The sequence below is a fragment of the Rufibacter ruber genome (assembly GCF_014138425.1).
In the GTDB taxonomy this organism is placed as follows: Bacteria; Bacteroidota; Bacteroidia; order Cytophagales; family Hymenobacteraceae; genus Nibribacter; species Nibribacter ruber_C.
The window spans coordinates 173015-230685 of sequence record NZ_JACJIQ010000004.1; the positions used below are offsets into that span (position 1 = coordinate 173015).

The window sequence follows — 57671 nt, forward strand, 5'->3', positions numbered from 1 at the left end:
AAAGACCAGGGGCATTGTCCTGAATTATATAAAGTACCGCGAATCCTCCATTATTGTGCGCATCTATACTGAGGAGCTGGGGCTGCAAAGCTACATTGTGAATAGCGTGCGTAAGAAGGGGACTGCTTCCCGTATTGCTTTGTTTCAGCCGTTCACGTTGTTAGACATGGTGGTCTATCCCTCTGCGCGCGGCGGACTTACCCGTATTTCAGAATACAAATGCAGCCATCCTTTCAGGTCGGTGGCCTTTGACATTAGAAAGAGCAGTGTTTTGTTGTTTCTTTCTGAGATAGTGGCTAAAACAGTGCAGGAAGAGGAAGTGAACCGGCCGCTGTTTTCATTTCTGCATGAGTCTATCCTGGCTTTTGATGAGGCTGGGCAAGGCTTTGAGAATTTTCACATTGTCTTCTTGCTGCAGTTGGCCGGTTATCTAGGGTTTGGGGTGTCCTCTGCCGAAGATATGATTAGCCAGGTTGCCTTTGATGCGGGCGGGGCGAAGTTATTGGGGGCAAATGTGATGCAGCTTCAGCAACTGGAACCCTACCTGCAGGAGGTGCTGCAACAAGGGCTGCAAGCCCATATCCAGAACGGAAGGGTACGGAGGGAGCTCCTGTACCTGCTGGTGCGGTACTTTCAGTTGCATGTTGACCAACTAGGGGATATCAAATCACTGCCGGTGCTTTCTGAAGTTTTGAGTGATTGACCTCACCCCTCTCAACTCACCAACGTATGGCAGGGTAGAGTTGGGAGCCTGGTAACTCTTGCAGGAGGTACTGGCGTAAGCATGGGCCTGAGGCTTCATAAGTAAGGTCCGATTTACGTTTTTGACCTGTTTTTGGGAAAGTAGGCCTAAAACAGCAATACTGGCGGGTGTGTGTACGCCTGTATAAGAATAACTTTCCTGTTCAGACTGAAATACTGAATACTGGGGCAGAAACCCGTACCGCTACTTTTACTGTCTCCCAAGCAGGTTCCTGTGAGCAAGCCAGAAAAGCTTTTTTCTGGTTTCTTGAACGTTCGCTGCTATTCACCAGAACCTTGCCAGAACATTAACCCTAGATTGTTAAGGGTGTCTAGGTTTTTTTAGTGAAGCTGATTTGCGTATTTCCCATTTTCTATAGCTATAGATCATGAGTGGCCCTGGTATGGCGCAAGCATGAGCTTATGCCTGCGTTTTGGGGCTACTTTCCCAAAAACAGCCCGGAACCAGAGGCTTTTTTACCCTAAAGCACCGGCGCACGCTGGCGCCATTTCTCAAATAAAAACGCTAAGCAGCTGAATTGAGGGAATTTCTAATAGGTAGATATCCTTTCTGTTTTTGGCCTATTTTTAGAAAAACAAGCCAAAAACAGAAGCCTGATTTCCTTGAACACCTTCTTGAGGTGGTTTCTCCTCGCTTACACTAGTATTGGGGCAGATAGCCTTCCCCCATTCTGTCCTCCCAAAGGAGCTTCGGGAACAGGGGGCGAGCTAAGAAAGCGGGTGTCTCCTGCCAAGTTTGCCTGCTCCCAGACCCGTTCTGGATGACAGGGAAAATATACCTCCCCCTACATATGCTTTCTTGCTTATAAGGTGACGTAGCGCATGGCTGGTGCCAACTAAGAAATATGATAGAAGCCCCTGGCCTGCGGGAAAAAGCTGGGTAGTGCCTCCTTGCCTGGTGTAAAACAAAAGAGGTGCCTTGTACGGGCACCTCTTTTGAAAAGCATTTTAAAGGATGTCAAGAAGGTAAATCTCAAACATGATAGGGGTATTGCCTGGGATCTTGCCGTTGCCCAGCAGGCCATAAGCCAAGTGGGAGGGAATCCAGAGCCGGGCCTTCTCGCCTTTCCGCATCATAGGGATGCCCTCAGTCCAGCCCTTGATTAATCTTGTGTCTAGCACAAAAGTCTGAGGCTCATGAGGCGGAGATGCATAGGTTGACTCAAAAATGACACTGTTCTGTATGAACTTCCCAATGTAATGTACCTTGATCTTGTTTCCCAGTACAGGACGGGCGCCGTCTCCCGCCTCTATCACTTTGTAGTATAGACCTGATGCTGTTTTAACGGTATCAGTGATGCCATTGGTCTTCAGATAACTCTGAATAAGTTCATCATCAAGCTTGGCTTGAGCGGCTGCATCAAAGTTGGCATAAGGATCATAGGGATCCTTGTCATTACATGAGGCGAAGGCAAGAACAAAGCAAATGCTTAGCATCCATTGCCAAAGTAATCCTTTTCTAACTAACGGCTGCATACCTAAAAAATTACATACCTGGCTGAGCACCAGGCATGGCTGGTTGACCGGCAGGCATGTCTTTGATGTCTACCAATTCAATGTCAAAACGCAGGATAGAGTTGGCGGGTAAATCTGCACCACGGGCCATGGAGCCATATCCCTGTGGTGAAGGAATCAACAGAACACCTTTGCTGCCTTTGTTGAACTGCTTGATACCATCTTCCCAGCCTTTGATCACCTGACCCTGGCCAAGTGGGAATTCAATGGGGTTGCCGCCGTTAGACTTGGCAGAGGAGTCAAATTCTTTTCCGTTCAGCAGGGTGCCTTTGTATTGCACGCTTACCATTTTGCCATCTGCTGCGTTAGCGCCGGTCCCTGGCTGGGTGATCACATAGTAAACGCCAGAGGCTGTCTTTTTAGCATCCAGTTTGTTTTCTTTGATATACTCCTGAATCTTCTTGTCATCCAGAGGGCCTTGTTTGGCGGCACGTGCCTCCAGCTCTTTCTGCTGGCGCTCCATCATTTTAGGATAGTCGGCCATGGCTTCCTGCTCTGTCTGCAGGTTGATGGACTTTACGAAGAAGGTCAGGAAGCTGCCTTTCTCAATGAACGGGGGAAGGGGGCTCTTGAATGTTTTAGCGAAGAGGGAATCTGCATTGATTTTGAATACCGCGCTGTCGCCTTTGTCCAGCATCAGGAACGCTTCTTCAATGCTGCCTTTGTTAGGAGACTCCACCAGTTTGATCTGGATGGGCATGGCATTGTCTTTGGAGTTGAAAAGCACAGAGTCTTTGCTGTTGCGGTACTCCATCTCAAAGCTCATCACCTTGCCTAACTTGGTAGAGTCTACCTTGGTGAATTCTTTGGCTTCATATTTACCGTCTTTGTTCTGGGAATAGAGCTTATACTCCAGTCCAGAAGGAGTCTTGGCAAATTTGTCCTCGCCTAAGTTCTTGCAAGAAGAGGCAAATAAAGCTGTTGCCAGAACAGGCAACAGGTAAAAAGATTTCTTAAACATCGGTTTTAATTTAAATATAGCGTCTTAAAGGGTTTAGTTTACTAGTTGCTCTTTGTACAGGGGTAAAAGGCTCACAAACTTTTCAACGGTTTCGTTCAGTGACACATAAGATATGCCGCCTGCGGCATTCTTGTGACCGCCGCCGCTAAAATGGTTGCGGGCAAACTCATTGACTGAAATGTCTCCCACTGACCGGAAAGAGATCTTCACCGCCTCTGAGCGGTCTACAAACAGGGCGGCAAACCGTACGCCTTCAATAGAAAGCGCAAAGTTCACTAGCCCCTCTGTGTCACCTGTCTGTGAGTTATAGGCCTTCAGCTCCTCGGCGGTCACCGCAATATAGGCGGTGTTGTATTCCCGCACCACCTGAAGCTTGTCTTTCAAGACATAGCCCAGAAACCGGAGGCGGGTCTCAGAGTAGCTGTCATAGATGTTGCGGTGTACTTTGCAGATGTCAACGCCCGTGTGAATAAGATCTGCAATGATCATGTGTACATTGCGGGTGGTGCTGGCATGCCTGAAAGAGCCAGTGTCCGTCATGATGCCGGCGTACAGGCACTCGCCAATGGCAACATCAATCAGAGACTCGTCTCCCAGGTCACGTATCACTTCAAACACTATTTCAGCTGTAGCGGCTGCGTTGGTGTCTGAGAACATGATGTCTGCAAAATCCTCTGGCTGCAGGTGGTGGTCAATGAGAACTTTGGTGCCGGTTGCCTGGGCAATATACCGGCCCAGCTCATTGATGCGGCTGAGCGCACTGAAGTCCAGGCAGAAAATCACCTCGGCCTCTTTGATGACGGCCTGGGCCTGCGCATCTGTCTTGGAACTATACACCAGCACATCTTCATTGCCGCTCATCCAGTTCAGGAAAGAAGGGTAATCTGAAGGGGTAATGACTTGAACCTGGTGCCCTTTCTTTTTAAGGTATCCGGCCAAGCCTAAAGACGAACCCAACGCATCAGCATCTGGCTTGTGGTGCGTGGTGATCATAATCTTCTTAGGAGTTTCAAGAAGCTCCTGTAGCGCGTTGATTTGCTGCATTGTCTACTCTCCGTCCACCCAGAAAAAGGGTAGATACAAGATGCAAAATTCAAAAGAAATAAGGTACAAACCAAATAAAATCAAGCACCTGTCTGCGGCATGAGTATTTTTCAGGAACTAGGTGGATTTTGCACATAAGTCTGCTAATTTTGCACACATTAACTATACTTTTATTCCCTAACGAAGAAGAAAATGGCTGGAAACATAACATTCACCATGATTAAACCAGATGCCGTACAAGACAACCACATTGGCGGTATCACCAAAATGATGGAAGAGGCAGGCTTTAGAGTAGTGGCCATGAAGAAAACCCGTCTCACTGAGGAGCGTGCCGGCAAGTTCTATGAGGTGCACAAGGAGCGCCCTTTCTACGGTGACCTGGTGAACTACATGAGCTCTGGCCCTATTGTAGCCATGATCCTGGAGAAAGAGAACGCCGTGGTAGACTTCCGTAAACTGATTGGCGCCACCAACCCCGCGCAGGCGGAAGAGGGAACCATCAGAAAGATCTATGCCAAGTCAATGGAAGCCAACGCTGTACACGGGTCTGACTCAGACGAGAACGCCCAGATTGAAGGTGACTTCTTCTTCTCTGCCGACGAGCGTTTCTAAGCTGTTTTTAACAAAATAAGGCAAAACCGCCTGGCCGTAAGGCCAGGCGGTTTTTTGTTTGGGGGAAATCTGCGGCTATTGAGAGTTTGAAAAAATGGACGTACCTTATGGCCTATAGTCATAGAGAATAAACCAAAGAGAGTTGGGTCCAGGTGTTACATTGACATTAAAAGTGGTGGTAAGACTTACTTTGCTTTGGTTGTTGTTCTTTGCTCCGGTCTGTTTTTCGGTAGGTCAATCTTTGGTGCACACTACTTTCTCTTACAACACAACACTAATTGGGCATAAACTTCCTGAAAAAGTAAAAGCAATGCGTGTGTTGGTCAGTAACATTGGCTTGATGAAAATGCGGCCTTTTGTTTTAGAAAAAGAAGTGTTTTATGACGAACAGGCAAGGGTGATTCAGGAGCACTCCTATGTTCATGAAGAATCACTGTTTGGGAGTTTTAACTACCAAACCTCCCAAGAATATAAATATGACGGGGAGGGGAGATTGAAAAAACTTATTAAAAACTACAAGAACGGGCTTTACAAAGATGAGGTAGAATATGAATACAGTGAAGAAGGGGAGGTTCACCGCGTATTGCTCTATCAGCCAGACGGAACAGTAAAGACTATAAAGAGAGAAGAAGGTGCCAGGCTTTTCATGAGGAGGAAAGATCTGCCACTTCAGAAGCTATTACTTTATGACTCCATGCAGCGTTTTGATTACGCCAAGAAAGTACTGTCTGACCTATATCCCATTGCCCCCAATACCATCAATTATGCTGTCATTGCTAATGGTTATGTCATAAGAACGGTCAATCCTGAGGGCCTTTTACTCGCTGAGCGACGAATGCTCTTCAATGAAAATAAGCAGGTTGCCCAAGTGGTGAATTCAAATAGCGGGTATAACAATGTGACTATCACAGAATATGCGTATGACTCTGCCGGAAATGAAATAGAGCAGACTGTGATGGATGGAAAGCGAAAGCTCCTCATCAAGTACAGCCATACCTACAATGAAAAGGGGCATTTGATAGAGACCAGGTGGAGTTATAAGAGGGGTAAGCCGATTAAGATTATCAGATATGAATATGACTTTTATTAAAAAAAATACCCTGACCGGTTAGCGTACCCCATTGGTGTGCTGTCTAAAAATAGAACTGGAAGATATTCCGTTTTCCTTGTATTATGATATCACATAATTGCTTGTTGGGAGGTAGAACATTTTAGTCTTCATGCTGCTCTGTTCCCAAGAAATTTCAGTTAGGAAGCTGAATTAAAATATGGCCCTGCGCAAGTTTTGATTAGGCTGTATTTGAACTGTTTTTCTAAAAATAGCCTAAAACGAAGACCTATAAGTAGAGGTCTGTATTAATGTTTTACCAGGAAAATAGTGGGAAGCATAACCCTAAGCCGCTTTAAATAAGGTTGCAGAAATATCTATGTCTATGTGCAAAATAATTTACCTTTCACTTTTGTTGCTTCTTCCCCCATGTCTGTTGAAGGCGCAAACCCCCTCAGACTACAAAAAAGATTTAAACCAACACAGGGCCCATCAAGACAGCGTATTTCAATACGATGAAAAGTCTCCTCTTGCCCCTGAGGCGAAAGCAACCTTTAAAGGACTGGCCTACTTTCCCATAGATGAGGCTTACAGGGTAAAAGCAAAATTCGTCCCAACACCACAAGAAGGCATATTTCAGATGCCTACCACTACTGACCACCTGCCCAACTATAAGAAATACGGCGAGCTGCACTTCCAGCTGCAGGGGCAACCATTAAAGCTTAACGTATACCAAAACCAGGAGCTGATCAAGCAGCCCAAGTACCATACGTACCTGTTCATTCCGTTCACAGATGCCACCACCGGGCAGGAAACCTATGCTACCGGCCGGTACTTAGACTTTTCAATTCCTCATAGCCAAGACAGCGTATGGCTGGATTTCAACAAAGCCTATAATCCCTATTGCGCCTATGGCGATGGATACTCCTGCCCAATTCCCCCCAAAGAGAACAGGCTCCCCGTGCGCATTGAAGCAGGCGTGAAGACTTATGAAAAGCAGAAGCTAGAGGCAGCAGGGGGCATGCAAATGCAAGAATCTATAGCTGAGTTTCCCGGCGGGCTTGCCGCATTGCTGAAGTTCATGAATTCTCAATTTGTAATGCCTCCCTTAGCTCGAAAAGCCGGAGTTAACGGCACTGTTGAGTTTTCTTTTGTGGTGAACCAAGATGGCTCGTTAGATGAGTTTCAAATCACCAAGCCTCTACGGGCAGACGTAGATGTGGCAGTGTTGCATGCGGCCAGGCAAATGCCAAAATGGAAGCCAGCCATGCAAAATGGGAAGCCGGTGAGGTTTAAATATACCATGCCCTTTAGAATAAAGTGAAAGGGCAAGCTGAAATAGTTAGAACTGTTTTATGTCTGTCAGAGATGCTTTCTGAGACACGAAGCCCTGTTTTTATAAAGATGCCAAAGCTGATTGGTTTTGATAAAGCAAGATTGGTTTCTTGTTTTCTTTTGCTTTTTGGGTTGGGTTGTCTTCAAGAATTGAAAGCACAGTCTCTTTGGGAGTACCAGCAAGAGGTGTTTGCTTTTAGAAGTAAGCAAGACAGTAGCCTATTGCATGGAACCCATTCGCCCCTTTTATCAGAGGATAAGAAGAACTACGCAGGCCTCACCTACTTCACCATCAACCCCGCTTTTAAAGTGAGCGCCACTTGGGTTAGTGACAAAGAGAGAAGCAAAAGCCAACTAATCGCCGATGAAGCGTCAGGGTTAATTAAATTCGGAGAAGTGCATTTCCAGCTACATGGGGAGCCTTTTAAATTAGGTGTTTTCAAACAGGCAGAGAAACAGAAGGGACTTCTTTACCAAGATTCCTTGATTATTCCCTTCTATGATGGCACCTCAGGGGGAGAAACAGCGGTTGTTGGCCGTTTCTTAAACGTGGCGGCACCGCAAGAAGGTGATGCCAGTCTCTGGCTTGATTTCAACAAGGCGTATAATCAACCATGTGTTTATAATATGGCGTACACATGCCTTACTACACCAGAGGAAAATACAGTACCAATCCTGATTGAAGCTGGAGAAAAGACGTTTCTGAAACCAAAGGATAAGGGCACACTGCCTGTGGAGGTAATGCCTGAGTTTCCAGGGGGGACATTTGCCATGTTTGCATATATGGCTAAGAAGTTCAAAATGCCTAAAGACGTGTCTAAATCCCAAGGGGTCAATGGCGCTGTAGTAGTGTCTTTTATAATTACAACCGAGGGAAAAGTAACTGATGTGGAAATAGTGAGGCCGCTTTACCCAAGTATTGATGCCGAGGTGATAAGAGTAATACAGAAAATGCCTAAATGGAAGCCAGGAACTGTTAACAACGTGCCGGCTGCCGTGAAATACACTATACCTTACAGAATTGTGATAAAATAACGGCTGTACGTCTCAAGAAGAAAACTTGTGTGGTTACTGATACATCTCTGTTTCTGGGCTGTTTTCCTGAAAACAGCCCAGAAACAGAATCTTACTCCTCCTCATCCTGCGGGTGCTCACCAAACACCCGCAATACCCAGCGCGGCAGGAAGAACGAGCCCAGAATCAGGTACAGGTAATAGGTTACCACGCGGTACAGCAGAATGATTACCGTGGTGAAACGGCCCAGGAACTGCCCGAAGAACGTAGGGAAAGCCACCTCGGCAATACCGGCGCCACCTGGGGTTACCGCCACCAGCAGCACTATCTTATAGACCATGTTGCGCGAGAAGATGAGTACGTGGTCATGAAAACTGATGTCAGTAAACGCAGCAATGAGGCAGTTAATCACAAAGTAGCGCGCCGTCCAGACGAAGGCAGTAGAAAGTGCGGCGTTTGCCCAGTAGCTGAACGTGCTGCCTTTCAACTGCTGTGAGGCCCACACCAGCTCGTTTCCGTTTTTATAGGCGCCGGGTCTCCAGCGGCGCGTGAACCGGAAAGATGTGGCCCGCAGGAACAGCCGTTTCACCGCCGTAGGGTTGATTAAGAGCCCGTAAGCCATTAAAAAGGCATAGAACGCAATGAGCAGGTAACTGATCACAAAGGCAATCTCCAGGCTTCGGGTCACCGAAAACTCCATGGCACTGACCTCCGGGAAAATATCTCCGGCGGTAATCAAAAAGACCAGCGGCACGGCAATAATGAAGTAGAGGTTGTCCAGCATGGCGGTCACCATTACGTAGGCCAATGATTTACCCAGGCTAATGCCTTCTTTGTTCAGGATAAACGCCGCCACCGTAGAGCCGCCCACCACAGAAGGCATCACGCAGGAGGCAAACTCCCAAAGCATGATCACGTCAATGCTCTTGCGCCAGCTCAGGAATTTCTCTGTCACGTACCGAATGCGGTAAATGTACCCGAAGTCCCGCACCAGAAGCACCACAAACGTCATCACCAGCCAGAACGGCTTGGCGTTGTAGAGCGGTGTAAAGTCCATTTCGGCGCTGTCACGGTAGAACATGTACCCAATCGCCGCCAGGCCAATCACCACCGGAATGAGAATGCGCTGCGGGGTGAAGTACGAGAGGAGTTTCTTACGATTCAGATCCATGGTCTATGACAGTCAGGTGCTGGGTTTCAGAATAGGGCACAATGCGGAAGTTATTGAACCCGTCGGCAATCTCCAAGCCAATCTCGTTGAGCTGGAGTAAGTCTAAGATGGCCAGGAAGTTAAAGATCAGGCCAATTTTGTCTGGGAACGCCTCCACCAGTTCAGAGAAATTGACCGCGCCCTGCGTGCCCACGCGCCTCTTGATGTAGTTGCGCTGCTGGTCAATGGTGTAGGGGTACGTATAAACGGTGTGCTTGGGTCGGTTCTGCTCGTCCTCGTACCGCTGCATGGCCTTGTGAAAGCTCTGCATGAGGTGGAACAGGCTCAGGTCTTTGAGCTCATACTCCAGCTGGTGCCTGGCGGCAATCTTGCTCAGCTCTGCATCTGTGTTGCCGCGCTGCTCCTGCTGCAGGCGCACATCTTCCAGCAAACTCAGGTCACCCAAGACCTCTTTATACCGCTTGTACTCCAGCAGGTGCTGCACCAGTTCCAGGCGCGGGTCAATCTCATTGCCTTCCTCGTCTTTCTCAAAGCGGGGCAGCAGCATTTTGGCCTTGATGCGCATGAGCGTGGCCGCCGTGAGAATAAACTCGCTCGCCACCTCCATGTTCATGGTCTCCAGTTGCCTGATGTAGCCAACAAAGTCATTGGTGATGGTAGAGATGGGAATGTCATGAATATCCAGCTCGTCGCGCTCAATAAAGAAAAGCAACAGGTCAAACGGGCCCTCAAAGAGCGGCAGCTTTATTTCGAAACTCACGTGTGGCGTACGGCAATGGTTTGAAAGTCAAAAATACGCATTTGAAACGCCACTCGCCAATGAATCCGCGCCGCGGTTTCTGTTTTTAACCTGTTTTCCGGAAAACAGGCCGAAAACAGAAAATTGTTCCTGGTTAATTGCTGGTTGGTTAGGGGTTGGGAAAGACTTTATAGAAGCTCTGCTCTTCCTGATTTTAGGTGTCTGGGGATTCGTAATCCCCGTTTTATGGCCTGTATAGGGATTACAAATCCTTGGTTAGGTAGTTCGGGATTTCAAATCCCAAACAGCAGAAATATTTCCTGCTATGGCGCGGAAGTTACTTCCGTGACTTTCATCTTTTAAACTGTCACAAGTTTGAGCATAGCGGCAACTTGTGACTAACCATAGAGCCAGTTTTCAACTGGTGTATTCCATTATCAGAAACCGTGTTTCCCCAGTTGAAAACTGGCTGCCATTTCTCCTCCAAGTTACTGCTGCGCTCAAACTTGAAGGAAAACAATATGCCCTCTGCTCTCCCGGATTTGCAATCCCGGCAAGGTGGGTTTGAGGTTGCAAACCCCTACCAGCAGGAGAAACCCCATTTAAAAAGCCATCTTCTAAGTTCACCAATCTAATGACGATATCTGATCGTCCCCCTTTGCAGGGGGTAGGGGGATGATAAAGGCAGTTGAAGAACCATCTGCTCCAAACAATCAAAGTAAAAGCAGAATCTCGGGAATGCGTAGTTCTGCACGAGTAACTCTGCACGAGTCATCATCCCTCTACCCGCTTCAAAGGGGGACGGAATGCGTGCAAAAATAGCTGACGTTTAGAGGAAGCCCTCGGTTGGGCAATCCTTAAAGGGAGGGAAGCCTGGTTGAATTTTAAGACATGCCCTGCTCAAAAAGACCTCGTAGCGTCCGGAGGACCTGCGAGCGTCTGCGCCAATAGCCACCGCTGCCCCTCACCCTAGCCCTCTCCCCGGGGGAGAGGGAATTATGCTGTTGCGTTTTAGGCCTGTTTTCAGAAAAACAGGTCTAAAACGCAATACAGCCTACCAGAAACAAGTTACTTAAAAGTGCCTGTTATTTCCGCCGTGCGGAAGTACGGTTTAGACTAAGAAAAATTCTGTAATTTTACCGTTTGTCTGGATGCGACAACGTATAAGTGAAAACTTTGCACGCGTTTTGCTGTTGCATACCTATCCACCCAACCCGCACACCTATGATGATTGAACCCGGAGAACTGCTGGCCAAAATCAACTCGCCAGCCGATTTGCGCCAACTGCCTGAAGACCAGTTGCTGCAGGTATGCCAGGAATTACGCCAATTCATCATTGACAACGTGTCTATCTACGGCGGGCACTTCGGGGCGAGCCTGGGGGTGGTGGAGATGACCGTGGCCTTGCACTACGTGTTCAACACGCCCTATGACCAGCTGGTCTGGGACGTGGGGCACCAGGCCTACGGACACAAAATCCTGACCGGAAGAAGAGACCAGTTCCACACCAACCGCAAACTCAATGGCCTTTCGGGTTTCCCCAAGCGGAAAGAAAGCGAGTATGACGCCTTTGGCGTGGGCCACTCCAGCACGTCTATTTCGGCGGCGCTGGGCATGGCCGTGGCCTCCCAATACAAGAAAGAGTTTGACCGCCACCACATTGCCGTGATTGGCGACGGCTCCATGACGGCGGGCATGGCCTTTGAGGCCCTGAACCACGGCGGCGCCACTGACGCTGACCTGCTGGTGGTGCTCAATGACAACTGCATGAGCATTGACCCCAACGTGGGCGCGCTCAAAGAATACCTCACTGACATTACCACGTCCCGCACCTACAACAAAGTGCGTGACGAGATCTGGAACATTCTGGGCAAGATCAGCAAGTTTGGGCCTAACGCCCAGCAGATTGCCTCTAAAGTGGAGAGCGGCATCAAAGCCACGCTCCTGAAGCAGAGCAACCTGTTTGAGAGCTTGAAGTTCCGCTACTTCGGGCCTATTGACGGGCATGACGTGAACCATCTGGCCAGCGTGCTGAAAGACCTGAAAAAAATTCCGGGGCCTAAGATTCTGCACTGCGTGACCGTGAAAGGCAAGGGCTTTGCCCTGGCTGAGAAAGAGCAGACCAAATGGCACGCGCCCGGCCTGTTTGACAAAGTCACCGGTGAGATCTACAAAGTACACCACACCACGCCGCAGCCGCCCAAGTACCAGGACGTGTTTGGCCACACGCTGCTGGAAATGGCCGAGCAGAACCCTAAAATCTTTGGCGTAACCCCTGCCATGCCCAGCGGCTCCAGCATGAACATCATGATGAAGGCCATGCCAGACCGCGCCCTGGATGTGGGCATTGCCGAGCAGCACGCCGTGACGTTTTCGGCGGGATTGGCTACGCAGGGTTTGGTGCCGTTCTGCAACATCTACTCCAGCTTTATGCAGCGGGCGTATGACCAGGTGGTGCATGACGTGTGCCTCCAGAACCTGCATGTGGTGTTTACCCTGGACCGTGCCGGTTTTGCCGGTGCCGATGGCCAGACCCACCACGGGAACTATGACATTGCCTACATGCGCTGCGTGCCCAACATGGTGGTTTCTTCGCCTATGAACGAGCAGGAGTTGCGCAACCTTATGTACACCGCCAGCCAGGACGGTATGGGGCCGTTCACCATACGCTACCCGCGCGGCGAAGGCGTGATGCCCGAGTGGCGCACCCCGCTGGAGCTGATTGAAGTAGGCAAAGGCCGTACCGTGCAGGAAGGCGAAGAAGTAGCCATTCTCACCATTGGGCACATTGGCAACTACGCCGTTGAGGTTTGTAAGAACCTGAAGCTGGACGGGCTGCGCCCGGGGCATTATGACATGCGCTTCGCCAAACCGCTAGATGAGCAGCTGCTGCACCACATCTTCCAGAAGTATGACAAAGTGGTGACCGTAGAAGACGGTTGCCTGCAAGGCGGGTTCGGGAGTGCGGTGCTGGAGTTTATGGTGGATCACGGTTATCATGTCCAAGTGAAGCGCCTGGGTATTCCAGATACTATTGTAGAGCACGGTTCCCAACTGGAGCTGCACCGCCTCTGCGGCTTTGACCCTGACGGCATTGAGCGCACCGTGCGCGAACTGATAGATGTACACGTACGGGTGTAGCTTTCACGTAAGCGTAAGTGAACAGACCTCACAGGTTTTCAAAACCTGTGAGGTCTTTCTGTTTTCGGGCTGTTTTGGCCAAAACAGCCCGAAAACAGATTTTTTTTATTCCTGCTGCCTCCTCTTTCTTTTTCTATGGCGCGAAAGTTACTTTCGTGACTTTCTTAGGTTCGTTAGACATAGAAGTAACTTCCGCACTATAGCGCGGAAATAGAGAAAGTTCCTCTGCTTTCCCTAACTTACCTATTAAAGAAACAGGCGTAAGAAAATCTTCTATGGTATCCCGGATACGCCGGTGATTATTACCCAGGAGAGGGCCAGACGTGCACCTGAGCCTAGAATATCTCAACCTGTACCAAGACAAAACCCAAAAGAAAACCATGGCGCTGGTCTCTGGGATTTATGAAAAGAAAGCCAGCGCAGATTCGGCGTTAGCCGTTTTAAAACAGGCAGCAGCCAAAGCCTTTGTGGTGAAAACCGAAATGTACATTGGCTGTATACATTAACTCTACCCAACCACACACACAAACTATGGAATACAGAAGATTAGGGGGATCAGGGCTGGAGGTGCCGGTGCTGAGCTTCGGGACGGCTACCTTTGGCGGCGGCAATGAGTTCTTCAAAGCGTGGGGCAGCACGCAGGTAGACGAGGCCACCCGCCTGGTCAACCTCTTCCTGGACGCGGGCGTCAACTTCTTTGACACCGCCAACACTTACTCCCAGGGCCTGGCCGAAGAAATCTTAGGCAAGGCCATTGCCGGCAAACGCCACCAGATGATTCTCTCCACCAAAGGCACCTTCCCCTTCGGCCAAGGGCCGAATAACCAAGGCTCCTCCCGGTTTCATCTGCTCCAGCAGGTAGAGGGCAGCCTCAAGCGCCTGGGCACTGATTATATTGATATCTACCACATGCACGGCTTTGACGGCAACACGCCCGTAGAGGAAACGCTGCGCACCCTGGATGACCTCATTCAGAGCGGGAAGGTGCGCTACATAGCGGCGTCTAACTTCTCAGGCTGGCACCTCATGAAGTCGCTGTCGGTTTCTGAGCGCTACGGCTGGAACAAATATGTGGGGCACCAGGTGTACTACTCCCTCGCCAACCGCGAATACGAATGGGAACTCATGCCGCTGGGGCTGGACCAGAACGTAGGGGCCATCATCTGGTCGCCGCTGGCCGCCGGAAGGCTGGGCGGAAAGTACCGCCGCAATCAGCCCCTGCCCGCAGACAGCCGCGTGGCGCAAGGCGGCAGCCCCGTGCCTGAAGCCGTGGTGAACGAAGAAGTTTTCTACAACACCCTGGACGCCTTAGACCAAGTAGCTGAAGAAACCGGGAAAACCGTGGCGCAGGTGGCCCTGAACTGGCTCCTGCAGCGGCCTACGGTCTCCAGCATCATCTTCGGGGCCCGGAACGAGGAGCAGCTCAGGCAGAACCTGGGGGCCGTGGGCTGGAACCTGACCCTGGAACAGGTGAAGAAGCTGGACCAAGCCAGCGAAGTACCGCCCATTTACCCGTACTGGCACCAGCGCCAGAACCTCAAACTGAACCCCATCCCAGATTTTTACAAGGAGCGGTAGCCGCTGAAATTAGGCACCGGTTGCAACGCTTTTTTTAACGTGTAGCTTCCTCCTTTTAAGTGCTTCCTTCTTTTGTCATTCTGGAAGAATCTTAGGGAACAGGCGGCAAACGGTAATAGCTTTAGCCATTCTAGTCCGCCCCCTGTTCCCTAAGATTCTTCCAGAATGCCCATAGGGGAGCAGGCTATTTATGACCAGCCGGTGTTTCATTTTCCTGTTTCTGGCCTGTTTTTCAGAAAACAGGCCAGAAACAGGAAAGCGCTTCGCCAGAAGTCAGTTTTTCTGGTGTTCGCTTGGAAATGGGTATCTTTAAGCAACTATTTTTCCTGGCTATGTCTGTTCCCACGCTTCCCCTTCCGCAAAAAATCAAAGCGTACGCTGCCTCTTTCCTGCTTGTGCTCCTCATTTACGTGGTGATTGACCTGTACGTGCCCCTCAAGCACCTTTTTGTGGGCGAGCCCCTATCTTTTCAGGAGGCGTTCACCTACATCAACCTCCAGAGCAAGTGGCCTATCATTCTTATCATAGGCCTGCTAATGGGCCGCAACAGTGTGCGTAAAAAAGAAAGAGCGCTGCAAGGCGCTGTGCCCCAAACACCCGCACCGCCCACTTCTGTTCAATAACCGTTTTCCGTTTTTGGCCTGTTTTGCGTAAAACAGGCCAAAAATACACCTCCGTACTATGAGCAACTCCCTTCTACACCACACTGTTTCGGGCGCTGGCCCGGCCCTTGTCTTTTTGCACGGCTTCTGCGAGAGCCAAGAGGTCTGGACTGATTTTGTCACTCCGCTGGCAAACCAATTTAAAATTATCACCCTAGACCTGCCCGGCCACGGCCGAAGCCCAATTCCAGATGATTTTACAATGGAGGCGCAGGCCCGGCAGGTGCACCAGACGCTGCAGGCGCTTCACGTGGAAAAATGCCTGCTGGTGGGCCACTCCATGGGCGGCTATGTGTCACTGGCTTTCGCCGAAAAATACCCGCATTTGCTGCGCGGGCTCTGCCTGTTCCATTCCAGCGCCTTGCCAGACACGCCAGAGAAAAAGGAAAACCGGGACAAGACCGCTGATTTCGTGCGGAAGCACGGCGTAGACAAGTTCATGGAGACGTTTGTGGCCCCACTCTTCGCGGCCGGCAACCGGGAGGCCAACCAGGCGGCCATTGAGAAAATGCAAGCCATTGGCAAAGCCACCCCGCCAGAAACAATTGTGGGCTGCCTGCAAGCCATGCGCGACCGGGCAGACCGCACCGAAGTGCTGAAAAACGCTGCGTACCCGGTGCTGTTCCTGGCGGGCAAAGAAGACCCGGCGGTACCGCTGGAGGCCGCGTTGCAGCAATGCCATCTGCCTGAGAACTGCCTGACGTATTTTCTGGGGCAGGTGGGGCACATGGGCATGTTTGAGAGAACCGCACCCACCCGGCAGGCCCTGCTCAAATTTGCCGAGCTGCTGCCGTCCTGACCCCAACGCCCCTGGGGTAAACCCAAGGCAAAGCCTCTAGAACCCCGTTCTGTTTTGGGCCTGTTTTCTTAAAAACGGCTCCAAAACAGAACGGGGTTTTTCATTTAGGGCCCCTCTGCCTTCGTACATTAGGGAGAAGCTATACATTCTGTTTTAGATATAGCATTTTTACTATTTTTTAACTAGTATTAGCCTCATTTTCAGTTATAAGCCCCAACCTCTTGTCTTTTGATCCGGAGAAATGAACAACGCGTACTTTCATCTGCTCTTGAACCATGCGCCTGTCTACACCGTGCTGTTTGGTATTGTCTTGTTGTTGTATGGGTTGTTGGCCCGCAACATTAGCCTGGTAAAAGCGGGGCTGACCAGCGTGCTGGTGGCTACGCTGCTAACCATGCCGGCCTATTTTACGGGCGAGGGCGCCGAGGAAGTGGTGGAGCACCTGCCCGGCATACACCATGCTGACATTGAGGCCCATGAGCAAATGGCCGAATGGGCGCTGTGGGCCATGGGCACCGCCGGCACGGCCGCGCTGCTGGGCCTGCTCACCACGTCTAGCCGCCCGGCCCGGGCGCGTAAGCCCAAGGTGTGGGCCGTGGTTACGCTGGTAGTTAGTATTGGCGCGTTTGCCCTTTTAGTCTGGACCGGGCTTACCGGGGGCGCAGTCAGGCACTCTGAGCTGAAGGAGGTAGCGCCGCCAGTGCCGCAGCCGCCAGCAGGCAACCCATGATTTAGCCGTACGCTTCGCAATTGCCAGAGCCTGTTTTGGGGCTGTTTTCAGAAAAACGGCCCCAAAACAGGTTTCTTTTTCAGGTAGATTTCTTTCAGGCCTTGCCTGGCAACCGTTCTGCGGGGCGGGGTGCTGTATTTTATTAACTCCTGAATTTCCTCTAACTTCAGGCTTCGCCCGAAGGGCAACCCAACCTACACATTTTATGCTACGCAAACCACTCTACCCGCTGGCGCTGCTGGGGCTGTTGAGCTTTTCACCCGCCTTCGCCCAGAAGAACAAAGACAAACAACCCGCTTTCACCCCGGCCAAAGAACGGCTGGAAGGCTACCAGCAGCGGCTCCAGTTGCTACGCAATTCCCTGGTGAGCAACCTGCCGTTCCGGAACGTGGGCCCCACCGTCATGAGCGGCCGCGTGGTAGATGTAGACGTGAACCCCGCAGACCCCACCAATTTCTATGTGGCCTACGCCTCCGGCGGATTGTGGCACACCACCAACAACGGCCTCTCGTTTGAGCCGCTCTTCCAGAATGAGACGGTGATTACCATTGGGGATATTTATGTGGACTGGAAGACCAACACCATTTGGCTGGGCACCGGTGAAAGCAACTCCAGCCGTTCTTCTTACTCGGGCGTGGGCATTTACCGGAGTACAGACGGCGGCAGGACATGGCAGCACAAAGGCCTTCCGGAGAGTCATCATATTGGCCGCATCATTCAACACCCCACTGATCCTAATACCGCGTGGGTTTCTGTATTGGGCCATCTGTATTCGCCTAACCAGGAACGCGGCGTGTACAAGACCACAGACGGCGGCAACACCTGGAAGCATGTTTTAAAGGGTGCCAATGCGAACACGGGCGCGGTAGACCTGGTGGTAGACTCAACCAATCCCAATACCTTGTATGCCAGTCTTTGGGAGCGGGAGCGCCGTGCCTGGAACTTTGTAGAAAGCGGGTCTGGCAGCGGGATTTTCAAGAGCACTGACGGCGGCGAAACCTGGCAGCGGCTGAACAGCGGTTTCCCGCAAGGGGAAGGCGTGGGCCGGATTGGCCTGAGTGTTTTTCCGCAGAACCCCAAAATTATTTACGCCAGCGTTGACAACCAGGAGCTACGAAAAGACGTGAAGCCCGCGGTGGCGGCCAATACCAACAAGCTGCGCAAAGAGCAGTTCAAAGACTTTTCAAAAGAAGATTTCCTGAAGCTGGATGATGCGGCGGTGAATACTTTCTTAGACGAAAATAATTTTCCGCGCCAGTACACGGCCAAGGCGGTGAAGGAGATGGTGCGCACAGAGAAAATCAGGCCGGTGGCGTTGTCAGATTTTTTGGTAGACGCCAATTCCATGATGATTGAGACGCCGGTGACGGGCGCACAGGTGTACCGTTCTGAAGACGGCGGCCAAACTTGGAAGAAGACGCATGAGGGCTACATAGATGACCTATACTACACGTACGGCTATTATTTTGGTGTGATCAGGGTGTCGCCGCTGAACCCGGACCATGTGTATCTGCTGGGGGTGCCGTTGATCAAATCTGAAGACGGCGGCAAAACCTGGAAAGAGATTGCCGGCGACAATGTGCACTCAGACCACCAGGATCTGTGGGTGAGTCCTACACGGCCCGGTCACCTGGTGAACGGCAATGACGGTGGTATCAACATCACCTATGATGACGGCAAAACCTGGTTTAAGGCCAATTCTCCGGCGGTAGGGCAGTTTTACTCGGTGGCCATTGACATGGCCACGCCTTACAATGTGTACGGCGGTCTGCAGGACAACGGCGTCTGGGGCGGTCTCAGCACCTATCAAGCTAGTTCGGCGTGGACTGACAACGGCCGCTACCCGTACCAGCGTCTGGGCGGCGGCGACGGCATGATGGTGCAGGTTGATTTCAGGGACAACAACACGGTGTATACCGGTTCCCAGTACGGCGCTTACTTTAGATTAAACAAAGCCACCGGCCAGCGCACTTACATTCAGCCCAAGCATGAATTGGGGGAGCGGCCGCTGCGGTTCAACTGGGAAAGCCCTATTCTGCTGTCACGGCACAACCAGGACGTGCTGTATTTTGGGTCCAATAAATTCCACCGGTCTCTGAACAAAGGCGAAAACATGGAAGCCCTGTCTGGTGACCTCACCAAAGGCGGCAGGAAAGGAGATGTAGGGTACGGCACCCTGACCAGCATTGAAGAGTCGCCTAAGAAGTTCGGGCTGCTGTACACGGGCTCAGATGACGGCCTGATCCATGTGAGCCGGGACGGCGGCTACAGCTGGACCAAAGTGTCTGACAAACTTCCAGAGAATCTCTGGATCAGTAGTCTTTCGGCCTCAGCCGAAAATGAAGGCACCGTCTACGCCACCCTGAACGGCTACCGCTGGGATGATTTCACGCCGTACCTGTACGTGAGCCAAGACTACGGCAAAACCTGGAAACGCCTGGGAACCGACCTGCCCAAAGAGCCGCTGAACGTGGTGAAGGAAGACCCAAAGAACCCGAATATTCTGTACGTGGGTTCTGACAACGGCCTGTATGTGTCCCTGGATAAGGGCAGAACATTCCAGGCCATGGGCGGAGATGAGCTGCCGTCGGTGGCGGTGCATGATCTGGTGGTGCATCCGCGTGAGAATGACCTGGTGGTGGGCACGCACGGCCGCTCACTCTTCATTGCCAATGTGGCGCATCTGCAGCAGCTTACCGCAGACGTCTTAGCCAAAACAGTGCATGCCTTTCCGCTGCAGGCGCCGCAATACTCAGAGCGCTGGGGGCAGAAGTGGGGCACCTGGGATAACACCTTCGCGCCAAGTTTGTCTGTTCCGTATTACGTGAATGCGGCCGGGGTAACTACCCTCAGAATCAAAACCGACAAGGGGCAGGTGCTGAAGGAGATCAAAGACCAGAGCGAGCGGGGCCTGAACTATGCCAGCTATGACCTTACCCTTGATTCCTCAGCGGCGGGTGCCTATGAGAAAGCCCTGAACGAGGGCCGCAAAGCCGGAGAGCCCGTGAAAATGGCAACCTCAGCAGACCAGAGATTCTACCTTCGCCCGGGCAAGTATGTGGTGGAGCTGGAGAGCAACGGCAAAACCACTACGCAGGAGTTTACCTTGAAAGCGCCTGAACGCAGAGGGCGGGAATAGCAGGAATTTCTGTTTTGGGGCTGTTTTTCCAAAAACAGCCCCAAAACAGAAAGAATGGCCTGGCAGGAGTAGATAGTAGCAGGATTGATATTCAGTTCTTAGAGCCTTTAAGTGCTGATTGGGAAAACCACGAATAAACGCATTTCCTGCTACTGCCGTTCACCCGCTGTTCCTTAAGATCCTTTCAGGATGATAAGAAGGGGGGAAATCACCAGTATGCCTGTCAGAGGTATTGGGAGCTTTCCTGCTTACCCTACCCAACCCAAAACAGAAAGCCCCGCCAGCAACTACTGGCGGGGCTTTCTGTTTTGGGGCTGTTTTCAGAAAAACAGGCCGGAAACGGGAGCTATTCTTCTGCCTCTTCGTCTTCTTCTGGAGAATCTGGGGTGTTTCCCAGCTCGGTGCCGTCCCCGAAGTGCTCGTTCACCAGGGCCAGGGCGTCTGCCTGGGTGAGGGGTTTGGAGAGGTGGCCGTCTACATCTGGGAACTCCTTGAGTTTGTGCAGGTCGTAGAAGCTGGCCGAAGAGGAGAGGGCGAAGAGCTTTTTGGCTTTCTTGCCTTCGGGCAGGTGCTGGTACTGGTCCAGGAAGTCAAACCCATCCATCACTGACATTTTAATGTCTACCAGAATAAGGTCTAGCGGAAGGCTGGAGTTGGCATGCTCTGCACTGGCCAGGTAGTCCAGGGCGGCCTGGCCGTCTGTGACCACATCTATGTGCTGGGCTATTTCGGCTTTATTGAGAACGCGCTTGTTCATGTAATTGGTGATCTCGTCATCATCAATGAGCAAAATGCGGCTAAGTTTTTCCATAGTACTGGGTTGTTGGCTTAAACGGTAGGGGCTTTGTATGCTGTTCGCTCCAGGTCAAAAGCACCGCATAAATATACACGCTAAAATGGCCTGTTTCTACACCAAGGCTTACTCTATACGCAAATTAGTGGTCTGGAGCTGCAAATTTTGCCTGGTCTGTTCGTATGCCCCAGAGAAAACGGGGAGCGGCCTTGCCTTCCGCGAGAGCGGCAACAGGCGTAGGGGAAGAAATGTGCTGGAAATAGCCTGAAATATGCGTACCTACAGGGGCTGCACATGGTTTAACCCGGGAAATAAAGTAACTTCCTGACGCAAAATGGTACGCCTTGCCGGCGGAGATGAGATACATGAAGAAGATAGCAATGAGATTGGGTAAGTTTTGGATTGGGGCAGCCGCCCTAGGCTGTATGGCGCTCACGCAGGGCTGTAGTTCTGAAGGCGCGCCTAAAGAGGCCCGTACTGCTGTAACGGCCACCGCCGTGGCAGACTCTGGGGCGGTTCAGAAGAAAGACAGCGTAGCGGCCGTGAAAGACTCAGTGGCGGCCAAACCCGCCGCAGACAGTGCCGCCGCCGCCAAAGAGACGGCTTTTGTGGTGAAAGACGAAGCGGCTTCTAAGCCCGGCGCCATTCTGCCCCACAAACGTATTGTGGCGTATTATGGCAACCCATTATCAAAACGTATGGGCATTCTGGGCGAACTGCCTCCGGCGCAGATGCTGGCCAAACTGGACGAGGAGGTAAAGGCTTGGAACACAGCTGACCCTGCCACGCCCGTACAACCTGCCCTGCACGTAATTGTGGTGACCGCCCAAGGCAAGCCCGGCAGCGGCGGCAAGTACCGCCTGCGCATGAGTGACCACGTGGCAGACTCTGTGATCTCCTGGGCCAAGCAACGAGATGCCATTGTGTTCCTGGATATTCAGATTGGGCAGAGTACCCTGGAGGAGGAGATACCCAGGCTGGAGAAATGGCTCAAGCTGCCGCAGGTGCATTTAGGCATTGACCCTGAGTTTGCCATGAAGAACGGAGCCGTGCCCGGCAGGCGAGTGGGCACCCTTGATGCCAAAGAAATTAACTACGCCACCGGTTTCCTGAATGACCTGGCCCAGCGCTATAATATACCGCCCAAAATACTGGTGGTGCACCGGTTTACCCAGCGCATGGTCACCAACTACAAGCAGATAGAGCTGAGGCCCAACGTGCAGATTGTCATTCACATGGATGGCTGGGGGGACAGGGTTCTCAAAAAGAGCACCTATAACTCATATATCAAGCGGGAGCCGGTTCAATACACCGGGTTCAAGCTCTTCTACCATAATGATACTAAGAAGAAGGGCTGGAAGCTTTACAGTCCCGAAGGAATTCTAGCCTTGAACCCGAAGCCGTTGTATATTCAGTATCAGTAGGTAAGATATAAGCGGTTGAAGTACATGAAGCCCATGCCCGGAAAAGGAACTCCCTTTTCTGGCATGGGCTTTCTTTTTGTAGGAATAGGGCGTTTTCTTTTCTTGATTAGTATCAGAATAGTATGACTCTTCAACTATACTTTAAAACTAATTTAACATCTTCTCTGGCTCGGGGGCTTAACAGATACCAAAAATGAATTAAAAATTAAAAATTGTTATTAAGTTGTTGATCATTACATAAATAACCAATACATTTCCCAAGTCAGTTCATACTAACGTCTACCAGAAAAGAAGTAGGGAAGAAAGTAGCCCAGGAAGTGCAAAAGCATGGTAGTAGAACTGGTTAATTATAAGTGAACACAAGCATACCCATCCCGTCTTTTTACGGATACATTACGCGTTTTCAACTTTCCCCCATAATTAACCTATTCGTTCATGAAAAAACACGTACTTCCCCTTAAGGTCTTGGGGTTGCTATGTATTTGGTTGCTCTCCCTGCCAGAGGCCAGCGCCCAGATACAGCTCACCTGGACTAAACCCGCCGAATTGAATGCTGGCCTGCCGCCCTCTATTCAGGTGTTTTACTCAAACACACCAGTATCTGGCAGGCCCATGCGCATGTTCTACACCATTGTAGACCTCAATGACCCTAACATGGAACTAAAGGCCGTCTACGGCGGCGGCACAGGGCCTTCTTCCGGTAAAACTGTGTTGAATTGGGGCAAAGCCGAAACTGACCCCGTCTATGCCGTCATCAATGCCGGTTTCTTTAACACTACCACTTATGTAGCCCAAAATGTGGCTATTCAAGACAGTAAGATTCTGGTGCCAAGTCCCACTTCAGTGACTTCTGGCGGCAAAACCCTGTACCCTACCAAAAGCGCCTTTGGGGTATTGCCTGGAAACATAGCAGACTTGGCCTGGATTTACCATGTTGGTACCGCTAAAACTACCTATCAGTACCCCAATCCTAACCCGAAACCGTTGGACCAACAGCCTACCACCACGTCTCCGGCCGGGGCAGAAGTCTGGCCGGTAAGCACTGCCGTTGGCGGTGGCCCCATGCTGGTGCATGATGGGAAGCCAAAAATCACCTATCCAGATAATGAAGAGATGCAGTTCAACCAAGGGGACGAGCGCCACCCCAGAACCGCTATTGGCCGTACCGCCGACAACAAAGTGATCATGCTAGTGGTGGAAGGCCGGAACCCCACCATTAGTGAGGGGGTGAACTTTGATGAGATGGCCGCAATTTTCATCAGCCTGGGCGCCGTAGAAGCTATTAACCTGGACGGCGGCGGTTCTTCTGACATGGTAGTAATGGGGAAACCTACTATTACGCCCTCAGAAAGCCGTCCCGTGCCTACTGCCCTAATTTTGAAACGCCGTACTCATGTGTATGACACAGAAAACCCTCTGGTGTATAGCGAGCGCGGCGGAGTTTGGTCTGAATCTAACAATGATGGCTATTTTGGCTCCTCTAAAGCCCGTATTCTGGCTACCGGTGACGGTACTAAGTTTGCCAGCTATAGGCTGAGTGGTATAAACCCAGGGCGTTACCAATTGAGCGCCTGGTGGGTAGCCGCCAGCAACCGTAGTACGGCTACTCCCTTTATTATTTACCGCCAGGGCGTGGCCAAAGCAGATACTGTTAAAGTAGACCAGACCATAAATGGAGGTAAATATAATGTGCTTGGCACCTATGATTTAGGGCCTAATGACTCATTGGTCATCAGTAACAATGCCCCCGGCGAATATGTGACCGTAGATGCTATTAACCTCGTGAAAGTAGGAGAAAGCATGGCGTCTGTTGCCTTCGGGCATGGACTGGAGGCAACAGAGACAATCCAGAACCAGCCAGTCACTTTTGAGGTGAAGTTAACTAGCCCCAACACTGGGGTCAACCTGCAAAAGCTACGAGTCTTTAAGAAAATAAATAATGGTGCAGAAGTCCAGATAGGTGATGATGTTGCTTTGAATGGCGTCTACAATTCCACCTACCCTTTCTCATATGATGCCAACGACGGTATTGGTAGCCAGGTACAGTTCCGGTTTGAGGTAGAAGATAATCTGGGCCGTCTGGTGTCAAAGAATTTTGTATATACCGTTGTTACGCCTACCCAGGTGGTCTTTAAAAACGGAGCGATAGAAGGAAATCATCCGCAATTACGGCCTTTCTCTTTAGACCTTACTCTAGAAACGAGGCAACCCTCAGTAAACGTCAAAGAGCTGAAAGTCTTTAAAACCGTTGACAACGGTGCTGAGGAACAGGTTGGCAATACTGTTGCCCTAGCCGCCCAGCCCAGTGTTGACTATACCTTTACCCACACGCTCACGTCACCCGTGAATAGTAAAGTGAAGTTCAGGTTTGAATTAAGAGACGCAGACAACATAAAAGCTGATAGAAGCTACATGGTTACAGTGGCTCCGCCGCGCGGCGATTTCAGACTGGCGGTTATCTCAGATTTGAACTCAGGTTTTGGTTCTGTGACGTATGAGTGGCAGGTAGACAGCATTATGCAGCGTATACCCAGGTTATGGCAGCCTGACATGGTAGTGGCGGGTGGTGACCAGATTGCCGGTCAGTCCACGTCACTCACCGCGGCCCAGGTAGAAGCCATGTGGAATGGGTTTGACGCTAAAATTGCCAAACCGCTGCGTGATGCAAACATACCGTACGCCTTCACCATGGGCAACCATGACGCCGCTATTGCAGTTGACCGCGCAGAGGCACTCAAGTACTGGAGCAAGCCGGAAAATGCGCCCAAGTGGCACCCGGTAGACATGACCAATTACCCGTTCTACTTCTCCTACAAACCTACCGCCGATTCAAAGATATTCTTCGTGTCTTGGGAGGCCAGCAGCGCTACCATCTCCAGCGCGCAGTTGGCTTGGGTACGCGAACAGTTCAGCAGTGATGAGGCTAAAAAAGCCCAATTCAGATTCCTGGTTGGCCATTTGCCGCTGTACGGCGTAGCCCAGGAATATAATTCTGCGGGGAACATTCTTAACAACGCCGCGGCCTTGCAGGCCATGATGGAGGAACTGGACGTGCACACCTACATTAGTGGACACCACCACGCGTACTATCCTGGCAAGCACGGAGGCGTAGACTTCCTGAACGCAGGAGCTGCCGGTGCCGGTGCCCGCAAGTATCTGGGCTTTGAAGAAACTTCGCCTAACACCGTCACGCTGTTAGATGTGTTTCTGGAGCAAGACACCGTTATCTATACCACCTATGAGATAAAGGAAACCAATGCTGCCAACATGAAAGTGTTCAACCAGCAGCGTCTGCCTGAAGTGATCAATGGCTTGAATGGCTATCTTCTCCGCAGAGACGTAGTGGTAAGTGGTTCAGCACAGGGTAACCTGTCGGCGTATAACGTTGAGAAAAGCAAAACTTTGCCTGCCACCGGTGCTGTTACCGCCGAAGAGGTGGGTAACTCCCTTCAGATCAGTGGTTCATTTAGTGATCTGCAAGGCAAAGTGTTGCCAGACCGCGCCGCCGTAGGGCTTTATAAAGGGTTTTATCCAGCCGAAGGAAATCTGGTCATGGCACTGGAGGTATCCTCAACTGATGGAAAGACTGGAACCTTCAGCGGCAGCCTACCTTTGACCAGCAGCCTGAAAGAGCAGTTGACCACAGGTATTTTCTATGTGCTCATCAAAACCAATGTGTATCCCGCCGGTGAAGTAAGGACGCAGTTGTATAAATCAGCAAACCAGGCGCCGGAAGTGCCGGTGATTACCTCACAGGGACCTAACCAGGTGTATGCGGTGCGTAACATCAAAGCCACCTTCCCGGTGCTTTGGAATGGCACCAAAGATCCGGAGGCCAATGCGGTAACCTACATTTACCAATTAGCCAAAGACGCCCAATTCACCCAAATAGTGTTAGAAAAAGCCGTGGGAGTGAGCACGGCCTACAATGTGCCGCAAGAAGAGTGGTTCACTTTGCTAAGTGATGCCCCCGTGAATGAACCAGTCACGCTCTATCACCGCGTAGTAGCCACTGATGGCAAGAATGTGCAGATGGGTGCGGCCCTAGCTTTAAAAGTATCTAAAAGCACAGAGCCTGTAACGGGTCCTGTAGAGATTCCTGCCCCTAATCTTGTGTATGATTGCGGCACCAAAGATGTAGACGGCAACTGTACCGCCTCTTTTGCGGCAGGCCCAACTACCAACACCCACGGCACTACCGTTGACCGAAGCGGCAAAATCTGGAGCGTAGGCTATGCCCGCGGTATTCAGGTGTTCAACCCTAATGGAACCAAATATCAGTTTACCAGCCCCAAACTTGAATTTTATCTGAATGATAAATCTTACATCCAGTATATAAACTTCACCAATGGGGCCGGTCAAACTTTTAGAGACCAGGCCGTTAATATGCGGGGTATTGGCCTAGCCCATGATGGTCATATCCTAACGGTGGTCAACAGCAATATCCTCTACAAGCTGAATTCAGTGACCGGGGAGCCTATTGCCCGCTGGGTAGGAGGCACTAGTTTCACCAACCCCACCTCTACCACAGATGGGCGGGTTTTCGTAGCCGGTGTTGCCAGTGATATCAATACCATTGTTAAACAGAGTACCACAGACCCCACCACTTTTGAGGTTGTGGCTGATATCAAATTAGGGACGCAACGGAGTGGGACGGTGCGCGCCGCCGCTATTTCGCCGGAGGGCAATACGCTGTATATTCCAGTAGAGACCGGGAGCAAGATGTACAAATACACCAGCACCGACGGCAAAAACTATGTCTATGATATGACCATTGCCTTGCCTGGTCCGGCGGCTACCGCGGTCACTGCCCTGAGTAACGGCCGTGTGTTTGTCACTACCAATATTGTGGGCTCAGAGCCAGCCAAACTGTACTATAGAGATGACCATGACCCTACTCAGGTGCTGTCCTGGACTTTGCCTTTGCCTGAGTTAGGTACTGGCGGAAGCCAGGTGAGAGGCTTGGCTCTTACAGCTAATTTAGACACACTCTATCTTAGCTCTCACAGTGCAGGGCGTGTGTACAGATATGTAATACCTGCTGCTGGCGGCCCCCTGGAACCTGCGAGAGTACCCGTAGACTATACTATTGCCCAAACGCGTCCGGTGAATACCAGTGGCGTGGCCACAGAGGCTGGTAAATATGTGCGGGTGAAAGGTATTGTGAACAGTGCCAACCTTTCAGCCGCTGCCTATGACTTCTCATTGGTAGACGGTGACAAGGCGCTGCAGGTATACAAACTGACCCGTGGTGAAATGACTTATGTGCCTCTAATGGGTGATAGTATTGCCGCCGTTGGGTTACTTCGCCAGTACAATGGCTTGCTGCGTTTAGATGTAGATTCTGTAAGAATGTTTGCTGCAAACAAACCGGTAGCTACGCCCATGCAAGTGAATGCCTTGTCTGAAGAACTGGAGTCATATCCTGTAACGTTGCATAACGTGGTATTTGCAAATGCAAGTCAGTGGACCCCCGGTGTTGGTTATCACGGCTTCACGGTACAAATCCAGACCAGCCAGGGAATGGTTGAAGCCTTTGTGCCTAGTACGTCTCCAATATATAACCGTGCTTTCCCGGTAGGGGACAGGGTCGTGAATGGGATAGTGCAGCAGTTGAAAGCAGAGGCGCCATATACCGCCGGTTACTTCCTCTCCATTACAGATGTACCCCATGTAACCGGTATTCTGAAGGACGAGTTAGCCAATGAACTAAAGGTGTTTCCGGTACCTACCTCCGGACACCTGTTCCTGAAAGTGCCAGTACCATTAGCCAAGGAGCAAGCCAAAGTAACCATCTCCAGCCTTGTGGGTAAGTTGCTATACCAACAAGACGTGAAAGGTGGCGCAGCTGAACTGGATCTTTCCCGGTTAGACGCTGGCATGTACATACTAGTGTTAGATACACCTAACGGGCAAGTAGTGAGGCGCATCATTAAGCAATAAAGCTTTTTACAATACATAACCTGAAAGGGAGGTGACTATGTCGCCTCCCTTTTTTGTAAGAGCCTGTCACCAAAACATCAAGGCATGGAGTGGTTCTGTTTTTGGGCTGCTTTTTAGATTTTAGGCGTAAAACAGATGCAATGTATTCATGGGTAGTAGCCTGTTTTCAGGGGGATAAACTCATGTTGTTTAGCTTGTCATAGCCCTTAGTAACTGTATTTGCTGCTCCGCTTAGAAGTGAAGGGGCTCGCGTGTTTTTTTTCATGTATGGCCGTTGACCAATGTGCTGCAAGACAGTTAATGTGGGGTCTGCAAGGCACGTGAAACGGTTTTTACTGCCGCCAGAGTAAGATATAGAGAATCAAATGTCTGTAGGTATGCTGGGTATCTGGATAAGCATCATGTAAATATTTAGTGCCACGATAAAAAAGATTCAATCAGCAGGCAACTAAAAACTGTAAACCGGTATCTATAGCATAGAAGCCTACCCCAATGAAAGCACTTTACCCCTTTTTGCTGCTTGCCCTGTTCTGTTTCACCTCCTGTGAAGACGAAACAATCAAAAAGTCTTGTGCTATTGTAGAGCCGGTAGAGAACATCAAATGGCTGAAGGAAAAGGTGCAAGAACTGAAGACCTCAGAGTATTGCCAGGTGGTGCAGCGGGGCACGTTGAACGTGCACAGCGTCTTTGTGATAGGCACCTGTGCGCCCAATGTCATTTCAATTAAGGCCGTCTATGACTGTGAAGGCAACCTGCTCTGCTATAATGGAGATGAGACCTGCCCTGATTTTGACCAGGAAGTGAAAGCGCTAGAGGTGATCTGGCAGAACGGTAAGTAAGCTTTACCACGTAATGAGAAATGTGCTGTTCCTGGCCCGGCTTTGCGGGAGGGGCCGGTTTCATCACTTCCTGCGGAAATCAAAGAAGCCGCCTCGGGGATGGGCTTCGGGGTAATTCTTGGTCAAAAGCGCAAACTATCCTGAAACTGATGCGCTAGCGTAAAGAAAACGTCCCGCTCCAGCTGTAAGTATAGGCCGAGGCGGGACGAGTAGGGTAGAGTATAAGGTACTCGTAAAAATCTGTTGGAGCTAAAAATTATCTTCTGTTTTCGGCCTGTTTTCTCAAAAACAGGCCGAAAACAGAAGATACGCTCTGCTATACCAGTTCGTTTTGCACCAGGTATTCGGCAATCTGAACGGCGTTGGTGGCGGCGCCCTTACGCAGGTTGTCGGCCACGATCCACATATTCAAGGTTCTCTCCTGGGTTTCGTCTCTCCTGATTCTACCTACCAGCACTTCGTCTTTGCCGTGGGCATCTTTGGGCATAGGGTACTGCAGGTTGGCCACATCATCTACTACCACCACGCCTGGGGTTTCCTGCAGAAGACGGTACACGTCCTCCAGGGTGAAATCCTTCTCAAACTCTACGTTCACAGACTCAGAGTGACCGCCTACCACGGGAATGCGCACGGTGGTAGCGGTTACCTTGATAGAGTCATCGCCCATGATTTTCTTGGTCTCATTGACCATCTTCATTTCTTCTTTGGTGTAGCCGTTGGCCTCAAAGACGTCAATGTGCGGGATCACGTTCAGGTCAATCTGGTAGGCATAGGCTTTCTCGCCCTCTTTGCCGGCGCGCTCATTCATGAGCTGGTCCACGGCCTTTTTGCCCGTACCCGTTACAGACTGATAGGTGCTCACCACTATGCGCTTGATCTTGAGCGCCTGGTGCAGCAGGTTCAGGGCCACCACCATCTGTATGGTGGAGCAGTTGGGGTTGGCGATGATCTTGTCTTCCTTGGTCAGCTCTTTGGCGTTGATCTCCGGAACCACCAGCTTCTTGGTAGGGTCCATGCGCCAGGCAGAGGAATTGTCCACCACGGTGGTGCCGGCCTCGGCAAACTTAGGGGCCATCTCCTTGCTCACGCTTCCGCCAGCCGAGAAAATGGCAATCTGGGGCTTCTGGGCAATGGCGTCTGCCATGCTCACCACCGTGTATTCCTTGCCTTTAAAGCTCATCTTCTGGCCCACTGACTTCTCAGAGGCCACTAACAACAACTCGTCTACCGGGAAGTTACGCTCCGCCAGTACTTTCAGCATTTCGCCACCCACTAACCCGGTGGCGCCTACTACAGCTACTTTCATGTAAGGGTGTATCTAGATAATTAACAGTTCTATTGAGGTAAACAGGCGGTTGCTGCCAATGCTTGCCAATCTCTGTTTTGGCGCTATTTTCTGAAAATCAGGCCAAAAACGCGGGAGCCGCCTCCGCAAAGGAAACCAACTTTTTACAATAATTAAAGTAGATCTAGGAGATGAGGTCACTCTTTCTCATAATTCTTATAGGAATAGCAGGAATTTGTCAACTGCGGGCGCAGGTGCAGGAGTCTTTCTCTGACGGGGACTTCACCCAAAACCCTGCCTGGGTGGGGGATATCCCCCTTTTTCAGGTGAACGCGGCGCGGCAGCTCCAGAGCAAAGGTCCGGCCGTGACGGGCACCACGTTGCAGTTGGCCACGGCTAATCAACTGGCGGTGGGCGTGCAGTGGGAATATTACGTGCAGCTGGCATTGGCCACCTCCTCTGGAAACTACGCTGAAGTGCACCTGACAGCTGACGGCCCCGAGCTGAAAGGAAGCGTGCGTGGCTATTTTGTGCGCATGGGCGGCACAGAAGATGAGGTGAGCCTGTTTCGCAAAGACGGCAGCACCGTCAACAAAATCATAAATGGCCCTGACAAAACTATTGCCGCCTCAGACAACAGATTCTGGGTGCGGGTCACCAGAACCCCTGCCCATGAATGGAGGCTGGAGCTGGATGTAACCGGTACCCGGCAAAACTATGTTCTGCAGGGCACGGTGCAGGATAGCAGGTATACCACTTCGGCGTACGCCGGAGTGGTGTTCAGGTACTCACAGGCCAACGCGCAGAAGTTCTTTTTTGATGATTTCATGGTGAGAGACGTTGCGGCCCCCTCTTTCATCTCAGTGGTGCCAGAAGGCAGCCAGGCGCTGCTGCTTACGTTTTCTGAGCCGCTCAGGGAGTCTGAGGCCAGAAATCTGGCCAACTACCGGTTGAACGGTAACCGAACGCCAGCTGCGGTTGTGTGGCAGCAGGCAGCGCCGCATCAAGTGCGGTTGCGCTTTGATGAAGAGTTTGCAACAGGGAACAACGTGCTGGAGGTGCTGCGGGCGGTAGATACTGAAGGGAATATTGCCCAAAATCTTACCGGTTCTTTTGCGTTTGCCCCGCCCGCCGCCAAAGGCGATGTGGTCATTACAGAGATCTACGCCGATATAAATCCCTTACAGGATTTGCCTGCTGCCGAGTTCATTGAGATTTACAACCGCAGCAACAAGACCTTTAACCTGCAGGGGTGGAAATACTCAGATGCCACGGCCAACGCCGGCACGTTTCCGGCCTATCTGCTGAAACCGGACACCTATATAATAATATGTGCTGCAGCTGACACTTCCCTGTACAAACCCTTCGGTTCGGTGGTGGGGTTGAACATATTTCCATCGCTCAATGACAGCGGTGATGATGTGGAGTTGTTTGATGCCGCCGGGCAGTTAATTGATCTGGTGCGCTATACTTCCTCCTGGTACCGGGAGGCGGCTAAGCGGGAGGGCGGCTGGTCTTTGGAACTGATGCAGGTGAACAGCCTCTGCACTGGTGCCTCCCAATGGAAAGCCTCTGAGAACCCGCGGGGCGGCACACCGGGGCAGCCTAACTCCCTCCGGCAGACAGATGCCGCCGCGCCCGTGTTACTGCAGGCCTTCGCCACCGGGCCTGAAAAGATTTGGTTGCAGTTTGATGAGCCGTTAGACAGCCTGGATGCGGCAGAGGTGAGCAAATATGCCGTCTCGCCGGGGGTTGCGGTAAGCAGGGTTCAGGTAACAGGGGCTTCCCTTTCTGAGGTTGAGCTAACCCTGGCCACCCCTTTGCAGCCCGGCAGCAGATATGTGGTGACGGTGCAGGGCCTGCGGGACTGTACTGGGAACCGGGCAGTTGCCGGGCAGCAAAGGGTGGTGGTCTTGCCGGCGTCAGCGCAGGCAGGTGATGTGGTAGTGAATGAGATCCTGTTTAACCCCAGAACCGGTGGCGTTGATTTTGTGGAGCTGGTAAACAGAAGCGGCAAGGTGGTAAGCCTGCAGAACTGGCGGCTGGCCAACAGGGAGGCTGGGGGTGTGGCAAATGAGCGGGTGATCACGGCCCAGCCGCTGTTGCTGGAGCCGGGGCAGTACCTGGTGCTGACTTCTTCGCCCGAAGTCCTGCTGCGGGAATACCCGGCCGGGAACGCAGAGAGGTTCTGGGGAATGGGATCGCTCCCGTCTTATCCAGATGCCGCCGGTACGGTGGTGCTCCTGTTGCCAGACAGAGCCGTGGCAGATGAGGTGGGCTACCAAAGTTCCCAGCATTTCAGGCTGATCAGTGATGCCGAAGGGGTTTCGTTGGAGCGTATCTCGGTCACCGGCCCCTCGGTTGCGGCAAATTTCCATTCGGCGGCCACGCCAGTAGGCGCCACTCCCGGTTATGAGAACTCGCAAGCCCAACGTGTTGCCGCTACGGGCAAGTTGACCCTTACCCCCAAGACGTTCACCCCAGACGGTGACGGGCAGGATGATGCCCTTCTGCTGCAGTTTAACCTTCCGCAGCCCGGTTTTGCCGCTACCGTTACCATTTTTGATGCCCACGGCAGGCTGGTGCGGAAACTGGCGGGCAATACTTTGCTGGGCGCAGAAACGCTGCTGCAGTGGGACGGCCTCACTGACAGCGGGGGCAAAGCTGCTGTTGGGTACTATGTGGTGCTGGTGGAGCTGTTCAACCTGCAGGGAGGCAGGGAGGTGCTGAAAGAAACCGCCGTGGTGGGTGGCCGTTTTTGACCTGTTTTCAGAAAAACAGGCCAAAAACGGAAAGCTGCGCTTGGGGCTGTTTGAAATCACCTTTCCTTTTCAGAATCTTTGTGGCCTAACCGCCCGCTCTGGGTTAATATTTGCGCCGTGGAGATTGTGTACCTGTGCCTGTTTGCCTTCTTGGCAGGTTTGATTGATTCTGTTGTAGGTGGGGGAGGCCTCATTCAACTGCCCGCCCTTTTTGTGTTTCTGCCCCACGTGCCTATTCCCACGGTCTTTGGTACCGGTAAGCTTTCCAGCATAGCCGGCACTACCGTTTCTATGTGGCGGTACGCGCGCAACGTGGAGATTAACTGGCGCGCCCTGCTGCCGGCCGCGGTAACCGCCTTTGTCTTCTCCTTTCTGGGGGCCCGCGCCCTCAGCCACTTTGACGCCGACCTGCTGCGGCCCCTGATTCTGGTTCTTCTGATCTCGGTGGCTGTTTACACCTTTTTTAGGAAAGACTTCGGGGCGATTCACTCCCCCAAGCTCCCGCCCGGCAAGGAGCTGTGGTACGGGGTGGCAGTAGGGCTGGTGATTGGGTTCTATGACGGTTTCTTTGGCCCCGGTACCGGTAGTTTTCTCATGTTCATTTTTGTAGGCGTTTTCGGGTTTAACTTTCTGGCGGCTTCGGCCTCTGCCAAAGTGGTGAATGTGGCCACCAATCTTTCGGCGTTGCTCTATTTTGGGTACAAAGGGTACATCCTGTACCATATTGGAATTCCCATGGCCGTGAGCAGTGTCTTGGGCTCCATGGTGGGGACCCGTATTGCGTTGGCGAAAGGCTCTGGGTTTGTGAGAAAGCTGTTTCTGGTGGTGGTGGCGGCCATTATTCTCAAGTTTGCCTATGATACGTTTTCATAATGCGCTGTTTTAGGCCTGTTTTTGGGAAAACAGGCCTAAAACAGCTACTCAATTGTGAGTATTCTTTTGCCGCCTGTTTGAAAGTTTCTGATTTATACAGAAGTTAGCATGTTGAGAAATTTAATTAAGACAGACAACAAAAAATCAGAATGAGAAAATCTCTACTTAAAAAAGTGTTATGGGCTCTACCCGTGGTGGGGCTTTTTCTAGCCTTGCCCTCTGCGCAGGCGCAGGATGAGGTGGGTGATTTTATCAGGGCTAACCAGAGCGATGCCAACAAGTTAATCAAAGCCTATGCAGATCCTGTGGGGAAGGCTTTGGGCCACAGCCTGAACGGAGGCTGGTTCAACTCAGGCAAAGCCATGGGGTTGGGCCGCTTTGACATCCGTATTTTTGGTACGGCCACCTTTGCCCCAGATGAAGCCAAGACCTTTGACCTGGCTACCCTTGGTCTGAGTGACCAGGTAGTGGTTTCTGGTAAGTCCACTACTGCGCCCACGTTCTTCGGGCGTGATGAAGACGGCCCTGAATTGACCATTTATGCCAAGACAAGAACACCTGCCGGGGTAGAAATAAAACAGGAGGTTGCCAGTTTCAACTCGCCTCCGGGTTCTGGGATAGATATATTGCCTTTCCCTATTGCGCAGCTAAGCGTAGGCCTTATCAAAGACACAGAGATTGCCGTCCGCTTTGTGCCGAATACCAAATTTGATGATTTTGAGGCCGGCCTCTGGGGGGTGGGTTTGAAGCACGGCATCAAACAGTGGATTCCGGTACTAAGCAAAGTGCCTGGTTTTGACATAACGGTGTTTGGCGGCTATACCAATCTTAAAAGTGCCTACCGCGGCATAGAGGTAACCCCTGAGGCTGCTGACAACCCTTCTGCTGCGCAGAGCGCCCCGGGCTACTATGATGGCCAGGGCATTGAGCTGACCACTAAAGCCTGGACAGCCAGTCTGGTTGCCTCCAAAACATTAAGTGTGATCACCGGCTATGCCGGGGTGAAGTATAGCAACGTGCAGACTGATTTGACAGCGGTGGGAAGGTACCCGGTTCCTTCTATCAGGTCTACGCCTCCTTACCAAAGGTACGTAGAAGATATCACTGAGCCCATTGATGTTTCCATGAAAGACAGTCAGTTTGGGCTGAATGCTGGCCTGCGTTTGAAACTGGCGTTCTTTTCAATCTACGGAGAGTACACTTTTGCAAAATACTCTACCGCTATGGCTGGGATAGGCTTCGGCTGGAATTAAAAAGTTAGGTTCCCAAACAGGAAGAGCCCCCTGCTTTACATAAGCAGGGGGCTCTTCCTGTTTGGGAGTGGAGATATTTGGTGATTGTGTAAGTATAGAGTTGCTGTCTTGTGAATAGTGTAAACTTATTTAATTATTGTTGCCATATTTTAAATATAAGCTAAACAAACTTTATTAAAAATAATAATAAGTCATAGAAGCGGGATGAAGGGTTACGTAGTCGGCTGAATAAAGTTGCTTGTTCTGTGAAAAATTAAATGTTAAGATTTTGTTAATATTGAGCCGGTGCTTATATTTGGTTATTAACAATAATTATCTACAAACAAACCTTAAAACCAAATGAAGAAAGCTTTACTATTCAGCTTCGTGTTTGTGTTAGCGCTTGTGGGGCAGGCGTGGGCGCAGAACCGAACTGTAACAGGACGAGTGACTGACGCGCAATCAGGAGAGGGAATGCCTGGTGTGACAGTTCAACTCAAAGGTACCAGTACCGCATCTCCAACAGATGTGAATGGTAGCTACTCTATCAACGTGCCATCTGCGGGTGGAACCCTGGTATTCTCCTTTATAGGGTATGTCAACCAAGAAGTGGCAGTTGGTTCTCAGTCAACTGTGAATGTGCGCCTGGCGGCAGATAACCGTCAAATCTCAGAGATTGTTGTAACCGGTTATGGTGTGCAAGAGAAGCGGGAAGTGGCTGGTTCAATAGCTCAAGTGTCAGGTGCTTCTTTTGAAAATCAACCTATAGCCTCTCTTGATAAGGCTCTTCAAGGGCGAGCTGCCGGGGTAGTGGTGCAGTCAGCTAACGGTTTGCCTGGTGGTGCTATCAATGTGCAAATTCGTGGAGTTGGTTCTATCAATACCAGTACTACTCCGCTTTATATTGTTGACGGTGTGCAGCTGAACGTGTCAGACCGTGCCTCATTTACCCAGTCTAATCCATTGGCTTCGATCAACACCAATGATATAGAGTCTATTGAAGTAATTAAAGATGCAGCAACGGCTGCGGTGTATGGTTCACAAGCGGCGAATGGTGTGGTGATTATTACTACCAAAAGAGGGAAAGCAGGTAGAACTAAATTTACAGCAAATGTTTATGGAGGTGTGTCAGAGCCCCTTAAATACTTTGATGTGCTAAATACACAGCAACTTTATACCCAGAAAATAGAAGCTTATTCTAACTACGGATATAGCTTAGCAAATGCTAGAATTTTGGCTCGTAGAGATTTTGGGCTTGCTGATGCCGCACCAGATACAGAAGTTTCAGCGTTGCCTTCTTATGATTGGCAGCGTGAGGTTTTTCGTACAGGTAAAGTAAGAAATTATGAGCTTTCTGCTAGTGGAGGTAATGAAAAGACTTTGTTCTTTATTTCAGGAGGTTATAATAAGCAAGAAGCAATAGCTACTAAAGCTGATTTTGAGCGGGCAACCTTGAGAATGAATGTCAATCATAATGCAACAGATAAGCTTTCTTTTGAGACAAACCTGAACTTGAGCACTATTTTACAAAATGCTCCTTTTACTGTTTCAGGAACTTCTATTGGGGGTGGACCTTTCGCTGCTAGCTTAATTTTACCCTCAAATCCTTTCAGGAAAGAAGATGGGACGTATTATGGTTTGCCAGGTACAACACCTTCCTTTAGAGGTGTTTTGAATCAAAATGTCTTGGCTGTGAATGAGTTTAATGAGGCTACTCAGAGAACTAATGCGGTGATAGGTACGTTTGCTTTTGCATATAAAATTTTGCCTTCTTTAAACTTCCGTTCATCTTATAGTATAGATTACAACTTGACACAGGGTTTCTCTTACCGTGATCCTAGAACACAAGATGCATTTGCTAGAAGAGGCTTGGCTCAGCAGCAGTCAGATTGGAATACAAACCTTCAAACAGTTCAGTTATTGACCTATGGCGCTCGTTTTGCTGAAGTGCATAAAGTAGATGCTCAATTAGGTTTTGAATATAGAAGTGATCAAAATCAAGGTTTCTCTGCTTCAGCAGATAACTTCCCCTCTTTTGAATTCCAGAATATTAACTCAGCAGCGAATCCGGTTAGTACAGGTGGTTTCCAAACGGGTTATAAGCGTACTGCTGTGTTCGGAACATTAGGGTATGTTTTCAATGGTAAGTACTCGGTGAAAGGTAGTTTACGGTATGACGGTTCTTCTAGATTTGGTGCAAACAACAGATTTGGTTTATTCCCAGGCATTGCTGCTGCATGGAATATTTCTGAGGAGAACTTCTTGAAATCATATGATTGGATCAATAACTTAAAGCTAAGAGCAAGCTGGGGAAGAAATGGGCGTGATGGTATTGGTAACTTTGATGCCCGGTATTTATATAGTGGCGCTGGTGTATATGGCGGTGCATCTGGCATTGGGCCAAGCAGCTTGCCAAACCCAGATTTGAAGTGGGAAGTACGGGAAATGATTGATTTAGGTATTGACTTCGCTTTCTTCTCAAATAGAGTTTCAGGTACAATTGGTGGTTTCTTTGAAACTAATGATGATTTGTTGTTCTCTCAACCACTACCTACCACACTAGGTTATTCTTCAATTAGAGTTAATGTAGGAGCAATGGAACAAAGAGGGTTGGAGTTTGAATTGAATACTGTAAATCTTGACATGAATGGTTTTCAGTGGAAGACAAACTTCAACTATACTTTCATTCATAATGAAATAACGAAACTGTACGGCGGCCAACAAGTCTTGCCTTCTGACCCTTCTTTGCGAGTTGGGGAAGACATTGGTACCATCTGGTCTTATTCATATGCGGGTGTTAATCCAGCTACTGGCCGCCCAATGTGGCATGATGCAAATGGTAATATAACGTATCAACCAGCAGCTTCAACTGACAGAAGAATTATTGGTAGCACGCGCCCTAAACATACGGGTGGTATGACAAACACATTTACTTATAAAGGGTTTGACTTGGATTTCTTGTTCCAGTATCAGTATGGAAGAAGACAATCTGATGGGCAGGTGAACTTTTTGATGGAAAATGGTACTAGAAACCTAAATGCCTTCACAGACATCTTCAATAGAAGATGGACAACACCTGGTCAAATCACTGATGTTCCACGGCCATACTTCACTGGTGCCGAAGACCAAGGGTCTAATCACATATTAGGCTCTACCAGAACTTTCCGTAAGACAGACTATATCAGATTGAAAACAGTTCAGTTTGGGTATAATTTTACAGAAGGGCTGTTATCTAAGGTACACTTAAAGTCTGGACGCTTGTATGTGCAAGGCACCAACTTGTTTACGTATGATGATCATTTGGGGTATGACCCTGAATATTTCGGTGAAGCAACTGGTATAGTTCCTCAGTCTAAAAATGTAACAGTGGGCTTGCAAATTGGCTTTTAATTACTATCAAAATGAAAAACAGATTTCTATATAAATTGGGAGTGATAGCACTAGCATCCAGTATGTCATTCTCTATGGTTTCCTGTGAAGATCTAATTGATCAGGATCCAGCACAATCCATTGATGCTGAAGGTGCTTTGACTGCGTCTAAAGACAATCTTAAAGCAGCAATTGTGGGTATTTATTCTCCACTTAAGGCCACCACAAACTATGGTAATCGTTTGATTACCTTGCCTGAAGCTCTTTCAGATAACGGTAGAGCTACTAACCACTCAGGGCGTTTGGTCACCGAGGCTAGAAATGCTAGAGGTTCACATTTTACGCATTATGCCAATAACTTTAGTGCAATAAATAGAGCGAACCTGGTTCTGGAAGCAATCCCAAACATGGCTGACCCAACCGTTACTGATGCTGAGAAAACAGCTTGGACTGGTGAGGTTAAGTTTTTAAGAGCATTGTATTACTTTGATTTGGTTCGTGCATATGCTTACATTCCTGGGGCTATAGTTGAAGCTAAGAATAGAGGAGGTGTGCCTATCATAACTAAAGCAATAACAACTAAAGAAGGAGCGCTGACTTATAAACCAACCAGGGCTTCAATTGACGAAGTATATGATCTTATCTATGCTGATTTAACAGATGCTGTAGATAAATTAGGGAATATGACTTCAACAAGTCGTCCTAATGTTGCCTCAAAACAAGCTGCGCAAGCTTTGTTCTCAAGAGTGGCACTTTACAGAAAAGACTGGAATAAGGTTATTGAAATGTCAAGTGCAGTGATTACTGCAAGAGGGGCTACTTTGTTAAATACTAGCAATTACCTGAATGCTTGGTCTACCGCTGTAAATACAGAGTCCTTGTTTGAAGTAGAATTCAGAAATACTAATGAGAATATAGGTGTTAATGAGTCTTTGCAAACAACTTTTACAACTCTGACAATAAGAGGTACCAGAGGGTCAGCCGTTGGGTTTGGTGATTTGGTGCCAACTGATCCATTGTTAGCGGCACTAGGAGTGACCCCTGTGAGAAATGCAGCAGGAACAATCACTGGAGCTACTTATTCAAGCGACATTCGTGGCCGCCTTTTTGAAGCTGGAGGAACCGGTAGATCTACTGTGAATATTGAAACAACTAAGTTCATTGGGAAAAACGGAACTGTTAATTTGGATAACGTGCCAGTTTTAAGGATTGCAGAAATGTACTTAAATAGGGCAGAGGCTTATTCTGAACTTAATAATAATAGTTTGGCGCTTCAAGATGTTAACACATTAAGAGTAAGTAGAGGCTTGCCTGCAATTGATATTGCTGTTGTCACTGGACAAGACATCAAAAATGAAATTATGCTACAGCGAAGAATTGAGTTCGCTTTTGAAGGTCACCGGTTCTTTGATCTTAAGAGAAAAGGGCTCAATATTATAAAGCCAGCTCAACCAGGTGTGCCTACTATTTTGTTTGAAGATGATGTGATTTTGCCAGCGATTCCAACATCTGAGACAGATGGCAATCCTGACTTTAAGCAGAACTTTGGTTATTAAAAACTTGACATTTAAGAGAATGAATAAATTAAATTTTCTTTTAGTTGCCATTGTGGCGTTATTCGCATTTTCATGCATTGAAAATGATGAGATAATATATGAAAAGAGTGTGGTAGAATTTGATGCGGCTACCTGGAATGCTAAATCAGTAGTTGATGGTGTCGCAAAGAATTATACATTATTAACCAGGAGGCCTAATTATGGTCAATTTGTTTCTACTTCAAATCCTGTTATAACCAGAGCGTCAGGAACTATTACTTTGAGGGTTAATTTAGTTGGGCCTCACCGACCTGAACAGACAGAGGTTGCTTACAAAATAGTTGCTGAGGAGACTACTGCGGTTGCGGGTACTCATTATAGCCCTCTTGCGGGAAAAGTAACTATACCGGCAAATTCAAGTTTTGGTGAAGTTTCTATTCCAATTCTAAATCCCGGTGTTTCTTCTACTACAGCTGTAAGATTAGTCTTAGAGTTAGTAGGGAATGAAAACCTGCCAGCTAATGAAAATTATAAGCGTATAGGGATTTCTATTAATCAGCAGTAGTAATAAATTTTAAGCATAAAAAAAGGCTCTGAATATTCTCAGAGCCTTTTTTTTGTTAATAAGCATTCTTGACTATTGATTATATAATAAAATGCTGATTTTGAATCAGATAGCTTTTGAATTTGTTGTTGAAGGAAGTCGCAAAGGAATATTTATCTGTAAGCAGAAGAGAATACTTCTTCTACCTCAGTACTTTGGGGCAGCAGGTGTGTGTGGTTTGTTTAATTGACACATGATTTTCCGCAGAAGAGGTAGCAATGATGTAACATGTCTCTAGCCCGATAGTTAAGAAAAGTTATATATCACCTTATCTAACTATCTGGACTGAGGGAAAAGGCATTATGCCATTTATGTTGTGCCAAGCAGGGCGCAACTTCCTCTTTCCGGCCTGTTTTAGCCAAAATAGAGCAAAAACAGGAGTGGCCGCTTTTCAGTACCTTGCTGCCATGAAACCCAAAGCCATTTTCAACTGGAGCGGCGGCAAAGATTCTGCCTTGGCGCTTCACCGCGTGCAGCAACAAGACCAGTACCAACTGTGCGGCCTGTTGACGACGATGAGCCAGGCGCACCAGCGGGTCACCATGCACGGTGTGCGTCAGGAGCTCATGCAGGCGCAGGTCAGAGCGGTGGGGCTGCCCTGGAGGCCGATTTACCTGCCAGAGAACAACAGCATGCCCGTGTACAACCAGCAGATGCTGCAGGAGTGGCAGCAATTGAAAGGAGAGGGTATCACGCACGCCGTATTTGGAGATATTTATCTGGAGGACCTGCGGCAGTACCGCGAAGAGCAGTTGCAGGCGGTAGTAGTGACGGCGTTGTTTCCGCTGTGGCAGGAAAAGCCTGAGAGTATTCTGGAGGAGTTCTGGCGGGCGGGGTTCAAAGCCAAGGTAGTATGTGTGAACGCGAAGCTCCTGGATGCCTCTTTTGCGGGTCGGGAACTGGATGAACGGTTGGTGAAAGACCTTCCGGCGGGTGTAGATCCCTGCGGGGAAAACGGCGAATTCCATTCGTTTGTCTATGACGGGCCTAACTTCCGGCACCCGGTGCCAGTGCAGGTGGGGGAGGTGGTATTCAAAAGCTACGCCCCTGTTTCTAACCAAGATGATTGTTTTGTTTCGGTGCCGCCGCCTTCCTATGATACCGGTTTCTGGTTCTGTGATTTGCAAAGGAGGTAAGAGCCGGCATTGTGAAACAGAAAGCGGTTTTTTGTGGCTGTAAAGCCATGCCAGGCCCGTATGGCACCCCTGAAAGGGTGAAAATTCTCAGACTAATAGAGTTGAGTCAACTTGCAAAAGTGGATCTGAAGCTGCTGTCTGAGGTTTCTGGTGCACAACCAAGGCGTACCCCGTAGGCAACGCGGGCGGGTGCAGGGGCCATGGTGCCCCGCCTGTTTTTCTGTTTTTGACCTGTTTTTCTGAAAACAGGCCAAAAATGCGTAGCTTTCTCTGCTAATTGGAGAGTCTATGCTGTATTTCCTGCTCAGGGTATTGTTAACGGCTGCGTCGCGCATCTATTTCAGGCGCATTGCCGTGCAGAATAAACAGTTGCTGCCAGACAAAGGACCGGTGATTGTGGTGTCAAACCACCCCAACACATTCATGGACCCGGTAATCACCGCCAGCCTCATGAAGCAGAACATCTACTTTCTGGCTAAGAGCAGTTTCTTTAAACCCGGCTGGCAAGCCTGGCTGTTCCACCGGCTGTTCATGATCCCGGTGTACCGGCGGGAAGACGTGGGGGGCAATGTGAAAGCCCAGAATGACGCCACTTTTGCCAAGTGCTATGAGTTCCTGAGCGGCGGCGGAACCTTAATGGTTTTCCCGGAGGGCAACAGCTTTATGCAGCGCCGCCTGCGGCCCATTAAAACCGGTACCGCCCGCATTGGGCTGGGGGCCGAAGCCCAGCATGGCTTTAACCTGGGGGTGCGCATTGTGCCGGTGGGCATTAACTATGAAGAAGGTTCGCGGTTCAGGAGCGAGGTATTTGTGAAAGTAGGGGAGCCCATTGTTCTAAAAAGCTTTCAGGAAGCCTATGAGCAAGACGCCTTCAAAGCCGCCCAAACCCTCACTGACCTGCTTAAGGAGCGCATGGAGGAACTGGTGATCCATACTGAGACCGATGAGGAAGATGCCCTGGCTGCCCAGGTGGAGGCCGTGTACCAGAAGACACTGGTAGATGAGCTGGATCTGGCACCCACAGAGCCGGAGGAGAAATTTCTGGTGACCAAAGGCATTGTGCAGAGCATTCAATACTTTGAGGCGCGACAGCCCGAGCGGGTGCACCAGCTGCGTACCGAACTGAACGATTACCTGCAGCACCTCAAAAGTATTGGGCTGCAGCCCGAAGCTTTGAAAGCGACCCCCAAAACCAGCCGGGTGGCATGGGGAACCGTGCAAACACTGGTGTACCTGGTGCTAGGTTTGCCGGTTTACCTGTTTGGGCTGGTTCACAACTACCTGCCGTATATTCTGCCAGCCAAAATTGCACGTGCGCTCACCAAAGATATTGAGTTTCACGCGCCCATGATGATGAGTATTGGCATATTCACCTTTCCGCTGTTCTACGCCTTGGTAGGGTGGGGAGGGCACCACTGGTGGGGGCTCTCTGGTTGGGAGCTTGTAGCGTATCTGGTGGCGCTTCCCCTAACCGGCTTTTTTGTGCTGCACTACTGGCACCGTATTCAAGTGGCACGCAGGCATTGGATTTTTTTTACATTGTTTTATAAACGCTCTGTTGTTTTGCAGCACTTGCTAGCCCAAAGACAGAAGCTCATGGCAGATCTGGAAGGCGCGCGGGGGGAGTTTATGGCCTCTTTTTCTGAAAATGGCCCCAAAATAGGGCCCGTGTAAATCAGCTACGCTACTGTTGCCGGAGAAAGAAAAAAATAGTTAAATTGAACATTTCCGGAAAGGTAGCTGTTGGCGAGAAAAGAAGGGCATTTTACGAAGTTGCTTTTCTATAGGTTTCAAAGAATTTAACTTTTTTTTTCTGATGCGCCAGCTTTCCAACTTCCTCCTCCTGTTCGTATCCCTCGCCTTTGCCTCGTGCCAAAGCACAGATGATCCATTAAATGAAGCGCTGAACTCGCCGCTGCCCGCCTCTGCCAAATTTCTGGCACTTGGTGACTCTTATACCAAAGCCGAAGGAATAACTCCTAACGGGCGCTGGACCACGCAACTCTCCCAACTCCTGAGCCAGGAAAACATTGAGGTGGGCGAACCCCTGGTGATTGCCGAATCTGGATGGACTACCGCTGATTTGTTAAAGCGGCTACGGTCAGTGAGCATCCCTAATGACTACGGCATGGTGACGCTTCAGATTGGGGTGAACAACCAGTTTCAGGGCCGCAGTTTAGATGAGTTCAAGAATGAATTCAAGACTCTGTTGTCTATTAGCACCACCCTGGCGCAGAAGAACCCAAAAAATGTGCTGGTGCTGACCATTCCAGATTGGGGGGCCACCCCGTTTGCCGCTGGCCGTAACCGTGCCCAGATCACTGCGCAGGTCAAAGCGTTCAATGACGTGATCAAGGCCGAAGCTGCCGCCAAGGGGGTGGCCGTGGCAGATGTGAATGACCTGTCGCTGCTGGTGCTTCAGTCTCCAGACATGCTGGCCCCAGACCAGCTGCACTACAGCAGTAAAATGTATCTCCAGTGGGCGCAGCGGGCACTGCCTTCGGCCAAAGCCATAGTAAACGAATAACTTCTTCTCCGCTTCTTCATTTTTGGAACGGAATATGTATAGGTGCTTTTGCCACCGTGGCAGACATGTTATACCCATACCGTTAGTACTATGAAGTTGAAAAAAAACTACGCAAGCGTTGTGTTGATGGCCGGATTTGCTGTACTAGCTTTTGTTCCCGCCCAGGCCCAAACCAGACAAGTTGCCGCCCCGCTCCAGGGTAGGATGGTGGCCATGGCCGCCCCCGGCAAAGAGACGCCGGTCATACGGCGGGAGACCCTCTCTGGGCTGGATCTATACCCGGTTCAAAAGAACGATGACGCGTTCATGCTTTCGTTTCAGCAGGAAATGAAGGAAGCCGGCACCCTTTATTTTACCAACGCCTCTGGCAAAGTGCTGTTTACCAAACCCATTGCAGCCGGTGACCATACCCTGGCAGAGCCCATGAGCATTGGCAAACTTAGGGCCGGTATTTACCTGGTAGAAGTGAAAACCCCTACCACCGTGTATTGGAAGAAGGTACGGGTGAAGTTGAGATAGAAGGGAAGAAAGCATGAGCATGGGTCTGTGGCGGATATTTCGGCACAGACCCATGCTTTTTTGCAGGTGGTAGGAGCTCACGAACAGAAACAGGCCTGTTTTTTTTACTTTCAACCGGTGGGGGAGGCAGCCTGTCTGCGGGGCGCTTACGGTTCACCCGTCAGCTCCTATCCAGTTGATGATGCAGAGCATGTGCTTGAATTTTGTAAAGTGGTTGGTTTACCAGTTGAATTCCAGCTCAATCAATTCAGAGAGGCCGTCATCACTGTCTGCCACCGCCACCGCCGTCAAACTTCTTTCTGAGGTGTTCTTCAGGACACTTATTGATTCAATTTTACCTTTGTAGGAAGTACCGTTCGCCTCAGTGATGGGGCTCACCAGGCTGGGCCTGGAGGGCTGTGGGGCAGAGGTATGGTACACGTTGAGCCAGCCTACCATGCTGCCGTACACTTCACCGTCCAGCACGGCGTTGGGGGTTTCTTCGGCAGAGGCCGTGAACAGCAGTTTGCCGCCAAGGGCAGAGGCTACCCCAGAGAAGCCGGTTTTGATATTTTCCAGATCAGGCAGCGCCCACGTCTGCACCTTGTACGGTTTGGGGGCCGCGGCTCTGCCTTGCAGGAACGGGGAGACAGAGGCCATGGTGTAAATGAGCACCGCGTTGTGCCCCTGGGGCGAAAACCGGTGCAGCAGGTACAGGTATTCCTCATCGGCGGCCACGCCTTCAATGTTCAGGGAGGCCCCTCCTACCACCGCGGTGTCAGTGCTCAGGCTTTTGTAAAGGCTAGCGAGCGAAATAGCCTGGGGCGCGCCTGCCCCCTGGCTGGAAATAGGCACTAGGTAGGCGTGGTTGCGCTTGTCAGTAGAGCCGGAGCCAAGCACCAGCAGGTACGGCTGGCCTTCCAGGGCAAGGGAGGTAATTGCCTCCAGGTCAGGCTTGACCGGCTTGGGGATACGGCCGTTCTGCAGGGCGCTAGACGCCAGTAACGCCGTTTTCTGTATAATTTCATACTGCGCGTTCAGGCAGAAAAGGTACGGCGAGTCGTCGCCAATCACGTAGAACTGGTTGCCTACCCGCTCAATGCCAGACGCTGACGGTATGCCCTTGAGCTCCATCTTTCTGGTGATCACCGCAGACGGGGCAGATGACTCTGAGGGGGATTGGCAGGCGGTGATGGCAGTCATAGACAGGAACAGGGCTGAAAAGAGTACGTTAAGCTTCTTCATCTCTAGTGTTACGCAGCCGCCGGAAAGACAGCGGTAGTTAAAAGTTTGTGAATGGCCGAACAAGGCTACTGTTTATCTTACGTGCCGTCCGAAAAAACTGCGTAGCTGTTGCGGAGATTTCTTGCCATGCAACTGCTATGACGGTAGCAAAAAACACCTCTGGCAACCCTGTCCTGGCCCTGGGGCTTAGAAGCGATCCCACAAATGCCTTGGCTTTGCTTTACGAGTTCCGCTTCCCGGTCAATGTCTTCTGTTTTAGGTCTGTTTTCTGAAAAACGGCCCTAAAACAGAAAAGCAAGTTGGCCTCACTCCCTTTAGGCGGTTTACAGTTTGCTTTTGCAGGCGAAAACCGGGGGCAAAGGATTCTTCGGTTGCGTTTTTAGAGCGGCATACCAGCGCCATGGGGCGAGGCAACCGCGAGATCAGGTAATTTTGTTACCTGTTTGCAGCACGAAAGACAAATGTCAACAAGCTCTTAAAAGACAGTTTCTATATGAATAGACGCCAACTATGCCCTTAAATGAGTTTCTCAGTGGCGGCGGAGAAAGTTTCTGTTTTGGGTCTGTTTTCTGAAAAACAGCCCGGAAACAGGATTATACCAGTGCCAGTTCTTCCAGCACCTGCCGCGCCCTGAGGCAGCTGGCTTCCTTGTCTTTAATTTCTAGCATAATGTCCACGTCCAGACCCTTGAGGTGGGTGAGAAACTCCCGGAACAAATCTGTATCTAGGCTGGTGGTGTGCTTGCCTTTGCGCTCACCCATAGATTGGGAACTGTAGTCCATCATGAGTACACCGTCTTTCTCTGGGTGCCAGGTACCGGCGGCCAGTTGCAGGGCCTCAGCCATGGGTTCGCCTTGGTTCAGGCACTCATGGTGAAAATTGTCAAACAGAATGGGGATACCTGTTTCGCCGTGCAGTTCCAGGCAATCACGCAGGCTGTAGAGGCGGTCATCGTTTTCCACCACCAGGCGGGCTTTCACTTCTTCGGGCAATAGGTTTTGGTAGGTGTGAATAAAGCGTTTTAGGGCCGCGGGTTTGTCGCCGTACACGCCACCGGCGTGAATCTGCAGCTTGGCCGTGGCGTCCAGCCCCATCAGATCCATGACGCTGCCCTGGTAGACCAGTTCGGCTATACTGCTGCGCACAATGCGCTCGTCTGGCGAGTTGAGCACCACAAACTGGTCTGGGTGCATAGAGATGCGCATGCCGTGCTTCTTTATGAAATCGCCCAGCCGCCTGAAGGTTAGCTTGAAATGTTCCTGCCAGTTGTAGGTGTTCACGGCATGGCTGGCAAACGGCACCAGCCCAGAGCTCATCCGGAAGAACAGAAACCCGTGCTGCAGGTTGTACTCCAGAATACGGCGCAGGCAGGCCAGGTTCTTCTCTACCGTTTCTACCAGCCGTTCTTCAGAATACGAGGCCAGCCGGAACGTGCCAGACGAGCTGCAGTCCAATGACTCATTCACGCAAGGATATCCAATCTTCATGTTCCAGAGGTTTACGTACAGGTAACCATTGCCCACGGCAGATGTTTCTGGTTAGTAAACGGCGGGGGAGAAGATGGGTTCTGCGCCGGGGGAATGGTGTTTTTGGCCTGTTTTTCTGAAAACAAGCCAAAAACAGAAATGGGCGAGCCCGGGCTATATCTCAAATTCTCCGTTTGCAAGCGCGGCAAAAAAGCCTATTTTTGCGTACAGTTTAACAGAGAGCGTACATCTTTCACATAATCCACTACACATGAGTGTTTTAGTAAATAAAGATTCCAAAGTGATTGTGCAGGGCTTTACCGGCTCAGAGGGTTCTTTCCACGCACAGCAGATGATTGAGTATGGCACCAACGTGGTAGGCGGCGTAACCCCGGGCAAAGGCGGTTCCACGCACTTAGACCGTCCGGTGTTCAACACCGTGGCCGAGGCCGTACAGAAAGCAGGCGCCAACGTGTCCATCATTTTCGTGCCACCCGCATTTGCCGCTGATGCCATCATGGAAGCCGCCGATGCCGGGATTGAAGTGATTGTGTGCATCACCGAAGGAATTCCGGTGAAAGACATGGTAGCCGCTAAGAACTACATCAAAAACAAGCCGGTGACCTTGATTGGCCCCAACTGCCCAGGTGTGATCACGCCAGGCGAAGCCAAAGTAGGCATTATGCCCGGTTTCGTGTTCAAGCCAGGTAGAATCGGGATTGTGTCTAAATCCGGTACGTTGACCTATGAGGCCGCCGACCAGATTGTGAAAGCCGGTTTGGGTATTTCTACCGCTATTGGGATTGGGGGTGACCCCATCATTGGCACGCCTACCAAAAATGCGGTGGAGCTGTTGATGGAAGACCCAGAGACCGATGCCATTGTGATGATTGGTGAGATTGGCGGGAACTACGAGGCCGTGGCAGCGGAGTACATCAGGTCAACCGGTAACAAAAAACCAGTGGTTGGTTTCATTGCGGGCCAGACTGCTCCGGCCGGACGCAGAATGGGCCACGCCGGTGCCATCATTGGCGGTGCCGATGACACTGCCGCCGCTAAAATGCGCATCATGCGCGAGAACGGCATTCACGTAGTGGATTCTCCCGCTGAAATTGGCGAGACCATGGTACGTGTGCTGAAAGGCGAAGCTGCCAACGCATAAGCACAATATCAATCAGATATAAAAAAGGCTGTCCTGCAAAGGACAGCCTTTTCTGTTTTGGGGCTGTTTTTGAGAAAACAGCCCCAAAACAGAACCTAGACGTGACGGTATGCCAAACGTGTTGCTTCGGCCATTGGCACTTTACTTAGAATTGGCCTGGCTCACTGAGGCAGCGGCTGGTTGGTTTTGGTGATAGGTGGAGTAGTTGACCTGCAGAGCGTCTAGGTGCTTCAGGTTCTGCCCCAGCCTCTGGGTGAAGTCAGCGTAATCTTTGGCTGCTACCGGTGTCCAGGCTACCTCGGCCAGGGCGCAGGCGCGCGGGAACGCCATGTGCTCCACGTGCTCCTTGGTGGGGATGTATTCGGTCCAGAGGTTGGCTTGTACGCCCAGCACGTGCTTGGCCTCTTCCGGAGTAAGCACTGCCGGCACCGGATTGTACGAGTACACTTTCTCCAGCGGGGAGAACCCGCCAATAGCCAGCGGTTCGGCCTTGCGGCCCTCCTTGGTCTGGTAGTGGTCAAAGTACAGGTGGGAGTTGGGAGTCATAATCACATCATGGCGTTCCTTGGCCGCGGCAATACCGCCTTTCTCACCGCGCCAGCTCATAACGGTGGCGTTGGGAGCCAGACCACCCTCCAGAATTTCGTCCCAACCAATAATGGCGCGGCCTTTGGAGTTCAGGAATTTCTCCATGCGCCTGATAAAGTAACTCTGCAGCCCGTGCTCGTCTTTGAGCCCGTGGTAGGAGATAAGCCCTTGCGCATACGCTGACTTTTTCCAGGCGTCTTTGGGAGCCTCATCGCCGCCAATGTGAATGTACTTGCTGGGGAAAATGGCCATCACCTCGGTCAGGACGTCTTCCAGAAACGTGAAGGTGTTCTCATTGGGGCAGTAAATGTCTTTAAACACGCCCCAAGTAGTGGCTACGGTGTAGGTGCTGTCTTTGCAGCCCAGCTCAGGGTAAGCGGCCAGCGCGGCGCGGGAGTGGCCGGGCATTTCAATCTCTGGAATAATGGTGATGAACCGGTCCTGGGCGTATTTTACCAGGTCTTTCAGTTCTTCCTGGGTGTAGTAGCCGCCGTGGCGCTTGCCGTCAAAATTCTTCTCTTTGTCGCGGGAGTGGCCCACCAGGGTCTCGTTCCGCCAGGCGGCAATCTCCTGCAGTTTAGGGTATTTCTTGATTTCAATGCGCCAGCCCTGGTCTTCAGTGAGGTGGAAATGGAAGGTGTTGATTTTGTAGAAGGCCAGCAAATCTATGTAGCGTTTCACGAAGTCAATGGGCTGGAAATGGCGGGCCACGTCCAGCATCATGCCGCGGTAGGCAAAACGCGGCGCGTCTTCAATAGAAACAGCGGGCACCTCTATTTTCTTTAGGCCAGCGTTCTTTTGCTCAATGGCGGCAGGCATGAGCTGGCGCAGCGTCTGGATGGCCAGAAACGCGCCTTTGGCCGTCTTGGAAGTCACTTTGATTCCTTTTTTGGTGACGTCCAGTTTGTAGCCTTCGTCATTGGTAATGCTGTTGTCCAGGGCAAAGGTGATGGTATTCTTCTTCGCGCCTGCGCTGTAGTTTAGCTTGTAACCCGCTGAATTCTCCACCAGGTTCACCAGAAAATCAGTGGCGGTTTTCAGGTCTGGCGCAGAAGAACCTAGTACAATCTGAGTCTTGGCATCTAGCTTGAACTGGCCTTTGGCAGGCGTGAGTTTCACGGGCTTGGGAATGATGGCGTACCGGCTGGCGTCCTGGGCGTACGCGGCCCCGGCCAGCACCAAGCAAGCCGTGAGCAGGAGGAAAAATTTAGACAAGGTTTGTTGCATAGTTTGGTAGTTCTTTTTTCAATATTCAATTTAAGTAACTGGCGGTGAAAGCACTGTGCCTAATTTATCAAATAATTGATGAGTTGGGCAAAAAGAGAAACAAGTGAACAGCGGAAGCTCCAGGGAAAAACAAATTTCTGTTTCCGGGCTGTTTTGAGAAAAACAGCCCGGAAACAGAAAAACTTCTCATTGGAATTGTGAAACCCAAGTTGCGGTTTTCACCTCTCTTAAGTGAAACCTACCCCTGCTAGGAAAGGAATTAGCTGCTTAAGTAGAAAAAGTAAAGGTTCAAGGTCCGCTAATGCTCTCCTTAACGCTCTTCCGGATTGCAAATCCGGAAGCAGGTACTTCGGGGATTTGCAATCCCCGTGCCTGCGCTTTTGAACAGCACGCCCCGCGGATTGCAAATCCGCAGGTAACAGATTCGGGATTGCAAATCCCGAATAGCAGAAAGGAGCTAATGGAATGATAGCACACCATTCTGCCTTGGTACGACAGGAAAAGTGTCCACGGCTTCTCTAAAGCACAACGAGGGTGACGTTTCTACTTCAGGTAATTGCCTTTTTTCAGGACCTCAACCCACTTCTGGTAGCCGGCCACGGTGAGGTGCAGGCCGTCATGGGTGTATTCTTTGACCAGACGCTTCTCACTGTCCAGAAAGTGCGGGTGTAAGTCAATCACCTCAATCTTCTCTTTCTTGGCCAGGTCTTTAATGCCTTGGTTCACGGCGGCAATATGCTCGTCTTTGTTGTAGTGGTTCTTGAACTTGTCAAAGGTATTGTTCACCGGCATGAGCGTCTGGAAGTAAATCCTGGTCTTGGGTGAACCGGCTTTGATGCGCGCCACCATTTTGCGGTGGTTGGCGGTAATTACGTGGTCCGGAATGTTGCGCGAGATGTCATTGATGCCAATCAGGATGAACACTTTGGCGGGTTTGCCTTCAATGACTTCGTCCAGGCGCTCCAGCACGCCAAACGTGATGTCCCCCGAGATGCCGCGGTTTTTCACGTTAGACATACCCAGCAGCTCAGCCCAGTCAGTGTTGGCGGTAATGCTGTTGCCCAAAAACACAATGTCATTGGCCGCGTTTGGGTATGACTTGAATTGGGCCACCTTCAGCTCATAGGCCGCTGGGCGGTAGGTGCTGTCCCACTTGGCAGCAGTGGTTTGGGCCTGGGCCTGAAAACCCAGCAAGAGCGCGCACAGCGCGGAAAGGAAAGTGCGTTTCAGTTTCATATATTTTGTTTGCGTGAGAGAAATGAATATGAATTTCTGTTTTCGGGCTGTTTTCAGAAAAACAGCCCGAAAACAGAAACTTTGCTACTACTGGAAAAACAGGTTAGGGTAATCAGAAATGATGCCATCAACGCCCAACGCTTTCATGCGGGCAATGTCTTCCGGCGTATTCGCCGTCCAGGGAATCACTTTCATGCCCAGGGCATGGCATTGCTTCACCAGCTCGGCGGTTACCAGCTTGCGGTGCGGACTGTACACCACCGGCGTGAAGCCCAGGTCTTTGATGTTCTCCTCTACAGATTTTTGGTTGTCAATGAGCAAAGACGTGCGCACCTGCGGGTGTTTCTGGTGCAGCACCTGCAACGTGCGCGGGTCAAATGACTGAATGATCACGTACGGGGTAATCTTCTTGTCTTCAATCACCTGCATGAGCGCCTTCACAAACGCTTCCGGGGCCGGGTGCAGTTTGTTGTCTCCCGTGGCCTTAGACTTGGTCTCAATGTTGTAAAACACCTGCGGTTTGCCCGTGGCTTTCAGGTAATTCTGTACTGAGTCAATCAGCTCCGCTAACCGCGGAATATAGGTTTTCACCAGCTGTTGCTCCGGAAAAAGGGCGTACGCTTTGGTCCCCAGTTCAAACGCCCGCACCTGGTCATAGTTCATCTGGTAGACCACGTACTTTTTGGCGTCTTCCTTGGGTATGTCTTCGCCTTTAGGCGTACGGGCATACGCCGGATTGATGTGCGGGTCATGCGTTACCACCACCTGGCCGTCTTTGGTGATGTGGCAGTCCATCTCCAGGGTGGTCACGCCCAAATCAAGGGCTTTGCGCATGGCCGGAATGGAGTTCTCCGGGGATAAGCCGCGGGCGCCGCGGTGGCCTTCGGTACCGAAAGTCGGCAACGGCGGTAAGTTCTGGGTCACAGATTGAGAGCTTTTGCAACCGGCCAACAAGGTGGCACCGAGTAAGAGGGCAGAAAATGTTTTGTTCATGGTGTGCTCAAGATAGCAGGTAAGAATTCAGTTCTAAAGGTTAATCTGGAGATATATAAACTAAGGTTTTTCAGTGATTTCAAACACGGCGCTGGTAATGGCAGTGTTGGGCGACACGGCAATGCCCACTTTCATGAGGTAATCGCCGGAGTAGGTTTTGCCATTGGCCGAAAAAGAGGATTTGGTATCTGGCATGAGGTTGATTTCCTGCACCTGGTACTTCTTCTGCGGGTCCAGCCCTTGCAAACGTACCGGCGTGAAGCGGTCACGGTTACGGGTTTGCAGGTTGTAGGCGAACAGCACTGATTTGCTTTTTGCTTCGTTCACGTACATGAGCACCGCGCGCTTCTCTTCATACGGAGACACCAGCCGGTACTGGTCGCCAAACCAAATCACGTCACTCAGTCGCTTATAGTTAGCCACGGCTTGCTTGCAGTACTGCAGTTCCTTCTCATTGAACTCACTCACCTGAATGTCAAAGCCCAGCTTGCCCATCATGGCCACATCTGTGCGGTATTTCACCGGTTGCTTGCCCCAGCTGGTCACGTGCGCCGACATGGCCACCGCCGGGAAAAAGTTAGAGTAGCTCCATTGAATAAGCACGCGCTCCAGCCCGTCTGTATTGTCGCTGGGCCAGAACTCGGTGAAGTACGGCAGCGCGCCGTAGTCTACCCTGCCGCCGCCACCGGAGCAGAGCATGATGGGCAGGTGCGGGTATTTCTTGCGTATTCTGGCCAGCGTTTTGTACAAGCTATTCACGTAGTCAATAGGCAAATGCGACTGCACCTTAAGGTTGGGTGAAAACGCGTTGGTGAACGTGCGGTTGCAGTCCCATTTAATGTACGCCAGCCGCGGGTTCTTGGTGAGCAAATCATCAACCAGGTTAAACACGAAGTCCTGCACCTTGGGGTTGGTGAGGTCCAGCACCAGCTGGTTGCGTTGGTAATGCTCGTCGCGGTTGGGCAGTTTCAAGACCCAGTCCGGGTGCTTTTCATAGAGTTCGCTTTTGGGGTTCACCATTTCGGGCTCCAGCCAGATGCCAAACTTCACGCCTTTTTGTTCGGCCTGTTCCACCAGGTAGCCAATGCCGCTGGGCAGCTTGGTTTTGTTTTCCTGCCAGTCGCCCAGCCCGGCGTTGGCCGCGTTGCGCGGATATTTGTTCCCGAACCAGCCATCGTCCAGCAGAAATAAATCCACCCCCAGTTTTGCGGCGCCGTCAAACAGCTCCACCAGCTTCTTCTCATCAAAGTCAAAGTAGGTGGCTTCCCAGTTGTTGAGCAGCGTGAGGCGCGGTTTGTTGCCGTCCAGAATACCGTAGTTGCGGGCCCAACGGTGGAAGTTGCGGCTGGCCTCGCCTTTGCCTTGCTGGCTGTAGGTGAAGATAAACGCCGGGGTCACAAACGGTTGGTTAGGCGCCAAATGGTATTCAGACGCGTGCGGATTCATACCCGCAATCACGCGCAAAGAGTTCTTCTCGTCCAGCTCAAACGCGAACTGGAAATTACCCGACCATGCCAACGTACCCGCAATGACCTCGCCGTGGTTTTCGCCGGAAGGCTTGTCCAGGGAAAGCAGGAACGTGGGGCTTTGAAACTTGTGGGCGCGGGTGCCCAGTTTACTGTCAATGATTTTAATGCCGCTGGTAAGCTGGTGCTCCTGCAGCTGCATCTCCCCGGCCCAATCGCCGTGGAACTGTGAGAGCCAGTAGTTGGGCGCGTCAAAGTGCAGCATCGCCGAGGCGAAGTTGCCCAGCACCACCGGCTTCTTCTCCTTGTGTTTGATTTCGGTCCAGGCCTTGATGATGTTTTCTTTCTGGAACGTATGGAAATGCAGCACCACCTCAACCGGATATTTAGGGTCTTTCAGGTGAATGGCTGTTGCCGTCACGTTGGCCTCGGGTTGCTGCGTGGTGTGCCGGTCATACTTCAGCTCCAAAGACGGGTTGCCGTCATTGTGCAGCACCCTGATAGCCGGTTCGAACAGATTGTCAGTGCCCGAAGGAATGTACGCCTCATGCGCCGTGGAACTCAGCTGACCGTTGTCTTGCGCGTTGGTGAGTTTTGGCCCCAGGTAACTTTGGTACAGCTTCTGGTTTTTGCCCACGGTAAACGCCAGCGAGACTTTATCAGTCTGTACCAGGATTTGTTTTGTGGTTGGCTGCGCCTGCGCAAGTAGTCCAGAAGGCAACAGAAGCAGCAACGACCACAGGAGTAGTTTGTAGTTCATGTTTGGGTGAGACATTGAAAAATTCCGCCCGCGGGCGATGCATTATCAGGTAACAGAGGCACGCTTTGCGGTGCATCAATTAGATAGGCAGATTTGCCCGCATTTCCTGTTTTTGGGCTGTTTTCTGAAAAACAGGCCAGAAACAGGAACTAAGCACAAAGACAGATCCAACCATAAGTATTTTATTGTCCTCCTGAAAGGATCTTGTGGGCGAACTAGAAAGGCATTTGTGAACTGCATTTACCGTTCGCTACCAAGATCCATTTCAGGAGGACAAAAGGGAAAGTTATGGCGCAAGCGTCCGCTTGTGCCTACGGATGCTGATTCATGATGCGTGCAGTCACAAGCGGACGCTTGCGCCATGTAATGCCAGCAGCAACGTGAAAAGTAATTACGCCGTAGCGGCCGTGGCCTCGTACTGGTTCCCGAAGCGGTCAGTGGCCACCACCCGCACTTGTTTCACCTCTGGCCCCACGTGGCTCATGAAGAGGTGCTCGGTTCTGGCGGGCTCAGCGAAGGCGCGGCGGGCAGGGAGTTTGTCCCCCTTCATGGTGCGCACGGCTTCTGGGTCATAGCCTTTGGTGTTTTGCAGCGCGCCCATGGGTTTGCCGTCGGCGTACCACTCCACTTTCCAGGCGGGGTCCCAGTTCCAGACGTTGGCAATAAAGCGGTTCTGGCCGGTGAGTTTCTCCATGTCCAGGCTGATCTGGTGCGACTTGTCTTTGCCGGTTGACTTATAGAACCACTGCAGCTGATTGCCGTTGACCTCATACACGCCGTAGCCGTTGGGCGTACCGTCTGTGCAGATAGCCCCTGACCACCAGGCGCCGCACACGGTGCCGTGCACGTGCTCATGCACGCCTTCGCGCAGCATGTGGTAGTTGGTGTGCGTGTGGCCGGTCATGATGTGCACCTGATAGCCCTGCAGCAGCGCAAACAGCTCTTCGCGGTTTTTCACGGCGTTAGAAATGGGAATGTGCGCGTTGATGATCACCAGATGGTCTTTGGGCACATGGCTCAAATCCTGCTTGATCCAGGCCAGTTGCTGTTCATTGAGGTGGCCGTCATACTCGCGCTCCTTGCCCAGGTACCGCACGTCATCCAGCACAATGTAATGCGCCTTGCCGCGGTTGAACGAGTAATACGTAGGGCCAAAGATTTTCTGGAACGTTACGTCAGAGGTCTCGTCGCCGCCCTGGCGGTAGTCCATGTCATGGTTGCCCAGCGCCTGGAAAAACGGAATGCCAATGGCCCCCACGGCTTTGCTGTAGTCCGGGAAAAGTTTGTGGTTGTCCCAGACCAGATCGCCCACGCCAATGCCGTGCACCAGCGCGTCTTTGCCCAGGCTCTGTACCAGTTTCTGGGCATCGGGCACCGAGTCCTGCATCATGAGTTTCACGTCTGTGGCGTCTTTCACCTGCGGGTCTGCCCAGATAATGAACGAGTGTTTGCTGTCATCCCGGCCCAACGGCTGCAGCTCAAAATCATACTTTTTGCCTTTGCCGCCAGAAATGGGCAGGTAATGCCGGGCCAGGCCTTTCTCCTGCGGGAACTCGTACCCCGCCGGAATGGAGACAAACACAAAGCGGGCCTGCGGGTTGGCCGGCAGCTCAAACTGCCCGCGTTTGTCGGTCTTTGCCACGGTAAAACCGTCTGATACCACTACATCGGCCAATTTCTTGCCGCGGGCTTTCACCGTGCCGGTAAGAGTTTGCTTGGCTTTTCTGGTTCTGGCAAAGACATCTGGGCCAGCCAACACCAGGCCTCCGGAGAACAGGGCGAGGGTCTGGAGAAAGGTTCTTCTTTTCATGGGGTTGCGGAAGGTACTCTTTGTTAATGATTGATTGTCTTGTTTCTGTTTCTGGCCTGTTTTTCAAAAAACAGGCCAGAAACAGAATATAATTTTATCTCCGCCCAAAGGCGGAAGTGTTTCTTTATGCAATCTGTTTCTTTTAAGTAAATCGCCGTTTTTACTTATAAACCTAGGTTTGTGGCTTGTGCAAACTATTTGCGATTTTCGGGAAACCCCTCCCAAAAGGGGAACATCAGATAAAGTAAAATCTGCCTTCTACTGCTATTCGGGATTTGCAATCCGCGGCGCGTGCTGATGAAACGTGCAGAGACGGGGATTGCAAATCCCCGAAGGATTTGATTCCAGATTACAAATCTGGAAGAGCTTCACTTTGAGCCTTTGCCTTATCTTACACATTTTCAGCTGAACGGTACAGCTTGCCGCCCCAAATAGAAATTTCCCTGAGCCAATTGTTGCAGATACTCCCCTCCTGGAAGAAATTGGAGTGGCTTCTCGCATAGCTTCCTCATTTTCTGTTTTGGGGCTGTTTTTCTGAAAACAGCCCCAAAACAGAAAATTACACGCTCATGTTGATGTCCATGATTTTGCCTTTCTTGCGGCTCTCCTCGGCCATGAAGCCCATGAGGTGCGCCTCAATAGACTCA

General features: G+C 50.8%; 41 protein-coding genes (2 of these 41 running past the window's edge). 26 read left to right on the plus strand and 15 right to left on the minus strand.

The window, feature by feature from the left end:
* Nucleotides 1–703, plus strand: the 3' portion of a protein-coding gene (gene recO / locus FHS90_RS06340) for a DNA repair protein RecO (RefSeq protein ID WP_066837907.1). It extends 8 nt beyond the left edge of the window; the window shows 703 of its 711 coding nt (coding positions 9–711); its start codon lies beyond the left edge, outside the window; it ends in the stop codon at nt 701–703.
* A 1007-nt stretch (nt 704–1710) separates the two neighbouring features.
* On the opposite strand, the gene FHS90_RS06345 is transcribed toward recO, so the two are convergent.
* Genes FHS90_RS06345 through FHS90_RS06355 form a run of 3 tightly spaced genes read right to left on the minus strand, consistent with a single transcriptional unit; the run spans nt 1711 to nt 4282 of the window.
* Nucleotides 1711–2238 (minus strand): FKBP-type peptidyl-prolyl cis-trans isomerase, encoded by a 528-nt coding sequence (locus FHS90_RS06345; protein WP_182512402.1) that lies wholly within the window; start codon nt 2236–2238, stop codon nt 1711–1713.
* Between the two features lie 10 nt (nt 2239–2248).
* The gene (locus FHS90_RS06350; RefSeq protein WP_182512403.1) at nt 2249–3238 is read right to left on the minus strand and encodes an FKBP-type peptidyl-prolyl cis-trans isomerase; all 990 of its coding nucleotides are present in this window, start codon (nt 3236–3238) and stop codon (nt 2249–2251) included.
* Between the two features lie 33 nt (nt 3239–3271).
* Nucleotides 3272–4282: a DHH family phosphoesterase gene (locus FHS90_RS06355; protein WP_066837898.1), complete on the minus strand. Its 1011-nt coding sequence runs from the start codon at nt 4280–4282 to the stop codon at nt 3272–3274.
* A gap of 192 nt (nt 4283–4474) precedes the next feature.
* On the opposite strand from FHS90_RS06355, the gene FHS90_RS06360 reads away from it, so the two are divergent.
* The 4 genes from FHS90_RS06360 (at nt 4475) to FHS90_RS06375 (ending at nt 8312) form a co-directional block, all read left to right on the plus strand.
* Entirely contained in the window at nt 4475–4894 is a 420-nt protein-coding gene (locus FHS90_RS06360) for a nucleoside-diphosphate kinase (RefSeq protein WP_066837896.1), read from the plus strand.
* A 142-nt stretch (nt 4895–5036) separates the two neighbouring features.
* Nucleotides 5037–5984 carry a hypothetical protein gene (locus tag FHS90_RS06365; RefSeq protein ID WP_182512404.1) on the plus strand — a complete coding sequence of 316 codons (948 nt, stop codon included), beginning with the start codon at nt 5037–5039 and terminating at the stop codon, nt 5982–5984.
* Between the two features lie 343 nt (nt 5985–6327).
* The gene (locus FHS90_RS06370) at nt 6328–7266 is read left to right on the plus strand and encodes a TonB family protein (RefSeq protein WP_182512405.1); all 939 of its coding nucleotides are present in this window, start codon (nt 6328–6330) and stop codon (nt 7264–7266) included.
* Between the two features lie 80 nt (nt 7267–7346).
* Complete coding sequence (locus FHS90_RS06375; RefSeq protein ID WP_182512406.1) at nt 7347–8312, plus strand: TonB family protein; 966 nt, start codon at nt 7347–7349, stop codon at nt 8310–8312.
* Nucleotides 8313–8403: 91 nt separating this feature from the next.
* On the opposite strand, the gene FHS90_RS06380 is transcribed toward FHS90_RS06375, so the two are convergent.
* Nucleotides 8404–9462 carry a lysylphosphatidylglycerol synthase transmembrane domain-containing protein gene (locus FHS90_RS06380; protein WP_182512407.1) on the minus strand — a complete coding sequence of 353 codons (1059 nt, stop codon included), beginning with the start codon at nt 9460–9462 and terminating at the stop codon, nt 8404–8406.
* Complete coding sequence (locus tag FHS90_RS06385; RefSeq protein ID WP_182512408.1) at nt 9446–10222, minus strand: segregation/condensation protein A; 777 nt, start codon at nt 10220–10222, stop codon at nt 9446–9448. The genes FHS90_RS06380 and FHS90_RS06385 overlap by 17 nt, the downstream gene beginning before the upstream one ends.
* Before the next feature lie 1203 nt (nt 10223–11425).
* Here FHS90_RS06385 and dxs point away from each other — a divergent pair.
* The 7 genes from dxs (at nt 11426) to FHS90_RS06420 (ending at nt 20250) form a co-directional block, all read left to right on the plus strand.
* Nucleotides 11426–13342, plus strand: coding sequence for a 1-deoxy-D-xylulose-5-phosphate synthase (gene dxs / locus FHS90_RS06390; RefSeq protein ID WP_182512409.1), 1917 nt, complete (start codon nt 11426–11428; stop codon nt 13340–13342).
* Between the two features lie 323 nt (nt 13343–13665).
* A complete protein-coding gene (locus FHS90_RS06395) occupies nt 13666–13848 on the plus strand; it encodes a hypothetical protein (protein ID WP_182512410.1) in 183 nt (60 codons plus the stop codon).
* Between the two features lie 25 nt (nt 13849–13873).
* Nucleotides 13874–14920 carry an aldo/keto reductase gene (locus FHS90_RS06400; RefSeq protein ID WP_182512411.1) on the plus strand — a complete coding sequence of 349 codons (1047 nt, stop codon included), beginning with the start codon at nt 13874–13876 and terminating at the stop codon, nt 14918–14920.
* A gap of 332 nt (nt 14921–15252) precedes the next feature.
* A complete protein-coding gene (locus FHS90_RS06405; RefSeq protein ID WP_182512412.1) occupies nt 15253–15543 on the plus strand; it encodes a hypothetical protein in 291 nt (96 codons plus the stop codon).
* A 58-nt stretch (nt 15544–15601) separates the two neighbouring features.
* Nucleotides 15602–16381 (plus strand): alpha/beta fold hydrolase, encoded by a 780-nt coding sequence (locus FHS90_RS06410; RefSeq protein ID WP_182512413.1) that lies wholly within the window; start codon nt 15602–15604, stop codon nt 16379–16381.
* A 241-nt stretch (nt 16382–16622) separates the two neighbouring features.
* Nucleotides 16623–17111: a hypothetical protein gene (locus FHS90_RS06415; protein WP_182512414.1), complete on the plus strand. Its 489-nt coding sequence runs from the start codon at nt 16623–16625 to the stop codon at nt 17109–17111.
* A 205-nt stretch (nt 17112–17316) separates the two neighbouring features.
* A complete protein-coding gene (locus tag FHS90_RS06420) occupies nt 17317–20250 on the plus strand; it encodes a WD40/YVTN/BNR-like repeat-containing protein (protein ID WP_182512415.1) in 2934 nt (977 codons plus the stop codon).
* 346 nt (nt 20251–20596) lie between these two features.
* Here FHS90_RS06420 and FHS90_RS06425 read toward each other — a convergent pair whose 3' ends face one another.
* Complete coding sequence (locus FHS90_RS06425) at nt 20597–21061, minus strand: response regulator (protein WP_066839212.1); 465 nt, start codon at nt 21059–21061, stop codon at nt 20597–20599.
* A 347-nt stretch (nt 21062–21408) separates the two neighbouring features.
* On the opposite strand from FHS90_RS06425, the gene FHS90_RS06430 reads away from it, so the two are divergent.
* From FHS90_RS06430 to FHS90_RS06440, 3 genes are all read left to right on the plus strand, one after another.
* Complete coding sequence (locus FHS90_RS06430; protein WP_182512416.1) at nt 21409–22467, plus strand: hypothetical protein; 1059 nt, start codon at nt 21409–21411, stop codon at nt 22465–22467.
* 435 nt (nt 22468–22902) lie between these two features.
* Nucleotides 22903–28410 (plus strand): phosphodiester glycosidase family protein, encoded by a 5508-nt coding sequence (locus FHS90_RS06435; RefSeq protein ID WP_182512417.1) that lies wholly within the window; start codon nt 22903–22905, stop codon nt 28408–28410.
* A 492-nt stretch (nt 28411–28902) separates the two neighbouring features.
* Nucleotides 28903–29250: a hypothetical protein gene (locus FHS90_RS06440; RefSeq protein ID WP_182512418.1), complete on the plus strand. Its 348-nt coding sequence runs from the start codon at nt 28903–28905 to the stop codon at nt 29248–29250.
* A gap of 316 nt (nt 29251–29566) precedes the next feature.
* On the opposite strand, the gene FHS90_RS06445 is transcribed toward FHS90_RS06440, so the two are convergent.
* Nucleotides 29567–30556, minus strand: coding sequence for an aspartate-semialdehyde dehydrogenase (locus tag FHS90_RS06445; RefSeq protein WP_066831819.1), 990 nt, complete (start codon nt 30554–30556; stop codon nt 29567–29569).
* A 170-nt stretch (nt 30557–30726) separates the two neighbouring features.
* On the opposite strand from FHS90_RS06445, the gene FHS90_RS06450 reads away from it, so the two are divergent.
* The 10 genes from FHS90_RS06450 (at nt 30727) to FHS90_RS06495 (ending at nt 45092) form a co-directional block, all read left to right on the plus strand.
* The gene (locus FHS90_RS06450) at nt 30727–33297 is read left to right on the plus strand and encodes a lamin tail domain-containing protein (protein WP_182512419.1); all 2571 of its coding nucleotides are present in this window, start codon (nt 30727–30729) and stop codon (nt 33295–33297) included.
* Nucleotides 33298–33414: 117 nt separating this feature from the next.
* Nucleotides 33415–34170 (plus strand): sulfite exporter TauE/SafE family protein, encoded by a 756-nt coding sequence (locus FHS90_RS06455; protein ID WP_066831998.1) that lies wholly within the window; start codon nt 33415–33417, stop codon nt 34168–34170.
* A gap of 149 nt (nt 34171–34319) precedes the next feature.
* Nucleotides 34320–35423: a DUF6588 family protein gene (locus tag FHS90_RS06460; RefSeq protein WP_182512420.1), complete on the plus strand. Its 1104-nt coding sequence runs from the start codon at nt 34320–34322 to the stop codon at nt 35421–35423.
* Between the two features lie 339 nt (nt 35424–35762).
* On the plus strand, nt 35763–38792 hold the full coding sequence (locus FHS90_RS06465) for a SusC/RagA family TonB-linked outer membrane protein (protein ID WP_182512421.1): 3030 nt from the start codon (nt 35763–35765) through the stop codon (nt 38790–38792).
* Between the two features lie 62 nt (nt 38793–38854).
* Nucleotides 38855–40327 carry a RagB/SusD family nutrient uptake outer membrane protein gene (locus FHS90_RS06470; RefSeq protein WP_182512422.1) on the plus strand — a complete coding sequence of 491 codons (1473 nt, stop codon included), beginning with the start codon at nt 38855–38857 and terminating at the stop codon, nt 40325–40327.
* 19 nt (nt 40328–40346) lie between these two features.
* Nucleotides 40347–40871: a DUF4843 domain-containing protein gene (locus tag FHS90_RS06475; RefSeq protein ID WP_182512423.1), complete on the plus strand. Its 525-nt coding sequence runs from the start codon at nt 40347–40349 to the stop codon at nt 40869–40871.
* A 446-nt stretch (nt 40872–41317) separates the two neighbouring features.
* Nucleotides 41318–42046 (plus strand): Dph6-related ATP pyrophosphatase, encoded by a 729-nt coding sequence (locus tag FHS90_RS06480; protein WP_182512424.1) that lies wholly within the window; start codon nt 41318–41320, stop codon nt 42044–42046.
* A 288-nt stretch (nt 42047–42334) separates the two neighbouring features.
* Nucleotides 42335–43720, plus strand: coding sequence for a lysophospholipid acyltransferase family protein (locus FHS90_RS06485; RefSeq protein ID WP_182512425.1), 1386 nt, complete (start codon nt 42335–42337; stop codon nt 43718–43720).
* 142 nt (nt 43721–43862) lie between these two features.
* Nucleotides 43863–44573, plus strand: a complete 711-nt coding sequence (locus FHS90_RS06490) for an SGNH/GDSL hydrolase family protein (RefSeq protein ID WP_082893467.1) — start codon at nt 43863–43865, stop codon at nt 44571–44573.
* A 90-nt stretch (nt 44574–44663) separates the two neighbouring features.
* Complete coding sequence (locus FHS90_RS06495) at nt 44664–45092, plus strand: T9SS type A sorting domain-containing protein (RefSeq protein WP_182512426.1); 429 nt, start codon at nt 44664–44666, stop codon at nt 45090–45092.
* Nucleotides 45093–45311: 219 nt separating this feature from the next.
* Here the strand turns inward: FHS90_RS06495 and FHS90_RS06500 are convergent, their stop codons facing one another.
* A complete protein-coding gene (locus tag FHS90_RS06500) occupies nt 45312–46316 on the minus strand; it encodes a DUF6929 family protein (RefSeq protein WP_182512427.1) in 1005 nt (334 codons plus the stop codon).
* Between the two features lie 593 nt (nt 46317–46909).
* Nucleotides 46910–47803 (minus strand): UV DNA damage repair endonuclease UvsE, encoded by an 894-nt coding sequence (gene uvsE / locus FHS90_RS06505; protein ID WP_182512428.1) that lies wholly within the window; start codon nt 47801–47803, stop codon nt 46910–46912.
* A gap of 250 nt (nt 47804–48053) precedes the next feature.
* On the opposite strand from uvsE, the gene sucD reads away from it, so the two are divergent.
* Nucleotides 48054–48944, plus strand: a complete 891-nt coding sequence (sucD, locus tag FHS90_RS06510) for a succinate--CoA ligase subunit alpha (RefSeq protein WP_182512429.1) — start codon at nt 48054–48056, stop codon at nt 48942–48944.
* Between the two features lie 141 nt (nt 48945–49085).
* Here the strand turns inward: sucD and FHS90_RS06515 are convergent, their stop codons facing one another.
* From FHS90_RS06515 to FHS90_RS06540, 6 genes are all read right to left on the minus strand, one after another.
* On the minus strand, nt 49086–50747 hold the full coding sequence (locus FHS90_RS06515) for a beta-N-acetylhexosaminidase (protein ID WP_220483004.1): 1662 nt from the start codon (nt 50745–50747) through the stop codon (nt 49086–49088).
* A 555-nt stretch (nt 50748–51302) separates the two neighbouring features.
* The gene (locus FHS90_RS06520) at nt 51303–51995 is read right to left on the minus strand and encodes a GDSL-type esterase/lipase family protein (protein WP_182512431.1); all 693 of its coding nucleotides are present in this window, start codon (nt 51993–51995) and stop codon (nt 51303–51305) included.
* Between the two features lie 87 nt (nt 51996–52082).
* Entirely contained in the window at nt 52083–52988 is a 906-nt protein-coding gene (locus FHS90_RS06525; protein ID WP_182512432.1) for a glycerophosphodiester phosphodiesterase, read from the minus strand.
* 60 nt (nt 52989–53048) lie between these two features.
* Complete coding sequence (locus FHS90_RS06530) at nt 53049–55214, minus strand: alpha-galactosidase (RefSeq protein ID WP_182512433.1); 2166 nt, start codon at nt 55212–55214, stop codon at nt 53049–53051.
* A gap of 391 nt (nt 55215–55605) precedes the next feature.
* Complete coding sequence (locus FHS90_RS06535) at nt 55606–57024, minus strand: calcineurin-like phosphoesterase C-terminal domain-containing protein (RefSeq protein WP_182512434.1); 1419 nt, start codon at nt 57022–57024, stop codon at nt 55606–55608.
* Nucleotides 57025–57583: 559 nt separating this feature from the next.
* On the minus strand, nt 57584–57671 hold the end of the coding sequence (locus FHS90_RS06540; protein WP_182512435.1) for a Gfo/Idh/MocA family protein. Its footprint extends 1307 nt past the window's final position; only the last 88 of its 1395 coding nucleotides appear in the window; its start codon lies off the right edge, out of view — the gene reads right to left on this strand; its stop codon occupies nt 57584–57586.

Excerpts from the sequence above, each read along its gene's own strand:
- FHS90_RS06345 (WP_182512402.1), bottom strand. The coding sequence starts at position 2,238 with ATGCAGCCGTTAGTTAGAAAAGGATTACTTTGGCAATGGATGCTAAGC.
- FHS90_RS06350 (WP_182512403.1), bottom strand. The coding sequence starts at position 3,238 with ATGTTTAAGAAATCTTTTTACCTGTTGCCTGTTCTGGCAACAGCTTTA.
- FHS90_RS06355 (WP_066837898.1), bottom strand. The coding sequence starts at position 4,282 with ATGCAGCAAATCAACGCGCTACAGGAGCTTCTTGAAACTCCTAAGAAG.
- FHS90_RS06360 (WP_066837896.1), top strand. The coding sequence starts at position 4,475 with ATGGCTGGAAACATAACATTCACCATGATTAAACCAGATGCCGTACAA.
- FHS90_RS06370 (WP_182512405.1), top strand. The coding sequence starts at position 6,328 with ATGTGCAAAATAATTTACCTTTCACTTTTGTTGCTTCTTCCCCCATGT.
- FHS90_RS06375 (WP_182512406.1), top strand. The coding sequence starts at position 7,347 with ATGCCAAAGCTGATTGGTTTTGATAAAGCAAGATTGGTTTCTTGTTTT.
- FHS90_RS06380 (WP_182512407.1), bottom strand. The coding sequence starts at position 9,462 with ATGGATCTGAATCGTAAGAAACTCCTCTCGTACTTCACCCCGCAGCGC.
- dxs (WP_182512409.1), top strand. The coding sequence starts at position 11,426 with ATGATGATTGAACCCGGAGAACTGCTGGCCAAAATCAACTCGCCAGCC.
- FHS90_RS06400 (WP_182512411.1), top strand. The coding sequence starts at position 13,874 with ATGGAATACAGAAGATTAGGGGGATCAGGGCTGGAGGTGCCGGTGCTG.
- FHS90_RS06405 (WP_182512412.1), top strand. The coding sequence starts at position 15,253 with ATGTCTGTTCCCACGCTTCCCCTTCCGCAAAAAATCAAAGCGTACGCT.
- FHS90_RS06410 (WP_182512413.1), top strand. The coding sequence starts at position 15,602 with ATGAGCAACTCCCTTCTACACCACACTGTTTCGGGCGCTGGCCCGGCC.
- FHS90_RS06415 (WP_182512414.1), top strand. The coding sequence starts at position 16,623 with ATGAACAACGCGTACTTTCATCTGCTCTTGAACCATGCGCCTGTCTAC.
- FHS90_RS06420 (WP_182512415.1), top strand. The coding sequence starts at position 17,317 with ATGCTACGCAAACCACTCTACCCGCTGGCGCTGCTGGGGCTGTTGAGC.
- FHS90_RS06425 (WP_066839212.1), bottom strand. The coding sequence starts at position 21,061 with ATGGAAAAACTTAGCCGCATTTTGCTCATTGATGATGACGAGATCACC.
- FHS90_RS06430 (WP_182512416.1), top strand. The coding sequence starts at position 21,409 with ATGAAGAAGATAGCAATGAGATTGGGTAAGTTTTGGATTGGGGCAGCC.
- FHS90_RS06435 (WP_182512417.1), top strand. The coding sequence starts at position 22,903 with ATGAAAAAACACGTACTTCCCCTTAAGGTCTTGGGGTTGCTATGTATT.
- FHS90_RS06440 (WP_182512418.1), top strand. The coding sequence starts at position 28,903 with ATGAAAGCACTTTACCCCTTTTTGCTGCTTGCCCTGTTCTGTTTCACC.
- FHS90_RS06445 (WP_066831819.1), bottom strand. The coding sequence starts at position 30,556 with ATGAAAGTAGCTGTAGTAGGCGCCACCGGGTTAGTGGGTGGCGAAATG.
- FHS90_RS06450 (WP_182512419.1), top strand. The coding sequence starts at position 30,727 with ATGAGGTCACTCTTTCTCATAATTCTTATAGGAATAGCAGGAATTTGT.
- FHS90_RS06460 (WP_182512420.1), top strand. The coding sequence starts at position 34,320 with ATGAGAAAATCTCTACTTAAAAAAGTGTTATGGGCTCTACCCGTGGTG.
- FHS90_RS06465 (WP_182512421.1), top strand. The coding sequence starts at position 35,763 with ATGAAGAAAGCTTTACTATTCAGCTTCGTGTTTGTGTTAGCGCTTGTG.
- FHS90_RS06470 (WP_182512422.1), top strand. The coding sequence starts at position 38,855 with ATGTCATTCTCTATGGTTTCCTGTGAAGATCTAATTGATCAGGATCCA.
- FHS90_RS06475 (WP_182512423.1), top strand. The coding sequence starts at position 40,347 with ATGAATAAATTAAATTTTCTTTTAGTTGCCATTGTGGCGTTATTCGCA.
- FHS90_RS06480 (WP_182512424.1), top strand. The coding sequence starts at position 41,318 with ATGAAACCCAAAGCCATTTTCAACTGGAGCGGCGGCAAAGATTCTGCC.
- FHS90_RS06485 (WP_182512425.1), top strand. The coding sequence starts at position 42,335 with ATGCTGTATTTCCTGCTCAGGGTATTGTTAACGGCTGCGTCGCGCATC.
- FHS90_RS06490 (WP_082893467.1), top strand. The coding sequence starts at position 43,863 with ATGCGCCAGCTTTCCAACTTCCTCCTCCTGTTCGTATCCCTCGCCTTT.
- FHS90_RS06495 (WP_182512426.1), top strand. The coding sequence starts at position 44,664 with ATGAAGTTGAAAAAAAACTACGCAAGCGTTGTGTTGATGGCCGGATTT.
- FHS90_RS06500 (WP_182512427.1), bottom strand. The coding sequence starts at position 46,316 with ATGAAGAAGCTTAACGTACTCTTTTCAGCCCTGTTCCTGTCTATGACT.
- uvsE (WP_182512428.1), bottom strand. The coding sequence starts at position 47,803 with ATGAAGATTGGATATCCTTGCGTGAATGAGTCATTGGACTGCAGCTCG.
- sucD (WP_182512429.1), top strand. The coding sequence starts at position 48,054 with ATGAGTGTTTTAGTAAATAAAGATTCCAAAGTGATTGTGCAGGGCTTT.
- FHS90_RS06520 (WP_182512431.1), bottom strand. The coding sequence starts at position 51,995 with ATGAAACTGAAACGCACTTTCCTTTCCGCGCTGTGCGCGCTCTTGCTG.
- FHS90_RS06525 (WP_182512432.1), bottom strand. The coding sequence starts at position 52,988 with ATGAACAAAACATTTTCTGCCCTCTTACTCGGTGCCACCTTGTTGGCC.
- FHS90_RS06530 (WP_182512433.1), bottom strand. The coding sequence starts at position 55,214 with ATGAACTACAAACTACTCCTGTGGTCGTTGCTGCTTCTGTTGCCTTCT.
- FHS90_RS06535 (WP_182512434.1), bottom strand. The coding sequence starts at position 57,024 with ATGAAAAGAAGAACCTTTCTCCAGACCCTCGCCCTGTTCTCCGGAGGC.